The organism is Paenibacillus sp. FSL E2-0151, assembly GCF_037993015.1.
Lineage (GTDB): Bacteria > Bacillota > Bacilli > Paenibacillales > Paenibacillaceae > Paenibacillus > Paenibacillus amylolyticus.
Genome location: NZ_CP150308.1, coordinates 3,397,630 through 3,455,300 on the forward strand (window position 1 = coordinate 3,397,630; position 57,671 = coordinate 3,455,300).

At 44.8% G+C, this 57,671-nt stretch carries 47 protein-coding genes (2 of these 47 only partly in view); 40 read left to right on the forward strand and 7 right to left on the reverse strand.

Going from position 1 to position 57,671, the window contains the following annotated elements:
• From MHI55_RS15485 to MHI55_RS15495, 3 genes are all read right to left on the reverse strand, one after another.
• A protein-coding gene (locus tag MHI55_RS15485) for a glycoside hydrolase family 27 protein (RefSeq protein ID WP_101313751.1) crosses the window boundary here: on the reverse strand, positions 1–184 show its 5' portion. It extends 1,097 nt beyond the left edge of the window; 184 of the gene's 1,281 nt are visible here — the first part of the coding sequence; it begins with the start codon at positions 182–184; its stop codon lies off the left edge, out of view.
• Positions 185–292: 108 nt separating this feature from the next.
• A complete protein-coding gene (locus tag MHI55_RS15490; RefSeq protein WP_101313752.1) occupies positions 293–1,174 on the reverse strand; it encodes an AraC family transcriptional regulator in 882 nt (293 codons plus the stop codon).
• 27 nt (positions 1,175–1,201) lie between these two features.
• Positions 1,202–1,813, reverse strand: a complete 612-nt coding sequence (locus tag MHI55_RS15495) for a TetR/AcrR family transcriptional regulator (RefSeq protein WP_127548504.1) — start codon at positions 1,811–1,813, stop codon at positions 1,202–1,204.
• Positions 1,814–1,951: 138 nt separating this feature from the next.
• Here MHI55_RS15495 and MHI55_RS15500 point away from each other — a divergent pair, with 138 nt between their 5' ends.
• The 4 genes from MHI55_RS15500 to MHI55_RS15515 all read left to right on the forward strand — a co-directional run bounded on the left by MHI55_RS15500 (position 1,952) and on the right by MHI55_RS15515 (position 5,665).
• Complete coding sequence (locus MHI55_RS15500) at positions 1,952–2,713, forward strand: alpha/beta hydrolase (protein WP_127548506.1); 762 nt, start codon at positions 1,952–1,954, stop codon at positions 2,711–2,713.
• Positions 2,714–2,970: 257 nt separating this feature from the next.
• Positions 2,971–3,405 (forward strand): ribonuclease domain-containing protein, encoded by a 435-nt coding sequence (locus MHI55_RS15505; RefSeq protein WP_101313754.1) that lies wholly within the window; start codon positions 2,971–2,973, stop codon positions 3,403–3,405.
• Positions 3,406–3,419: 14 nt separating this feature from the next.
• Positions 3,420–3,695, forward strand: coding sequence for a barstar family protein (locus tag MHI55_RS15510; protein ID WP_076327603.1), 276 nt, complete (start codon positions 3,420–3,422; stop codon positions 3,693–3,695).
• A gap of 275 nt (positions 3,696–3,970) precedes the next feature.
• Positions 3,971–5,665 carry an ABC transporter substrate-binding protein gene (locus tag MHI55_RS15515; protein WP_127548508.1) on the forward strand — a complete coding sequence of 565 codons (1,695 nt, stop codon included), beginning with the start codon at positions 3,971–3,973 and terminating at the stop codon, positions 5,663–5,665.
• A 121-nt stretch (positions 5,666–5,786) separates the two neighbouring features.
• On the opposite strand, the gene MHI55_RS15520 is transcribed toward MHI55_RS15515, so the two are convergent.
• Entirely contained in the window at positions 5,787–6,656 is an 870-nt protein-coding gene (locus MHI55_RS15520; RefSeq protein WP_340390500.1) for an AraC family transcriptional regulator, read from the reverse strand.
• Positions 6,657–6,818: 162 nt separating this feature from the next.
• Here MHI55_RS15520 and MHI55_RS15525 point away from each other — a divergent pair, with 162 nt between their 5' ends.
• From MHI55_RS15525 to MHI55_RS15545, 5 genes are all read left to right on the forward strand, one after another.
• A complete protein-coding gene (locus MHI55_RS15525) occupies positions 6,819–8,336 on the forward strand; it encodes a glycoside hydrolase family 43 protein (protein ID WP_340390501.1) in 1,518 nt (505 codons plus the stop codon).
• Between the two features lie 7 nt (positions 8,337–8,343).
• Complete coding sequence (locus MHI55_RS15530; protein ID WP_340390502.1) at positions 8,344–9,894, forward strand: glycoside hydrolase 43 family protein; 1,551 nt, start codon at positions 8,344–8,346, stop codon at positions 9,892–9,894.
• Between the two features lie 124 nt (positions 9,895–10,018).
• On the forward strand, positions 10,019–11,704 hold the full coding sequence (locus tag MHI55_RS15535; RefSeq protein WP_282321440.1) for an extracellular solute-binding protein: 1,686 nt from the start codon (positions 10,019–10,021) through the stop codon (positions 11,702–11,704).
• Between the two features lie 57 nt (positions 11,705–11,761).
• A complete protein-coding gene (locus MHI55_RS15540; protein ID WP_340390503.1) occupies positions 11,762–13,519 on the forward strand; it encodes a histidine kinase in 1,758 nt (585 codons plus the stop codon).
• A complete protein-coding gene (locus MHI55_RS15545) occupies positions 13,504–15,129 on the forward strand; it encodes a response regulator (protein ID WP_253508416.1) in 1,626 nt (541 codons plus the stop codon). The genes MHI55_RS15540 and MHI55_RS15545 overlap by 16 nt, the downstream gene beginning before the upstream one ends.
• Before the next feature lie 123 nt (positions 15,130–15,252).
• On the opposite strand, the gene MHI55_RS15550 is transcribed toward MHI55_RS15545, so the two are convergent.
• Positions 15,253–16,020 (reverse strand): helix-turn-helix domain-containing protein, encoded by a 768-nt coding sequence (locus MHI55_RS15550; protein ID WP_047842955.1) that lies wholly within the window; start codon positions 16,018–16,020, stop codon positions 15,253–15,255.
• Positions 16,021–16,294: 274 nt separating this feature from the next.
• On the opposite strand from MHI55_RS15550, the gene MHI55_RS15555 reads away from it, so the two are divergent.
• From MHI55_RS15555 to MHI55_RS15620, 14 genes are all read left to right on the forward strand, one after another.
• Complete coding sequence (locus tag MHI55_RS15555; RefSeq protein WP_036615912.1) at positions 16,295–17,650, forward strand: extracellular solute-binding protein; 1,356 nt, start codon at positions 16,295–16,297, stop codon at positions 17,648–17,650.
• A 105-nt stretch (positions 17,651–17,755) separates the two neighbouring features.
• A complete protein-coding gene (locus MHI55_RS15560; RefSeq protein WP_340390504.1) occupies positions 17,756–20,653 on the forward strand; it encodes an extracellular solute-binding protein in 2,898 nt (965 codons plus the stop codon).
• Between the two features lie 19 nt (positions 20,654–20,672).
• Complete coding sequence (locus MHI55_RS15565) at positions 20,673–21,629, forward strand: sugar ABC transporter permease (protein WP_036615906.1); 957 nt, start codon at positions 20,673–20,675, stop codon at positions 21,627–21,629.
• 2 nt (positions 21,630–21,631) lie between these two features.
• Entirely contained in the window at positions 21,632–22,507 is an 876-nt protein-coding gene (locus tag MHI55_RS15570; protein ID WP_026081082.1) for a carbohydrate ABC transporter permease, read from the forward strand.
• A 15-nt stretch (positions 22,508–22,522) separates the two neighbouring features.
• The gene (locus tag MHI55_RS15575) at positions 22,523–23,986 is read left to right on the forward strand and encodes an NHL repeat-containing protein (protein ID WP_076317895.1); all 1,464 of its coding nucleotides are present in this window, start codon (positions 22,523–22,525) and stop codon (positions 23,984–23,986) included.
• On the forward strand, positions 23,970–24,605 hold the full coding sequence (locus MHI55_RS15580; RefSeq protein ID WP_101313763.1) for a YIP1 family protein: 636 nt from the start codon (positions 23,970–23,972) through the stop codon (positions 24,603–24,605). Before MHI55_RS15575 ends, MHI55_RS15580 begins: the two co-directional genes overlap by 17 nt.
• Positions 24,606–24,622: 17 nt before the next feature.
• Entirely contained in the window at positions 24,623–27,199 is a 2,577-nt protein-coding gene (locus MHI55_RS15585) for a DUF5696 domain-containing protein (protein ID WP_340390505.1), read from the forward strand.
• Between the two features lie 53 nt (positions 27,200–27,252).
• Complete coding sequence (locus MHI55_RS15590) at positions 27,253–28,098, forward strand: sugar ABC transporter permease (protein WP_082219083.1); 846 nt, start codon at positions 27,253–27,255, stop codon at positions 28,096–28,098.
• A 17-nt stretch (positions 28,099–28,115) separates the two neighbouring features.
• The gene (locus tag MHI55_RS15595; RefSeq protein ID WP_036615897.1) at positions 28,116–29,063 is read left to right on the forward strand and encodes a carbohydrate ABC transporter permease; all 948 of its coding nucleotides are present in this window, start codon (positions 28,116–28,118) and stop codon (positions 29,061–29,063) included.
• A gap of 274 nt (positions 29,064–29,337) precedes the next feature.
• Positions 29,338–31,044, forward strand: coding sequence for an RICIN domain-containing protein (locus MHI55_RS15600; RefSeq protein WP_340390506.1), 1,707 nt, complete (start codon positions 29,338–29,340; stop codon positions 31,042–31,044).
• Between the two features lie 294 nt (positions 31,045–31,338).
• Positions 31,339–33,690: a helix-turn-helix domain-containing protein gene (locus MHI55_RS15605; protein WP_340390507.1), complete on the forward strand. Its 2,352-nt coding sequence runs from the start codon at positions 31,339–31,341 to the stop codon at positions 33,688–33,690.
• Positions 33,691–33,965: 275 nt separating this feature from the next.
• Positions 33,966–34,820 carry an ABC transporter permease subunit gene (locus MHI55_RS15610; protein WP_036671100.1) on the forward strand — a complete coding sequence of 285 codons (855 nt, stop codon included), beginning with the start codon at positions 33,966–33,968 and terminating at the stop codon, positions 34,818–34,820.
• A gap of 27 nt (positions 34,821–34,847) precedes the next feature.
• A complete protein-coding gene (locus tag MHI55_RS15615) occupies positions 34,848–35,777 on the forward strand; it encodes a carbohydrate ABC transporter permease (protein WP_127548526.1) in 930 nt (309 codons plus the stop codon).
• Positions 35,778–35,815: 38 nt separating this feature from the next.
• The gene (locus tag MHI55_RS15620) at positions 35,816–37,456 is read left to right on the forward strand and encodes an ABC transporter substrate-binding protein (RefSeq protein WP_036615889.1); all 1,641 of its coding nucleotides are present in this window, start codon (positions 35,816–35,818) and stop codon (positions 37,454–37,456) included.
• 222 nt (positions 37,457–37,678) lie between these two features.
• On the opposite strand, the gene MHI55_RS15625 is transcribed toward MHI55_RS15620, so the two are convergent.
• Positions 37,679–38,821, reverse strand: coding sequence for a glycosyl hydrolase family 8 (locus MHI55_RS15625; protein WP_340390508.1), 1,143 nt, complete (start codon positions 38,819–38,821; stop codon positions 37,679–37,681).
• Between the two features lie 290 nt (positions 38,822–39,111).
• Here MHI55_RS15625 and MHI55_RS15630 point away from each other — a divergent pair, with 290 nt between their 5' ends.
• From MHI55_RS15630 to MHI55_RS15700, 15 genes are all read left to right on the forward strand, one after another.
• Complete coding sequence (locus MHI55_RS15630) at positions 39,112–40,395, forward strand: SGNH/GDSL hydrolase family protein (protein WP_253508433.1); 1,284 nt, start codon at positions 39,112–39,114, stop codon at positions 40,393–40,395.
• 41 nt (positions 40,396–40,436) lie between these two features.
• A complete protein-coding gene (locus MHI55_RS15635; protein ID WP_127548532.1) occupies positions 40,437–41,210 on the forward strand; it encodes an alpha/beta hydrolase-fold protein in 774 nt (257 codons plus the stop codon).
• A gap of 71 nt (positions 41,211–41,281) precedes the next feature.
• Positions 41,282–41,917: a glycoside hydrolase family 11 protein gene (locus MHI55_RS15640; protein ID WP_100526251.1), complete on the forward strand. Its 636-nt coding sequence runs from the start codon at positions 41,282–41,284 to the stop codon at positions 41,915–41,917.
• Positions 41,918–42,050: 133 nt separating this feature from the next.
• Positions 42,051–42,890, forward strand: a complete 840-nt coding sequence (locus tag MHI55_RS15645; protein ID WP_036671125.1) for an SUMF1/EgtB/PvdO family nonheme iron enzyme — start codon at positions 42,051–42,053, stop codon at positions 42,888–42,890.
• A gap of 195 nt (positions 42,891–43,085) precedes the next feature.
• Positions 43,086–43,241 carry a hypothetical protein gene (locus MHI55_RS15650; RefSeq protein WP_340390509.1) on the forward strand — a complete coding sequence of 52 codons (156 nt, stop codon included), beginning with the start codon at positions 43,086–43,088 and terminating at the stop codon, positions 43,239–43,241.
• Positions 43,241–44,356, forward strand: a complete 1,116-nt coding sequence (locus MHI55_RS15655; protein ID WP_047842968.1) for a helix-turn-helix domain-containing protein — start codon at positions 43,241–43,243, stop codon at positions 44,354–44,356. The genes MHI55_RS15650 and MHI55_RS15655 overlap by 1 nt, the downstream gene beginning before the upstream one ends.
• Positions 44,357–44,378: 22 nt before the next feature.
• On the forward strand, positions 44,379–46,142 hold the full coding sequence (locus MHI55_RS15660) for a sensor histidine kinase (RefSeq protein ID WP_340390510.1): 1,764 nt from the start codon (positions 44,379–44,381) through the stop codon (positions 46,140–46,142).
• Positions 46,143–46,155: 13 nt separating this feature from the next.
• The gene (locus tag MHI55_RS15665; RefSeq protein ID WP_340390511.1) at positions 46,156–47,697 is read left to right on the forward strand and encodes a response regulator; all 1,542 of its coding nucleotides are present in this window, start codon (positions 46,156–46,158) and stop codon (positions 47,695–47,697) included.
• Positions 47,698–47,836: 139 nt separating this feature from the next.
• Positions 47,837–49,492, forward strand: a complete 1,656-nt coding sequence (locus MHI55_RS15670; RefSeq protein WP_036671131.1) for an extracellular solute-binding protein — start codon at positions 47,837–47,839, stop codon at positions 49,490–49,492.
• A gap of 112 nt (positions 49,493–49,604) precedes the next feature.
• Complete coding sequence (locus MHI55_RS15675) at positions 49,605–50,570, forward strand: ABC transporter permease subunit (RefSeq protein WP_017688458.1); 966 nt, start codon at positions 49,605–49,607, stop codon at positions 50,568–50,570.
• 12 nt (positions 50,571–50,582) lie between these two features.
• A complete protein-coding gene (locus tag MHI55_RS15680) occupies positions 50,583–51,485 on the forward strand; it encodes a carbohydrate ABC transporter permease (RefSeq protein WP_017688457.1) in 903 nt (300 codons plus the stop codon).
• 283 nt (positions 51,486–51,768) lie between these two features.
• The gene (locus MHI55_RS15685) at positions 51,769–52,143 is read left to right on the forward strand and encodes a response regulator (protein WP_036615858.1); all 375 of its coding nucleotides are present in this window, start codon (positions 51,769–51,771) and stop codon (positions 52,141–52,143) included.
• Positions 52,133–52,768, forward strand: a complete 636-nt coding sequence (locus tag MHI55_RS15690) for a chemotaxis protein CheC (RefSeq protein ID WP_036615855.1) — start codon at positions 52,133–52,135, stop codon at positions 52,766–52,768. Before MHI55_RS15685 ends, MHI55_RS15690 begins: the two co-directional genes overlap by 11 nt.
• Positions 52,761–53,723, forward strand: a complete 963-nt coding sequence (locus MHI55_RS15695; RefSeq protein ID WP_036615852.1) for a sensor domain-containing diguanylate cyclase — start codon at positions 52,761–52,763, stop codon at positions 53,721–53,723. Before MHI55_RS15690 ends, MHI55_RS15695 begins: the two co-directional genes overlap by 8 nt.
• A gap of 1,233 nt (positions 53,724–54,956) precedes the next feature.
• Positions 54,957–55,754, forward strand: a complete 798-nt coding sequence (locus MHI55_RS15700; protein ID WP_036615847.1) for a hypothetical protein — start codon at positions 54,957–54,959, stop codon at positions 55,752–55,754.
• A 72-nt stretch (positions 55,755–55,826) separates the two neighbouring features.
• Here MHI55_RS15700 and MHI55_RS15705 read toward each other — a convergent pair whose 3' ends face one another.
• Positions 55,827–56,171, reverse strand: coding sequence for a helix-turn-helix domain-containing protein (locus MHI55_RS15705; protein ID WP_074095086.1), 345 nt, complete (start codon positions 56,169–56,171; stop codon positions 55,827–55,829).
• A gap of 266 nt (positions 56,172–56,437) precedes the next feature.
• On the opposite strand from MHI55_RS15705, the gene MHI55_RS15710 reads away from it, so the two are divergent.
• Positions 56,438–57,541, forward strand: a complete 1,104-nt coding sequence (locus MHI55_RS15710; RefSeq protein ID WP_340390512.1) for a Gfo/Idh/MocA family oxidoreductase — start codon at positions 56,438–56,440, stop codon at positions 57,539–57,541.
• Between the two features lie 116 nt (positions 57,542–57,657).
• On the forward strand, positions 57,658–57,671 hold the beginning of the coding sequence (locus MHI55_RS15715; protein WP_340390513.1) for an NtaA/DmoA family FMN-dependent monooxygenase. Its footprint extends 1,312 nt past the window's final position; 14 of the gene's 1,326 nt are visible here — the first part of the coding sequence; it begins with the start codon at positions 57,658–57,660; its stop codon lies beyond the right edge, outside the window.

Below are 57,671 nucleotides of genomic sequence, written 5' to 3' on the forward strand. Positions count from 1 at the left end.
AAGAATTGGCCAAAGGCTCGTACCATTGAATGTCGACCGTAATATAGCTCCAGCCGAAGTCTTTAAGATGTTCTGCCATGTACTCGGCGTTGCCACGAATTTCGTCTTCCGTAACGGCTGCGCCGTAACAATCCCAGCTGTTCCAGCCAAGCGGTGGAGTTGATGCTGCAAGTGTATGATTCATGGGAATGCTCCTTTATGGATTAATTATTGCTCTCGCTCAATTCATCATAATAAAGGATTTTATTAATATCTACAGTAATGTTGAGTGTCGAATAGCAAAATATTGCGGTTAGTCGAAGAACAATTTACGGTACACAAGGCTTTCTCCGCCACTACGAAATTCACCTGGCGTAACGCCTGTTATGCTGCGAAAGGCTTTGATAAAATAACTTCCGCTGGAATACCCGACTTGCTCGGCGATGACTTCAATGCTAAGAGAAGTTCCGCGTAGCAGTTCCATTGCTTTCTCGGTACGTACACGGGTTAGATAAGCACCAGGCGTCAAGCCCGTACTGGAGGAAAAGCGACGTATAAAGTGATATTTGGAAAGGGAAATATGCTCCGCTAGGTGATCGATACTGATCATCTTGGAGTAGTTGTTTTCTATGTATTCAACGGCTATTTGAATGTTTTCAGACCAATTCTCCCTGTTGCGCAATGTTGTTCTCTGTAATCGCGTTAATTCTGTCATGAACTGATATACGCTGGATGATGCGATCAGAGGATCAGTTATTCTGCCTGTTGCCGCATCAGTCACGATCATCCGCAACAGTCGGATGGGTGTACAATCAGCGGGAAGATAGGGAACTTCTCCCGCTTCACGAAGAAATTTTCTCCAATGGGGCAGAATAAGAGTGGGTCTGAACAGCAGGAACAGAAACTCCCAAGGCTCTTTTGATGCTGAATGGTAGTAATAGCGATGTAGCCCTGGAATTTCTGCCAAAAAAGCTTGTCCTGCGGTAACATGATGGATGCGATTATTCGACTCAAATACACCTTCACCCGAGATTGTATATTGGAATAACAGGAGAGGCCCGTCCGAACGTTCGAGTCCATCCCAATGATAAGAAGGATCGGTTATTGAATCACATCCAGCCGCATACAGTACACACAGTTGGAGCTCCTTGTCTTCCGCGAATCGAAACCCATAGGTTCCTCTAGGGATATTCATGTCAGCTCTCCTTGTTGCCCTGAATTTTTACTGCGCTCCGCGAATGAAAATATCTACTAGCTTCTGGCCTAGAGAAAAGTTGGAACCATATTTATGCAGGTTATCTTCCCGATTACCCATTAACATCAATGTCGAGAAGGTCTCTGCGAGGAAAAATGGATCGTCCGTTCGCAGTCTGTTTTCATCCATTGCCCGTTGGAAATGGGAGGCTAACACTTCGTGAATCTGATGCTCCGCGTTGCGTATATCCTGAATTTGAGCTGGTTCAAGAAAAGGCTCAGCTTCTCTGAGCATGGTTTCAATCTCCGCATGTGGATTTCCCAGTCTGGCCTCTGCCAGACGCACAAGCCCCGACTCCAGATTCTCGGCTTGATCAAGGATATGCGAGGTTAACCGGCTCACATTCTGTAACATCGTTGTAAAGGCAACCTTAAAAAGCTCGGGTTTGCTGGTGAAATGATAATAAATGGTTGGTTTTGACACGCTACATGTTTTGCCAATTTGCTGAAGCGTGACTGTTTCGTAGCCATACTCCATGAATAACTGTGAAGCGGTTTGAATAATGGTTTGCTGAATTGAGATATCGTCGTTGCGATGTTTGGGTCTTCCAGGCAATCGTTTAGGTGATTTTTCTGTCATTGGACTTCCCTCCATGAATATTTTATGACAAATAACAATAGTAAGCAAAATCATCTTGTAATTATACTTACCGGTAAGTATAATTATGAAGAGTTAAAAAAGACATATCATTATCCTCATGCTAAGGTGGTTTTAAGGTTGAAAACAGCACAACGTACTAACAATTGGAAAAAAATAATCATGTGGACAATCTTGTCCATCGTTATCCTCGTGGCCGGAGTATTCGTATATCTCAATTCGGTTACGTATAGTCCGACTGAGCGAGCTGAAACGGCGATGACAAGTGATGCTCAGGTTATTGTCGCCAAAATTAAGGACGGTTACCGATTTGAACCCGTGGGTACAGAGATAACCAAACCGAATATTATTTTTTATCCAGGTGGTCTGGTTGAACCTGAAAGTTATTCTCCACTTGCCAGAGAAATGGCAGAACAGGGTCACCGCGTATATATCGCGAACATGCCAATAAACTTGGCGATTTTCGGTCAGAACAAGGCTGATTCCTTTATCGAGGAACATCCTGACGAAGCGTTTGTTATTGGTGGCCATTCGTTGGGAGGGTCATTTGCATCACGGTATGCTACGGAGCACAATGAGAAGTTGGAAGGAGTCTTTTTCTTGGCTTCTTATGCAGATGAAGGAGGGAGCGTAAAGAATACGGACTTGTCTATCTTACAGATTACAGGCTCGGATGACGGAGTGCTTAACTGGGAAGACTGGGAGAACTCCAAAGCAAATCTTCCGGAAGACACGACATATGTGAGTATTGAGGGTGGAAATCACGGTCAATTTGGCTCATACGGCATGCAAAAAGGAGATAATCAGCCTGCCATTACGGAAGATAAGCAGTTGGAAGAGGTTGTTGTAGCCCTAGAGAACTGGATGGATACATTAAATTAAACTATTAAATGAATGTGTTGAATGATAATGATCGTGGTACGATTAAAGTCGCTATTTTAGCGGCTTTTTTTGTTGTAGAATAAAAATAATGCTTCAATGGAGCAAGGCAACAGCTTTAATTGATTGAATTTCAACTCCATAATAGGCTTACAGAATTGCTTTAATTACCACAAATCGTTAACATTAGAAGCATTGTCATCGAAATAGCACCAAAACGGAAGACAGCAAGAGCAAGAACATCAAAAGGAGAAAAGATTATGTTTTTCAGAAAATTTGCTTACACGTTAGTGATCATCCTCGCTGCATTATTGTTCTCAGGTTGTACGTCAGAGTCTTTGCGTGATCTCGGATCACCTCAAGTTTCGGAGGATATGGGATTTGATGAGGTTGCCAATTATATCTCGGAACACAATGAACTCCCACCAAACTACATTACCAAGAAAGAGGCCAGAGATCTGGGATGGGAACCAAGCGAAGGTAACCTGCGAGAAGTCGCTCCAGGCAAAAGCATCGGCGGCGACGTGTTCAGGAACCGGGAAGGATTACTCCCCAACAAAAAAGGCCGGATTTGGTACGAAGCCGATATAAATTACTCAGGAGGACGGCGCGGAAGCGACCGAATTCTATACTCGAATGACGGTCTAATCTACCAGACGACAGATCATTACAAGTCATTTGAACAGTTAAAATAAACGGAGGAAATGATATGAGCATCATTCAGATTAACGGAAACGACTTTCACAGCAAGGAAGAGCTTCATCAAATTTTGCAGAACCAGCTTGAGTTAGACGAAAGTTATGGAGGCAATTTGGACGCACTATGGGATGTCTTAACTGGGGCTGTAAGCATGCCGCTTACTTTTCAATGGATTGGCTTCGAGAAAAGTAAAGAAATTCTTGGAGAATACGCTGATCAAGTCATGGAATTGTTGCGGGAAGTTGAAGCAGAAATCCAAGGATTTACGTTAGAACTATATTATTGAAAAGTAGGTTTGGTTTTATGAGGCGATGGGCAACCATCGCTTTTTTGGTCTTCACATTTTTACTGAGACTCATGTCTAGATCATGCTATTTTCATGGCTTAATAATCAAGGTTGGGGTGATCAGACTTCCTTATACTTTAAACATGGAATAGGGTAGGCAGGATTGTAGTCGTTTACTAACGGTTGAATATGTAAGCGTATACTATCTCAAAGTGAACCATCGTAATGTCTGGATTGGTTATTACGACTAACATCATTTAGGGGGCAGAAAAATAATGAGAGCCGTATCAAAAGTGCTAGGAGCATGTCTCGTAACAAGTGTTGTGTTAGTTTCCGCCGGTTGCGGAAATGCTGGAGAGAATTCCGAATCAAATACGAGTGACCCCAACAGCCCGATCACATTTACCTTCTTCGGCGCAGATGCAAGTCCCAACTGGAACAAAATGCAGGATGCTGTAGGGAAAAAAATTACGGAAGAAACCGGTGTAAGTATTGATGCTGAATTCGATATTTCGAGCGGAGGCGGAAACGACCGTATTTCCTTGATGGCTGCCAGCGGCGATTATCCGGATTTGATATTCCCCAAAGGGAACTTGACCAGACTCGTTGATGCCGGGGCAATGATTGATTTGACAGATCTGATCGAAGAACATGCCCCCAACTTGAAAAAGATCTACGGTGAGCACTTCAATCGGTTGAAATACAGCAATGACGATCCTGCAATCTATTGGATTCCAACGAATGGTGCGATCGATCAGGTCAGCTTTGATGCCACGAATGGTACTGCCATTCAACATCGTGTAGTCAAGGAACTCGGGTATCCTGAGATCAAAACCTTAAACGATTTCGAAAAAGTGCTACGTGAATATTACGAGAAACATCCGACCACAGATGATGGCCAACCCACAATTCCGCTGACGCTTAGTGCAGATGGATGGCGGCGAATGATCACTGTTACTGATCCCGCTGTCATGTCTACTGGAGGACCTGGAGATGGTGAATATTTCATCAATCCGGACACCTACGAAGCCGTTCTGCATTACAAACGTCCCGAGGAGAAAGAATATTTCCGTTGGTTGAACAAGATGTACAATGAAGGCTTGCTGGACAAGGACAGTTTTGTTCAGAAGGATGACCAGTATAAGTCCAAAATCGCCAGTGGTCGCGTGTTATCCTTGCTTGATCCAAGCTGGGGATTCAGTGATGCGGAAAATGCTTTGAAAAGCGCAGGAAAAGATGATATGACCTACGGATTCTATCCGGTCACGCTAGATGACAGTTTTCAGCGGAAAGACTTCCAGAATATCGGCTTTGATGGTTATGGCATTGGCATAACAGTTGATTGTGAAGATCCTGTCCGTGCCATCAAATTTTTGGATTGGATGTCTTCTGAAGAAGGACAAGTATTGAGAAACTGGGGCGTTGAAGGCGAGCAATATAATGTGGAAGACGGTGTTCGCACCATCCCGGCCGATGTACAGGAACGTAAAAACAAAGACAATAACACATTCACCAAAGAAACCGGAGTAGGCTTGTATTACATTTTTGGTGCTCACTACGGGGATGGCGTTAAAGATTCAACGGATAACTACTATACAACGAATTATCCTGAACAGATTCAGCAAAGTTATTCTGATGAGGAAAAAGAAGCTTTGAAAGGCTATGGCATCACCACATGGAAGGACTTGTTCCCTTCCGAAAAGGAGTTTCCGGTGAAAGAGTGGGGCGCGGCTTACAATATGCCGATTCCTTCGGATAGCGGGGATTATAACGTTGTGTATCAGAAAACGCAGGATATTATTCAGAAACGGATCGCCGAAGCGATTACATCCTCTCCGAGTGCCTTTGAAGACATATACGACAATATGATTACCGAACTTGATAATGCAGGTGCAGTAGCCATGGAACAGCAGTATACGGAGTGGATTAAAGATCGCGTTCGATTGTGGACGGGTAAAGAGATCAATTAACTTGCGGATATAATCAAAGTAATGCACTGTTTGCAGATCCGAAGTATATCAAGAACTTAAAAAACATCGAGCCATGCAGGATGGCTTGATGTTTTTTAGTTTACATTGAATGAGCTTGTCATTATTTTGGCAAAGCTTCCATTGCATCACGTCTTTGTTTGATATATCTACCAGGGGAGATGCCAACCATTTTGGTAAAACTGCGAATAAAATTGGCATAGTCACTAAAGCCCGATTGAAAGCATGCATCCGTAATACTCATTCCTTCTGACAGGTGGAATTTGGCCCGTTCAATACGACGACCCAAAATGTAGGAACGGATGGTCAATCCAGTATGCTTTTTGAACTGGCGGCTGATATAAGTACTGTTCATGTAGAACACTTCGGCAAGTTTGCGAAGTGTAATGTCTTGATTTAGATGTGTTTCAATATAATCCATGGTTTCACGAACTAGTTCAGGCATAATGTCATTGGGAACAAAGGAATTGTTATGAAACCAGACGTTAATCATGACCAACAATTGGGCTACGGCTGCATTTATTTTGATATCGGTGCCATACGCATCGGAAGCAAGCAATCCTTCCAGTTCGTTTGTACATTGCAGCATCCGCTTCAAGTTATCGTCGTCTAAATGTACGATGTTGCCTGTTCCTTTGGGGCGATGGTCAAAACATGACGATAGATTGGTTGATGGTGTGGAAAGCTGAAATAGATATGTTTTTTTGAGATTGATTGTAATTCGTTCATACTCAGATTCATCCAGAATAAAGGCTCGGTGCATCTCCTCGGGTGACATCACAAGTAGATCACCAGGCTGTACATGGTAACATCGATTATCTACATAAAAGTGAACGTTTCCACGAAGAAACAGGTAGATCTCGTATGCATTATGGCGATGATAGATCGTTTCCAGCTTATACGTCGTTACGCTGTGTAGATATAAGAGCTCAGGCTGGATGGGATCATAAAAACACTCAGAGGATCCACTCATGAAGTACCTCCCGTCATTTCACGCAATAAATAGAGCGGTTAACGCAATGAAATTGTACTCAGCTTACCTTAAAATGTAATCATCCTATCATGATACCTTTTGTATTGCAAACGCTTTCTTGTAAAAAGAACAACTAAAAACGATTATAGGGGGATTCTTTTGATGAATCATCATTCTACACCACATGCTGGTGAGCAAAAGCAAGACCAAGCTGCCAATCTGGAGAGTATTCCAGGGGAGATTGGAAAGCTTCGTCCCAATGGTAACCCTTTGGTGGCCCACAAATTTGGAGCCGATCCCTATGCTTTAGTATTTAACAATCGAGTTTACTTATATATGACTAGTGATAAGCTGGAATATGATAAGGACGGTCTTCCTCAGAAAAACAGCTACAGTTCAATCAACCGGATTACGGTCATTTCTTCGGATGACTTAATCAACTGGACCGATCACGGGGAGATCAGAGTTGCTGGACCGCAAGGCGCAGCAACATGGGCTTCGCAATCCTGGGCCCCGGCAGCTGCTCATCGAAACTTGGATGGCAAGGACTGTTTCTTTCTTTATTTCGCCAACAATGCCAGTGGAATAGGTGTACTGTCTGCACCAACACCTGTAGGTCCATGGATAGATCCTATAGGACAGGCACTTATTACAAGAGAGACTCCGGGAGTGGAGGAAGTAACCTGGCTATTTGATCCGGCTGTCATTGTAGATGATGATCAGCAGGCCTACATCTATTTCGGTGGTGGTATTCCACAGGGGAAAGCAGAAAGACCGGATACGGCAAGAGTTATGCGATTGGGAGACGATATGATCAGCGTTGTTGGCAAAGCGAAGGTTATTCAGGCGCCTTATATGTTTGAAGATTCAGGGATACATAAATATAATAATAGTTACTACTTTACGTATTGTTCCAATTTTATTGAGGGTGATCGGCCAGATGGCAGCCCACCACCTGGTGAGATTGCATATATGACCAGTGTTCAGCCAATGGGGCCATGGACATATCAGGGTACGTTACTCCAGAATCCTGGACACTTTTTTAATATTGGCGGCAACAATCACCATGCTATATTTCAACTATCGGATCAGTGGTACATTGCCTATCATGCCCAGACATTATGCCAAGCCATGAATATCCCAGAAGGTTACCGGTCAACACATCTTAATCGAGTCGAACATGATGAGGCCACGGGTAAGATCAAGAAGGTACATGCCGATTATCAGGGCGTAGATCAAATCAAGTGCTTCGATCCCTATGGGCGGGTAAGCGGTTCGACGATTGGATGGAGTAGCGGAGTATCAACAGAGCAATATTTTGACTCTGGTGAGATGTCTGCATCAGATTCGAATATGATCTCCGCTAAGTTGCATAATGACAGCTGGATAGCTATATCCAAGGTCGACTTTGAAAGTGAAGGACCTACAAGCTTCACAGCCACGATTGCGAATCAAGGAACCGAAGGTACGTTAGAACTTCGACTTGATCGTACAGACGGACTGTTAATTGGAGAAATCATTGTTCCACCTGCAACCGAATCTCTTCAATGGATGGAACTAACAACGAATGTTACGGGTGCGAAAGGTGTGCAAGACTTGTATATTAAGCTTAAAAGTTCAACAGACAGCCCAACCATCCTTTTAAGAGAATGGAAGTTTAATAGACAAAATGAGGTGTAATTAAAGCATGTATCCGAATCCGATTATTTGGGCCGATTACCCGGATCTTGATGTTATTCGTGTAGATGACACATATTATATGGTCAGTACAACCATGCATATGATGCCGGGATGTGTCATCCTGCGTTCATATGATCTGATCCATTGGGAAGTAGCCACATATGTATACGACACATTGGACGATACACCTGCACAACGGCTGGTGGATGGTCATCACGTTTATAGTAAAGGCATGTGGGCTGCATCACTCCGCTATCATCAAGGAATGTTCTATGTGATCTTTGTTGCGAATGATACCCGTAAGACATACTTGTATACGTCGACCTCCATCTCGGGAGTATGGAAGAAACAGATCGTGGAAGGGTTTTACCATGATTGCTCCTTATTTTTTGACGATGATGAACGAGCATATCTCGTGTACGGTAATACCGAGATCTATCTGACCGAATTAAGCTCTGATCTGTCCGGGCCCAAACCTGGTGGAGTGCATCGCTTGATTGTAAAAGACGAGCAGCCTCATCACCTTGGTTATGAAGGAGCACATTTTTACAAGATCAATGGTAAATATATTGTGTTCCTGATTCATATCACGAAAGCTTCCGGACGTAGAACACAGGCGTTTTATATGGCAGACTCTCTGGAAGATGTCTTCACTGGTGGAGAAGTATTTAATGACGATATGGATTATTTCAATTCAGGTGTTGCTCAGGGCGGTATCGTGGATACGCCGGATGGAGACTGGTATGCAATGCTGTTTCAGGATCATGGGGCTGTTGGCCGGGTTCCTGTTTTGGTTCCGCTACACTTTGATCAAGGTATACCGGTCTTTGCAAGCAAAGCGCCGAAGCAGATTGATATCCCGAGCACGAGACCAGAGCACCGTTATAACCCGTTAGTGGGTAGCGACAGTTTCAATTATGAACCCGAGGAAGATGGAAGCATCCGCCTCCGTGATTTTTGGCAATGGAATCATACACCTAATCATGAACTTTGGTCCGTTACAGAGAAATCGGGGGTGTATCGTGTTCGAACGGGACAGATCAGCCCAAATCTGACGTTTGCGCTCAACACACTAACCCAGCGTTCAATGGGGCCCGCTTGCGAAGCAATAGTTACGCTTGACGGCAGTCGGCTGAATGATGGGGATTATGCCGGGTTGTGCTTTCTGATCGGTTCGTACGGTATGATCGCTCTTACGAAGCAGGATAGCAAGTTTTACTTGGTCATGCATGCCAGAGATAGTGAGGATTCCACCATATTTGGCAATCTGATCGACCAGAAGCCAGCCACTGAACATGAACGTATCCCGGTATCAGATCCAGTAGTTAAACTAAAAGCATTCGGAAATTTTGAGAACAATCTGGATGAGTGCTCTTTTGCCTATTTCGATGGAACTGAATGGAGAGATATAGGGATTGTACACAAAATGATATATAAACTGGATCATTTTATGGGTTGTCGAACGGGGTTGTTTGTATATTCAACTGAAATAGCTGGAGGAACAGCTGACTTTTCGAATTTTGAATATCGTATGATTAATCCTGATGAGAAACAATAAAGATACGAAAAGCCGCCCAATGGCGGCTTTTCGTATTCAATGAGTACAAGTTGTTGTACAATGATATGGATTAAAGTTGACAGAGAGAAGAGAGTTGTTCAAACCGAACTGGGGGCATGTCGTCATGTATAAGAGATGTCTGGACATAACAAGATGGACCTTCATTCTGTTCCTTGCTGTATCCATACCAGCAGGTCATACCGAAGGTAATACCAAACAACATCATCCGCAGCAAGATGGGCAGCAGATTCAACTTCCCGCTACGTTTGAGAGGTATTCTCCTCCCATCGTGGTCTCTTTTGTCAGGGAAACGGGAGATGACCTTGAGCGCATGATTAGTCAGTTACCTGGTGAGACGATACTGGATAATCGCTGGACTCGTTTGTACGAGAAAGAGCTAGGTATTCAAATTCACTATGACTGGACTGCTAAGGGAGATGTATACAATCAGAAGTTGGGTGTATCCCTTGCTGCAGGACGTTTTCCAGACGTGGTGAAAGTTAATCCATATCAACTTAGACAACTGAGCAACGCTGGAATGATCGAAGATTTAACGCATGTGTACCAAGAGTATGCTTCCCCACTTACAAAGAGTATATTGGAGGCGGAGGGAAGAGGCGCATTTGATGCGGCAACCATTGATGGCAAACTCATGGCTATTCCCGAATCATCTTCCTCCATTGAGACAGCGCAGTACCTGTGGATTAGAACCGATTGGTTGGAGCAACTGGGGCTACGGCCGCCTGAAACGATAGAAGAGCTTCTCCAGGTTTCGAAAGCGTTTACAGAGGAGGACCCCGACGGGAACGGAGAGCATGATACGTACGGACTTGCGCTAACGAACCATCTATGGGATCCAGTTATGGGAGCTGCAGGGTTCATGTCCGGCTACGGTGCCTACCCTAATATATGGGTTAAAGATGCAGAAGGAAACCTCACTTATGGAGGTATACAGCCTGAAGTTCGGGAGGCTCTGAAAGTACTGCAAACGTTGTATCGTGAAGGCCAACTTGATCCGGATTTTGGTTATAAAAGTGGAAACAAGGCGTTTCGTCTAGTTCAAGATGGAAAAATAGGGATGCTTTACGGTGAACAGTGGACATCCTTTATGCTTCAGAGCACCCGTGATAAAGATACAGGTATAGATGTAGAATGGCAGGCATATCCCATTGTTGCCAAGTCGTACCGGAGCCTGTTCGTACCGCTACGTTCCAACACTGGGCAATACTTTGCTGTAAAAAAGGGATTCTCTAATCCGGAAGTTGTTGTAAAGCTCATGAATCTGCATCTGGACATCAACTGGGGGGATCAGGCACAGTATGAAACATACTACAATGACGACTCCCGAGCTGTGTGGATGCTTTCACCGGTAACTCCTTTTCCCGGTAATAAAAATATAGATGCATACAAACAAATTCGTGATGCCAGAAGTACAGGAGACTTCTCGGCTCTGCAGAATGAAGCTCTCGCCATTCACAAACGCATTGTGGCCTATGAATTGGAAGATGTAGAGAGCGGCTGGGGTTGGAAACAAACCTATGGGCCTTCGGGTGCTTTTAGCATTGCAGATTCTTACGAGAAGAACGGCCAACTTCTCTATGATCAATTCACGGGCGGAATTACGGATACAATGGTTGATCGACAAATTATTCTTCGGGATCTTCAGCTTGAAGCCTATATGAACATTATTCTAGGCAGGTCGATAGATGAGTTTGATCAATTCGTTGAGAACTGGCGCAAGCTGGGGGGAGATCAGATCACATCGGAGGTTAACGCGTGGTTTCGCGCCAGCAAGCCAAAGGAGCGCTAATGTTCACTTTATTCTTACAAGGAACCCACTCAGCCTTTGGCATTGGAGGTGAATGTATTGATCAAGATCCCTGCTAAATCATGGTTTAACAGTATATTTGCGCGATTAATAATCACCTATCTGGTATTTATACTCCCCCTTATTCTTCTTGGCGTGTATCTGTATCATTGGAGTTATGACAATGCAAGTCAGGAAATATCGTTGTCAACGGAAAGACGGTTGAACCAATATGTGGTGGAATTGAACAGAGAGATAGAATGGATGGAATTACAGCAGTTTGATATCGTTGAGGATCGAAAACTCAATCGTCTGGCCATTCTCTGGGACATGATGGATCAGGTTGAGCGGCGTGATACATTAAATTACCTGACTGAACGACTCGCTTCATTCAAGAACAGCACTGCTTATATCAAAAACGTTCATGTACATATCCCTTCTGTTGGCAAGAGTATATCCGCGATCCAAGGCATCGATGATTTCGATAAAAGTTCTTACCTATATTTCAGTTCAGGCATGCAAGGAAAAGGTACACGTTTCACGGTGAAAGAGGACGCCTTGAACTTAAGTGCTGTCAGATTGACAGGCACGAGAGGAGAACCCCCGCTTTTTGTCATTCAGGTGGAGCTGGATACATACCATTTTCAGAATGAACTCACACGGCTTAATTTGTACCCTGAGAGTTCAACGTTTCTGATTGAGGACAAAACGGGGTATGCCATCACAGATAAACATCAAGCTAGTGTTATTCTCGCGAATTACCGTGAGCACAGTGTAAAGGGTACACTTGATGGCTTTCGGATGAAGGTGGGTGACACCATGTACCATGTTAGTCAGTTGCATATGGACTCCCTGGGCTTATCCGTAGCTACATATCTACCCGAGGCAATTGTTACGAAGCCACTTAGCAAGTTCTATCATTGGGCTTGGCTGTTTGCAATTACATCATTTGTTGCCATCACGGCGTATCTCTATTCAAGTTACAAGTTGATTCATATCCCGTTGCTGTTGTTGGTGAAAAGATTCAAAAAAATGGAGGGAGGCATGCTTGATGTCCCCATTGCGCATAACCGAAAGGATGAATTCGGCTTCCTCTACACCCGTTTCAATCTAATGATTGAAAATCTTCAATCCCTTATCGATCGAGATTTTAAGAAAACATTGATGATGCAGCGGGCCGAGTTGAAACAGCTTCAATCGCAGATTAATCCTCATTTTCTGTACAATAGCTTCTTTATTCTGAATTCACTGGCAAGGACAGGAGAAACCGAACGTATTGAGCAATTCACCAACATGCTCGGAGAGTATTTCAGGTTCATTACGAGGAATGAAACAGATCATGTGAAGTTGAAAGTGGAAGTTGAGCATTCACGAATCTATACAGAGATTCAACAATTACGATTCTCCAGACGAATCAAAGTTGATTTTGGGTCACTACCTACTGAGATGGAACATATTAAAGTTCCCAGACTCATTATTCAACCTATTATTGAGAATGCCTACGAACACAGCCTTGAAAAGAATACGGACTCCGGTCTTCTAATTATTGGGTTTAATATGGAAGGTTCATATGCCGAGATCACCGTAGAGGATAATGGAAATGAGCTGGAAGAGCAACACATTCAAACTCTTCAACAACGCTTGCATAAGGACGGAGGTACAGACGAAATGACTGCGTTAATAAATATTCATCGACGTCTGGTCCTGACGTATGGAGAAGGAAGTGGGCTTTTTCTATCCAGAAGTGAACTGCAAGGGTTAAAAGTCACAATTCGAATCCAGTGGAAAGAGGGGGAAAACGAATGTATCGACTTTTGATTGTAGATGACGAGGAGATTATTACGGATAGTCTCTATGAAACGTTCGCCAGACATATACCCGAACAGCTCGATGTATGTAAGGCCTACTCTGCAACAGAAGCATTGTCCTGGATGCAACGTTCGAGAATTGACATTGTTCTAACGGACATCCGTATGCCGGGTATGAGTGGGTTGGAACTGACAGAGCGGATTCAAGCCAGTTGGCCGAATTGTCGTGTCATTTTTCTGACAGGACATAGCGATTTTGATTATGCATATCAAGCTTTTCAGATGGCTAATGTGCGTTATTTGCTCAAAACGGAAGGTTATGACAAGGTGATGTCTGTTGTAGAAGATGTGATGGAAGAGATCCGGCAAAGTCACAGCATGGTTGAGTTGTTGGAACATTCTCATAAAGTTAATTCGCAGCTTGCACTGATACAGCAAAAAGAGTATTTACGGAAGTTACTTCAAGACTGTACAGCGGTTATAGATTCTACTATGCATATGCAGGACGAATTATCCAAACGAGATATAAGATTACAGATCAACTCGCCTGTTTATCTCATACTGGGTCGGTTCAATAATCTGCCAGAAAAAGGTTCGGACCTCACACAAATTCAAGAATCTGTGCGCATTATCGGCTCTTCTCTGATGAATGAACGTACAGTGTGCGCAAGTGTAACGGACCATTATGGGGATACGATCTGGCTGCTTCAGCCGAAGCAGGAGGAAGAGATGACAAATGATAAACTTGTGCGATTTCTAGAAGGTACACTGGAACTGGTACAGGAAGCATGCATGGTCTCACTCGGCGTATCCATTGCTTTTTCATTAAGTAGTCGCAGTTGCAATTGGTCCGAGTTAACCAAACAATATGAACGTCTGAGATTACTCCAGTGGATGAAAATTGGGGATGGTGTATCCATGGTACTCACGGACCATCGTAATGATCTCTCATCTGATGTACCCAAAGAATCCATGCGGATCTCAAACCGGATCGAGATTATGTCAGGATATTTGGAAACGGGACGAATTCAGCCATTTTACGATATATTTGAGGAGCTTGCAGGAGAACTGATGCAACAGGATATTACGATGGAACGTGCCATGGAGACATACTACAATCTGGCCTTATTATTGCATTCAACGATCAATCGTTGGGGCCTTCAACAGAAAATCCCGGATCAACGAAGCTTGCTGCACTTAGGGGAGTATACCTGCATGAAGGATGCAGTACAATTTCTATATCGTGCTGCCGATGAATTAGTACGCTACAAAAGATCAAATGAACAGGAACGCGCTAACGTTGTCATTCATTCCTTATGCAGTTACGTCAAGGAGAACCTGGAGAAAGATCTCTCTCTGGTGAGACTGGCAGAACTTCATCATTTTAATCCATCCTATCTGTCGCGATTCTTTAAGCAGGAAATGGGAATAAACGTGTCAGAGTTCATTGACGACTGCCGAATACGGAAAGCCAAAGAATTGCTTCAGAACACAAATCTTATGGTGCGTGAGGTCGCACTTCAAGTGGGGTACGAGGCTGCCCATTCATTTACCCGACTTTTTAAGAAAATAACGGGAATGACTCCCCAAGAATACCGGGAATCCCTTTTGGTACGTTAACGGTGAATACTCTGGAATTGACCAAACCCAAACAACCACAAAAAAACGCAGGAAGTAGAATACATCCTGCGTTTTTTTGTGGTTATTATCTAATTGATAAACAGTCCGATTCGGCGATCCACCTTAGGCCGTGTGGATTTTTTGTCTTCTATAAGCATTGGGACTCGATCCGGCATACGCTTTGAACTTTTTATAGAACCAATCAATATCCTTATAACCTACCTCAATAGCAATCTCATATATTCGCAGATTCGTGGAAGACAACAACTGCTGTGCCTTTTCCATACGTTGCTGGAGCATATAATCATTGAAAGACATCTTCTCTTCCAGCTTAAACTTCTGTCCAAGGTACGCACAGTTAAAATGAAGCATGTCAGAGATCTTCTTCAGCGTGATTTCATCACTCAGATGATCCCGTACATAGGCCTTAACGATACGAATAACATGACTGGAGTGCATGGGTTTACCGTTCATTTGAACGGGTGTTTTGAAGAACGACGACGTTTTGTGTGCCGGGTCGGTTTCAAGGTGGGATCTAAGTCCATGCAGACTGTTAAGTAAAGAAGAAGGACTAACAGGATACGGGAGATAATCATTTACCTGATACGTCAGGGCTTTGCGTACAAACCTGAAGTGATCTCTTCCACCCATCAGGAGGATAGGTATCTGACTTTTTTTTCGGATGTCATTGCATAACCAGAGCCCCGCGGTATCAAACCTCTCTGTATGTACCATAACAAGGGAAAAGTCTCGTTCTGACAATGCGGTCAAAGCCTCGGCCGATGAGAACACACAATTTGCGATAGTATATTGAGCTTTGCTCCGTAGCAACATCTGTTGCAACTCTCCGCACAAACGACGGCTGAAATCCACAAGTAAAATATCATACATGAAGCAATACCTCACCTTCTGCTGAATTGTAATGCGCTAGATTAACTGAAATTTGACTTAATTTCATTATGGTAATAAAAGAAAGCGCATACAATGTGCATATTTTTGTAGACAGTGCATTTCTTTACCAATTAAAACCTATAATGCACTTTGCTCGTGCAAAATTACGCAAATCTATATTCAGCCCGGGTAAACATCTGTATTTCGGCAGGTTGTTTGCGCTTTCATTTGAACGATACACTGTGATAGCAAACGACAATCAGGGGGGAAGACGATGAGAAAACACAAGTTCATGCTACTGAGCCTGGTATTTGCGGTCTTGTTGGTGATTGCTGCATGCAGTTCTGCACCTACCGCTCAACCCGAGCCGGAAAAGACAACACCACAGGAGGAACAAAAACCCGCGGAAACCGAGCCAAAGAATGAAAACTCCACGCCAGAAATGGACTTTGACATGGGTGGCAGAACGATCAAGGTTGTTGCTTGGTGGGACATGGAAATACAGGGGAACAACCCGGACAACATTCAACGTCTTGAGAATCTCGAAGCGCTGAAGAAAAAACACAACTTTAATATTGAATATGTTTCCATCGATTTTGGTGAATATCAGGAAAAAGTAGTTGCTTCCCTGATGGCCGGTGAACCGCTTGGCGATCTGGTGAGACTGGGCAAAAACTATGCCATTCCGGCATTGACCAAACAGGATCTGTTATGGCCGGTGGATGATTATATTAAAAACGACAAGGTATTCAACCAGAAAACAACCAAGGAATACATGCAGTATGAAGGCAAAGGTTACGGCTTTACCGAGGACCAGTCCTCGTTTATCAACGGAATTTTCTATAATCGCACACTCATGCAAGAGCTCGGCTTGAAGCCACTTCAGGAGTATGTGGATGCCGATGAATGGAACTGGGATACGTTCATCAGTGTTGCCAAGCAAGCGAACAAGGATCGAAACAATGATGGCAAGCTAGACACTTGGGGACTCGCTCAAACGGGCTTGCTGGAACCGATTCTGTATTCCAACGAGGCTTCTCTGACCAAAGAGGATAAGCAGAACCTGGAAGATCCAAAAACAAAAGAAGCGTTGAACTTCCTGTCCAAACTGGCTACCGAGAAGGTCGGTAGAGCTTCTGAGGGCGGCGATTGGACAGAGCCATCCACGTTCTTCCGTCAAGGCAACACCTTGATGTATTCAGGTGCCATGTACGAAGTTGAAGGTATTATGACGGATATGAAGGACTACGATATTGGTTTTGTACCGTTTCCAAAAGGTCCAAGTGCAACAGCGTATCACTCCGGTGAGTCACGTTACCAAGCTATAACGATTCCAAAAGCAGTAGAGAATCCGGAACAACTGATGTACATCTGGGAGAAAATTAATGAGATCGAATCGATCTATGAGTATCCGGGACAATCCACACTGGAGACACATCTGACCGATGAAGCAGATATCAACAACGCCAGAGAGGTTGCGGAAGGTATGTTGGTTCTCGACCATAACACATTCCCGTCCTTGCCGTTCTGGGATTTTGATGGGGAACTCAAAGAAGGGGTATCCGTATCTACGCTGATCGAGAAATACAAGGCTCCTTTCCAGGCTGCGATTGATGAGGTTTACAAATAAGTATCACGTTACACGGGCAGAACGCACCAGTGAAGGTGCGGTCTGTCCGGGTTAGTCAATCGTTCAGTTCTCTCAACGCTTACAGGAAAGGGGATACATTCAAACATGCGGTCACGTAAGAAAAAGGGACTAATCCTGGTGCTTGTCCTGGCCTTGGTGCTCTCCATATGGACACTATATCCATCGCGGGATCGTAATCCGGGAACGGTACATGCGCTTGAGGACTTTGAGGCGGTATCGGGAACCGAGGATTCATTCAGTTATGAGCATTATCTGACTGCTCATGACAATACGGCCAAACCGGATGAAATTGTACGCATCGAAGGCGAATCTTATGTTCAGGCAGAGGATGGAGAATTTGAGGTTGTGCAAGGGTACGCCGGATTAGACGGAAATGCCGTAATTACGCCGGAAACTGGAACCATTCGCTGGGATGTTCCCGTTCAAGTGAGCGGTTTGTACAACATTCGCATTCACTATTATCCCGTAGAAGGCAAAAGCTCCGGGATCGAACGCAGGCTTGAGCTTAATGGTAAGGTCCCGTTCAGAGGGGCCGATATTCTTCTGTTTGACAGGGTATGGGGGAATCGCGAGGACAACGTCCGGCAGGACGATCGTGGCAACGAGCTTAGACCAAGACAAGTGGAACAGCCTGAATGGCAGCTGACTTCCTTCAAGGACAGCGCAGGGTACTTCGAGGAACCGTTTCAGTTTTATTTTGAAAAAGGCAGTCAGAAGTTATCGCTCACTTCATTAAGAGAAAGCATGGCGATCGATTATATTGAGCTATATCAAGAAAGCGAAGTTCCTTCCTATGCAGAGCTGGAGCAAACCTATGCCTCACTCGGCTTGAAACAATCGGCTCCTGTCATGCTGAAAGTTCAGGGGGAGGAAGCTGTTAGCAAATCATCTCCTACACTGGCACCAATCTCGGACCGATCAAGTCCTTCACTCGAGCCTTATAATGTATCGAAAATTCGGATGAACGCCATCGGGGGCATTAACTGGAAACTGCCGGGCGAATGGATTGAATGGGAAATTGACGTGCCTGAAGACGGACTGTATCAACTGGCGCTTAAGGTGAAACAGGATCAATTGCGTGGCATCTATGCCACCCGCAGTCTGACGATTAACGGCGAAGTTCCGTTTAAGGAATTGAAACGCATTCGATTTAACTACAGCCCGGCCTGGCAAACTCAGGTCTTGGGTTCGGGAGAGGATAAGCCATATCAGTTTCATCTTGAAAAAGGGAAACACCGAATCCGAATGACAGTTACACTTGGCGACATCGCTCCGCTGCTTCGGACCGTGGAATCCAGCGTGCTGGAACTGAATGAGATGTATCGCAAAATATTAATGATCACCTCCAACAGTCCGGATCCACTACGGGATTACCAGCTGGAACGGCGTATTCCAGAGATGACGGAGGTGTTTGAACGACAAGCTGACACCTTGCGTTCCGTTGCAGATTACCTGGAAAAGGCCACAGGTGAGCAAAGTGACAAAGTGGCCGTACTTCACGCTATGGTGTTGCAGCTTGAAGATATGGCGGCCAGACCAGAGACGGTTCCCAAACGGCTGGATACGTTCAAAATTAACGTAGGCGGTCTCGGCACATGGATTCTATCGGTACGTGAACAGCCGATTACGTTGGATTACCTTGTCGTATCTCCGCCGGGTGAATCACTGCCAAAAGCGGAAGCGAGCACCGTCCAGCAGGTGAAGCACGAACTGGGTGCATATGTTGCCTCGTATACCGAAGATTACGACAGTATTGGTAACGTGGAACAAAAGAAAGATGCCATCACCGTATGGATCACAACCGGACGAGATCAGGCCCAAGTACTGAAAGGTATGATCGACGATTCATTTACCCCGGATACGGATGTGTCCGTGCAGTTACGTCTCGTTCCGCCTAATATTTTGCTGCCCGCAACACTCTCGGGGGAAGGACCGGATGTTGCCATGCAGATGGGCGAAGACATTCCGGTTAACTATGCGATGAGGAATGCTACAGCGGATCTGAGCCAGTTCCCCGATTTCGAGGAAATTTCGGGCAGGTTCCGTGAAAGCGGATTGACGCCTTACCGCTACAACGACGGGGTATATGCCCTTCCGGAGCAGCAACATTTTCCAATGCTCTTTTACCGCAAAGATATTCTGAATGAACTGGGCCTCGAACCGCCGAAAACGTGGCAAGACGTATATAACGCCATCGCCGTGCTGCAGAAGCATAACATGGAGTTTTATCTGCCTATAGAGGATACGCTGAACAATGCCAACCTGGTTCCGAATTCAACCTTTGCGATGTTGTTATATCAGAATGACGGAACGTTCTACACCGAAGACCAGAAGAAAAGTGCACTGGATTCGGAGATTTCAATGGACGCGTTCAAACGTTGGACGCAATTTTATACCAATTACAAGTTTCCGCTCAAAGCCGATTTTCCGAACCGGTTCCGTACAGGGGAAATGCCGATCGGGATTGCTGATTACACCACGTATAACATGCTGACGGTTATGGCTCCGGAAATCCGCAATCTCTGGGACTTTACGATTGTTCCGGGTACACAGCTTCCGGATGGGTCCATACGGCATGAAGTGGCCAGCGCTACGAGCGCGGTGATGATGCTCGAAAATGCCGACAACAAGGAAGCGGCGTGGAAGTTCATGAAGTGGTGGACTGATGAGCAGACCCAGATTGAATACGGGAGAGAAATGGAAGGTCTTATGGGAGCGGCTGCCCGTTACCCAACGGCCAATATCGAAGCCTTGAAGCAATTGCCTTGGCCTGTGAAGGATTATCAAAATCTCGAGAAACAATGGGAATGGGTACAGGGAATCCCGCAGCTTCCTGGAGGTTATTTCACGGGACGACATCTGGACAACGCCTTCCGTAAGGTGGTCAATGCAAATGAAAATCCGCGTGAAGCCTTATCAGACTATGTATTGTACATTGATGATGAAATTGAGTTGAAACGCAAGGAATTTAATCTGAAATAGAGGAAAGGGAGGGTAACGGTTGCAAGCTAAAACTACCAAGACAGCCGCCGCTCCTGCCGTCCATACCCGCCAGGTCGGCTGGTGGTCCCTATTGAAGCGGGATCTGTATCTCAGCAGGCATTATTACGTATTGATGGCACCGTTTATGCTGATTTTTTTCATGTTTACTGTCATTCCGGTCGGCATTTCACTTGGGCTCAGCTTTTTTCACTTCAATATGCTGGAGCTGCCGCGATTTGTCGGCTGGCAGAACTATTCCCGGCTTTTCCTGAACGATGACGTATTTCTGATCGCGCTCAAAAACACGCTGCTTTTTGCCGTAATTACAGGCCCTCTCAGTTATATAGCCTGCTTTTTGTTTGCGTGGATCATCAATGAGCTGTCTCCTAAAATTCGGGCGGTCATGACGCTGGTTTTCTATGCCCCATCCATATCGGGCAACGTCTTTTTCATCTGGCTGATCATCTTCTCGGGTGACAGCTACGGGTATATGAACGGCTTCCTGATGCGCCTTGGCGTCGTACTGGAACCGATCCAATGGCTCGCAGACGAGAAGTATGTACTGGCAATCGTCATTATTGTACAGCTGTGGCTGAGCCTGGGAACCAGCTTCCTGGCCTTTATTGCAGGACTGCAAACCATTGATCGTTCTCTGGTTGAAGCAGGAACCGTAGACGGGATCAAAAACCGCTGGCAGGAGCTCTGGTACATCACCTTGCCTTCGATGAGACCGCAGCTGATGTTTGGTGCGGTAATGCAGATTACCGCTTCCTTCGCCGTAGCTGAGATCTCCATCGCACTGGCAGGTTTCCCGAGCGTAAACTATGCGGCACACACAGTTGTCACACATCTGATGGACTTCGGAACCATTCGTTTCGAGATGGGCTATGCCTCGGCCATCGCAACGGTTCTGTTTGCCCTGATGCTGGGTACAAACGTTTTCACGCAAAAAATGCTTAGAAAGATAGGTGAATGACGATGACCAGCAAAGTACGTGCCGTGTTTGGCATGCCAAAAAGGCTTAATCGGTCATTTACCGTCAGCCTGATGTTATTTGCATTGCTGGGCGTGTTCGGCTCCTTTATGGTGCTTCCGCTCATCTATGCTGTCAACAATGCATTCAAGCCGCTGGATGAGCTGTTTATTTTCCCGCCGCGCTTCTGGGTGAACAATCCGACAACGGAGAATTTTGCCGATCTGATCAATCTCATGGGTAATTCGTGGGTGCCGTTATCCCGCTATATTGCCAACACATTGCTCATTACGATACTTGGCACAGCGGGGCATATCCTGCTTGCATCTGCAGCAGCTTATCCGCTGGCGAAGTATCGTTTTCCGGGTTCCAAAGTGTTGTTCACCATTGTCATTCTGTCCCTGATGTTCTCGCCGCATGTTACGGCGATTCCGAACTACATGGTCATGTCCTGGCTTGGCTGGATTAACACTCATGCCTCCATAATTGTGCCATCACTTGCGTTCTCGTTGGGACTTTTCCTGATGAAACAGTTCATGGAGCAGATTCCCGATGCTTTGCTGGAGGCAGCCAAAATCGATGGAGCCAATGAATACCGGATATTCTGGAGCATCGTGATGCCCAATGTGAAGCCGGCATGGCTCACGCTCATGATCCTGCAGTTTCCAGCGTTATGGGGAACGGATGGCGGGAGTTTCATCTACAGTGAAAATCTCAAAACGCTGCATTATGCGCTCAGTCAGATTGTGCAGGGAGGGATTGCAAGGGCCGGTGTAGGTGCGGCTGTTGCCTTGCTGCTGATGATCGTACCGATCACTCTGTTTATCATCTCTCAGAGCAGTGTTATGCAGACGATGGCCACTTCGGGCATGAAAGAATAGAAAGGAGGCAGCGAGGTGCGGAGAAGCACATGGAAAAAACGTAAATCGATCATCATGGGCATGATCTGCCTCCTGTTGTTCGTTCAAGAGGCGCCCTATGTGAGTGCAGACGGTAAAACGGATGCGTATCATTATTCCTTCTGGGGTGACGCAGTTCCTTCACCCGCGGCATATGAGGCAACAACCATTATCACCGGCAAGAAGTTGAACACAACTCCTATGAAAGAGCCAAGCGACATGCATGTTACCGCCAATCAGCACGTCTTTGTGCTCGATTCGGGCAATGGCCGCATCATTGAGATGGATCGCAACTTCAAGCTGGTACGGACGATTGATTCATTTGAGCAGGAAGGCAAGGAAGATCATTTTAAAAATCCACAGGGATTGTACGTCACGGAAAAAGGCCATCTGCTGGTCGCTGATTCGGATAATCACCGGGTGGTGCATCTGGATGAACAGGGGAAGCTGGTCAAGATCGTGTCTGAACCAAAATCGGATCTGTTAAAAGCAGACTTCCAGTTTAAACCGATGCGGATTGTTATGGACAAGGGGGAGCGTATCTACGTCATGGCCGAAGGCGTATTTGATGGATTCATGGAGTTCAGCGCCGATGGTACGTTCTCTTCCTTCATTGGAGCGAACAGAGTTCAGGTGGACCCGGTGGAGTATCTGTGGAAACGGTTTGCAACACGGGAGCAGCGGAGCCAGATGGTGATGTTCACTCCAACGGAATTTACCAATCTGGATATGGATGAAGAGGGCTTCATCTACGCCACTAGCGGGGATCGCGGCAAAGATCCGGTCAAGAAGCTGAATGCCCAGGGTACAGACATTTTGCGCAGAGAAGGCTATCAGACTCCGCAGGGTGATTTGCTGTATACCCAGGAAGCAGGGCCATCCCGCCTGATTGATGTGGATGTGGGTGACAGTGACATGTATTCCGTACTGGATTCCAGCAAGGGCCGAATCTTTACCTACAATGGAGACGGATATCTGCTCCATATTTATGGGGGCATCGGGAACCGGCTGGGCCAATTTAATACACCTGTTGCCCTGGAACGTGCGGGAGACCGGATGTTAGTTCTGGATAAAGCGCTGGGTGAAATCACCGTCTTTCAAACAACTGAATACGGACGTACGCTCCACGAAGCGGTGCGCAGCTACTATAACGGTGATGAAGATCAATCTTCGGTGCTGTTTGCCCAAGCTGCCGAGATGAACGCTAACTTGGAATATGCGTATGCGGGAATTGGCAAAGCATTGCTTCGTCAGAAGGAATACGCCGAGTCTGCGAAATATTTCAAGCGCAGCATGGAGCCCAAAGGGTATTCCAAAGCTTTTCTTTTGTACCGCAAAGAGCTGATGCGTGAGCATTTTTCATGGATGATGTCCGGTATATTCCTGGCTGTCGCTGCGATTGTCACCGTCATCATCGTTCGCAGGCAGAAAAGGAGGACTACGAATGCAGGCATCAAGTAAGCAACTATACCAGTACCCGCTGCATCTGATTTTTCATCCGTTTGACGGATACTGGGAATTGAAGTATGAACGGAACCAGAGAAACTCACTGCTGATTGCTTTCATGATCCTGGTGCTTCTGGTCATCACCAAAATTTTGCATGCCCAGTACAGCGGTTTTCTCATTAATCTCAGTAATCCAAAGTACCTGAACAGTCTGCTCGAAATGTTATATGTCATTGTACCGGTACTGTTTTGGTGTGTGGCGAACTGGTCGTTAACCACATTGATGGACGGGGAAGGCAAGTTCTCCGAGATTTTCATGTCAACGTGCTTTGCACTGGTACCGTTGTTACTCATTCATTTTCCATGGATCTGGCTGAGTCTTGTGATCTCTGCGCAGGAAACTGCCTTTTATTATTTCTCCAATGCACTCGCCGTTGCGTGGACGGTATATCTGTTATTTGTGGGGAATATGACGGTTCATCAGTACACACCAGCCAAAACGGTGCTCACGATGCTGCTGACACTTGTAGCGATGGCGTTTATGGCATTTCTATGCCTGTTATTCTTCAGTCTTGTACAGCAGATTGTATCGTTTGTTGTAACCATCTATCAGGAATTAGTGCTTCGGGGCTAAGGGAGGAGGAAATTGTTATGAATTATACCGTAGCCAAAAAAATAACAGGAATGCTGCTCGCGGGCAGTCTGCTTCTGGGCGGTTGTCAATTCTCGCCAACACCGCTCGCTCACGAGACAGTGACTGCCGCAGATTCGACGGACTTTCCCTCCCTGCCTCCCGGAGAGAAACTGAAATCATCGTTCAGCGATGTCCGCCTTCCCGGCATGGTAGGCATTGCGCAGAATGCTGCGCTGCAATTGTTCATTAACGAAGAGACTGCCGAGATTGCAGTGATTCACACGCAGAGCGGCCAGATCTGGCGCAGCAATCCTGCAGATCGTGAGCAGGATGGGGTTGCAGCCGGGATAAACAAAGACCTTTTGTCATCACAGACGAAGCTCAGCTTCTTCAACAGCCTCGGACAGAGCAGCACCGTGAATTCCTTCACGGATAGTGTTGCACACAAGCAGATAAGCTACGAGGTGCTGCCGAGCGGCGTGCGGGTCCACTACCAGTTTGGAAGCACTGAGCGATCCATAGAAGACTTGCCGATGAAGATCAGCAAGGAGCGATTCGAACAAAGGCTGCTTGCACAGCTAGACAAGGCCGGGCAACGGGCCTTGAAGGTCGGCTATGCGGAAGACAAGGATGAAGGCGCTTACGTCCGGATTGATAAGGCGATGCAAGGATTGCAATTGTCCCGGGCCTTGAAGGCTTTTGACACAGCCGGTTACACATCGGAGGATTTGGCTCAGGATCATGCCGAGTTTGGCATTGAAGAGGAACGAAGTGGACCACGGCTGTTTATGCTTACGATGGAATATGAGCTGGATGGAGAGGATCTGCTTGTACGTGTTCCGTCCTCAGGCATTCATTTTCCGGAGGAATATCCGATCAACAGCATATCTGTAATGGATTACTTCGGGGCGGGGGGTTCAGAAGAAGAGGGCTCCATACTGGTGCCGGACGGTTCGGGAGCGCTGATCCATTTTAACAATGGCAAGCTGCAATATCCTGCCTATCAACAAGATATATACGGACCGGATATGACCATGAAACTGCGGGAAGCAAGTTCGAATGAAGCCAGAGCCAGGTTGCCGGTATTTGGACTGATTCGGAAAGAGGGAGCTTTCCTGGGAATTATTGAACAAGGGGATGCCGTTGCAGTTGTGAATGCCGATATCAGCGGCAAACTGAACAGTTACAACAACGTATATCCAAGCTTCTATGTAGTGAACAAGAGCGATGTGACGCTTCAGGCAAGTGATATGGTTCGTACACTTCCGAAATTCCAGAAGAAACCGACCGCGTCCGACTTCGTCGTTCGATATGCTTTTGTCGGGGCGGATAAGGCCTCGTACTCAGGGCTTGCATCTCTCTATCGGGATTATCTGGTGCAAAACGGCGGACTTCCCGAGCTGAATGCCAGCAAGGAGCAGAGTAACGTTCCCTTTTATCTGCAACTGTTCGGCGGCATGACAACAAGGCAGCATATGCTGGGCATACCGTATGATTCAACGGAGGCTTTGACCACGTTTGATGAAGCCAAAAACATTCTCTCCGCCTTGACGGAGAAGAAGGTATCCAATATTCAGTTGCGCTATGCGGGATGGCTTAACGGCGGACTTCATCATCGATTGCCGGATTCCATCCAAGTAGATGGCGCGGTAGGCGGGAAAAAGGGATTGCGGGATTTCAGCGCATACACACAAGAAGCGGGCATCGGTTTCTATCCCGATATCGCTCTGCTGAATGTGCAATCCAAAAAAGGGTTTAAACCGTCCAAAGAAGCTTCACGCACATTAACTCAGGAACCGGCGGTCTTATATCCGATGAACCAGGCCATCCAGCGGCGGGACCGGGATCGTTCACCATCCTATGTGCTTTCGCCCAACATGCTGGAGGACGTGACGGCAGACATGTTAGATGAGCTGAGGTCCCTTCAAAAGGATGGACTGTCACTAAGTCTGAATGATCTGGCAGCTCAGTTAAACAGCGATATGAATCCGAAAAAGCTAGTGGACCGAACACAAGCGCTTGGCTCCGTGAAGAAGGTACTTGAACAGATCGGGCAGCAGGCTGGCTCGCTTGTTGCTGAAGGCGGGAACGCTTATGCCCTGCCGTATGTAACTGGTCTGACAGATGCGCCGATGACCAGCAGTCGTTTCAAGCTGGAGGATGAAGAGATTCCGTTCTATCAGCTCGTTGTACACGGCAGCATCGGTTATACGGGGACGCCATACAATCTCTCCACATATACCAATGCAAGGCAATATGTGCTGAAGCTGATTGAATATGGAGCCAGCCCTTACTTTGCATGGTTCAATGCGCCAAACCATGTTGTGAAAGAAACGGATTATGATGATCTCTACGCGGCGAATTATGAACAATGGATCGATCTGGCTGCCGAGATCTACAACGAGGTGAACCAGGTGAACCAGCCGTTTGCCGGACGTTCCATGATATCTCATGAATCCCTGGAGGAGGGTGTCTTCCGGACAACATATGAAGGTGGCGGGTTCGTAATCGTCAATTATAACGACTTCCCTGTAGAAGTTGACAACGATACAGTGGAAGCTCAAAGCTATGTGACTGGTGGTGAGCAGCTCTGAAGACGCTCCTGAAATGGAAATGGGGAAGTCGTACGTATGCTCAGCAGAAAGCCATGTGGGGCGTAATCTACGTGCTTCCCTGGCTCATTGGTTTTGTGTTGTTTTTCTTCATTCCGCTGTTAGCCTCTCTGCGATACAGCATGAGTACAATTCAGGCTAACGCGGAAGGCATAGCAATTCAGTTCAACGGTGTTGCCAATTACATTCAGGCGCTGACCGTCAATACAAGCTTTAACCGTGCGTTAATTGAGGCGATCACAGACGTGCTCATCAACGTACCGCTTATCGTTATATTCAGTCTGTTCCTTGCCGTCATCCTGAATCAGAAGTTCAGGGGCCGGGCTGTAGCGCGGTCGATCTTTTTCCTGCCCGTTATTCTGGCATCGGGAGTGATTATGACACTGGAGAGCACCAGCCTGATTGAAGCGGTTAATCAGAGCAGCACAGGTGGAAGCTCACTCGGGACATTTGAACTCGAAAATCTGATGGTTAACGCCGGAGTGAGCGATTGGATCGTTACGTATCTGAGCAGCGCCGTAGATCGGATCTATCAGATCGTCAGTCAATCCGGTGTACAGATTTTGATCTTTTTGGCAGGGATCCAGACGATTTCCCCTCAACTGTATGAGGCTTCGAAGATGGAAGGGGCAACGGGTTATGAAGCCTTTTGGAAAATTACGTTCCCAATGGTCAGCCCGCTTATTTTTGTCAATGCGATCTATACAATCATTGATTCGTTTGCCAATAACGCCATGACGGAACTGATCCGGGATACCGGCTTCGTCAAATTTGACTTTGGATTAAGTTCTGCCATGGCATGGGTTTACTTTCTGGCCATTGCCATCATTCTGGTTATCGTAAACATCATTTTCTCGAAGCGAGTCTTCTATCAAGATTAGAAAGGAGGGTGTCCCACGTGACAACATCACGATTATTATCGCTGGAGCATTGGAAAGGCTGGCTGTGGGCCATGATCCGATTCGTTCTGATTACCGGGCTTTCCTTCGTTATCCTGTTTCCCATATTTCAGAAGGTTTCCACATCCATCAAAGCTAAAGGTGATCTGTATTCGGCAGTGGTGGTGTGGATTCCACAGAACTTCTCCATCGACAATTTCAAAGAGGCGATACGCGTAATGGATTACTGGGCAACGCTGTTTAATACGTTTGCCCTGTCTGCAACGACTACACTGCTGACTACAGCATCCTGTGCACTTGCAGGATACGGATTCGCCAGACTGAAATTCAGGGGAAGCAACTGGCTGTTTGCTGGTGTAATTCTAACGATTCTTGTACCGCCAACGACCATTCTCATTCCGGTATACCTGAATCTGAAAAGCTTTGACCTGATGGGGCTTATGACGCTTATAGCCGGCAAACCTGTTAATTTGCTTAATACCTATTGGCCGTTTATTCTGACGGCAATTACGGCCAATTCACTTAAAGCCGGTTTGTACATCTTTATCTTCCGGCAATTCTTCAGAGGTATTCCGAAGGAAGTGGAGGAGGCGGCCTATGTGGACGGCGCGGGCATCGGACGAACATTTTCAAGAATCATGCTGCCCAATGCCATTCCGTCCATGGTAACAGTCATGCTGTTTTCCTTCGTATGGCAGTGGAACGACAGCTTTTATACGACGACTTATCTGACTTCAAGTAAAGTCATGTCGACTCAGTTATCGTCCCTTCCGTATAATCTGGCCCAGCAGGTTACTGACGGTGCAGCTTCCCAAGCCGATCCGTTCTATCTGAGTATGATCCAGGATACAGGAATTCTTCTTGCCATTCTGCCTTTGATCATCATCTATTTGTTTGTGCAACGATATTTCGTAGAGAGTGTAGAGCGTACGGGAATCGTCGGTTAAGTTAAGTTCTTCTGTACATTTGGAGTGGGATCAGACTGGAAGAGGGAGGAGGAACTTCATGCAACATTCCATCTGTGAAAAGGGGGCATGTAACGATCTCATGAACGTCTGCTTACAGCAGAACCGCGATCCTTCCCTGCGCAGGATCCCCCTGATGGTGTGGAACGGGCTGCGGGAGCGGGCGCCGACCTGAGCGATCTGTTTGATGAGAGATACTCTGACGGAGCATACTCGCGTTATTGCAAGGCAATATATCAGATCAGGAGGAATTAAAGTGAAGAAGTTCATGACATCTTGTAAACTTGTACTCATTCTGGCTTTATTGATCACAATTGCTCCATGGGGAGGCAGCCGTGCCGAAGCATGGGTGGGCATGCCGATGGGCAAGCTGCACGTAAACGGCAAAAACCTGGTGAATAGCAACAACCAGCCTGTGCTACTGAACGGTTGGCATCAACCCTCAGGTGCCTACTGGACATATCAGGACAGCAATTATTATCTCAATCTGCACGGCAATAACCGTCATGCAGCTACACTGGCATATCTGAAAGACATTACCGATACTTTTGCTGACACCAGCGCGAAGTACGGAAGCAATCATGGCTGGAATATGAATCAGGTACGTCTGTTCATCGATCGTCAGGACATGGGAGATGTGGCTGCTGGTACATATAACTTTGCCGGTGTGCAGACCGTTACGCAAAATGTAATTATTCCGTATATTCAATATGCCAAAACAAAAGGTGTCTATGTTGTCCTGGGACTGGACTTCACATTGAAGGATGATCAGGCAACAACACCTGCCAACCTGCAAAAATTCAACGAAATCTGGGGTTATCTCGCTTCACGCCCGGAGATCAAAAGTGCAGACAACGTTCACTTCGAACTGATCAACGAACCGGTGAAATCCTATGCCAATGGACATTGGGGTGGATACAACGGGGAAAATGACTTTGTGGATCACTGGAATGACTTGCGTAATTTCCAAAATTCCATGATTTCAACAATTCGCAGCAAAGGTGCGGACAACGTCATCTGGGCGGCAGGTCTGGGATACAACCAATTTTACAGCTTGACGGCAAGCCATCCATTGACTGATCCGCTCAATAACTATGGATATGCGGTTCACTGGTACCCTGGTTATGGCGCATATGACAACTTCTCTATCCTGCAAGACCAGTGGAATACCAACGTGAAGGCAGCTGCTGACAAATATCCGATTAATATTACCGAGGTAACCTGGTTCAAAAACAAACCTGGCGATTCGGCCTATTGGAACTTGTTTAATGGTAGCAATGAAGGTTTTGGCACCAATACCAAAACGATTTTCAACGCATCAGGCAATGTCAGCATTGCAGCTCATATGAACGGATTCATTCTAAGTGAAGGACCACGAAGCTCCTTTGCGGACCCAACGGCTGGACTGAAATGGGATGGAGATGCTTCACGGAGTGCCATGGGACGATTCCTGTTCAACTGGTACCATGAACGTGCCCAGACTTATCCGGGCAGTGGACAAGGTGGCGGACCGACAACGGGTCTTGTATCCGGTGCAACTTATAAAATCGTAGCCCGGCATTCCAACAAAGTTGTTGATGTTCCTGGTGGTCAAAATGAAAATAATCTTCAGCTCCAGCAGTGGAGCGATCTGGGCGGTAACCCTCAGAAGTGGGTTCTGACTTCGATCGCTAACGGCAACTATACACTGACAAGTGTGAACTCGCCGGACAAAGTCATCGACATTCGCAACGGTACCCTCACCAATGGGGAAGCGGTTCAACTCATGAGCAATCTGAACACAACCGCTCAGCATTTTAAGGTCAATGATCTTGGTAACGGGTACTGGAGTATCATTAACGTGAACAGCAATAAAGCGATTGAAGTGGCAAACGCTTCCACTTCGGATGGAGCCAAACTGCAGCAGAACACCTACACAGGTGCTACAAACCAACAATGGAAATTTGTTGCCGTTAGCAATTAATAAGCACAACGTTAAACAAAAGCCTTCCCAAGTCATTCCATGTCTTGGGGAGGTTTTTTTGCGTTTATTTTTGATATTTTGTGATGGATGTCATGCGAAGGTAAAATACAACTATATTTGTGCGCTAACCCGCAGACCAACAATTATTTTCATGCAAGCATTGTACGCTACAGTATGTAAATGTACCATAAGGAAGAAGTTGTACCTTCACCAGGAAGAAATGCCCGGTGTATCATTGAACAGCTACCTTATCACAGAGAAATGTAAGCGCTTGATAAAAAAGGGAGGGTACATATGCAGCTCCTATGGTCCAAATTTTCACCCGTGTTCCGCCGATTCCTCATTTCGTATCTTGTCATTCTGATGATTCCTCAAATTGCGGGATATGCCTCTTACCGAGCTTCCATTGAAGCGGCCCGTTCCAGCTCCATTGAGAACAGTTTGAAGTCGCTGAGTCTTGGCAAAGAGATCATTGAGCGAAATCTTCTTCAAGTCGAAGCTTTTACCAGACAGCTTGCCGTCAATCCCGATTTGCAAAATTTAATTGCTGGGCCAAAGCCGCATGATCTCTACAATGTCTACGGTATGAACCGTATGCAGCGGAGCCTCTCCATGTACAGCAGTACCAATGATTACTTGTCCCATTTCTTCATTCACATACCAAACTACAATGCCATCATCACACCAAGAACTGTGTATTATCGTCCAGAGCATTATTATGCTGCCAATCAGCTGGACGGTATGTCGTTTGAACAATGGCATGACCAAATTCTCAAACAACCACACTTTAATGAAATCATACCGCTTCGAAACTATAAACGTGAAATACTCGGCACTGTGCTTGCAGACGTTCCCGCCATTACGTTTCTGCAATCTCTGCCTTTGAACAGCTTCAACAAACCGCAAGCGACGATTGGTGTCATGATTGATCAGGATCAGATGGCCAGCCTTACTCAACATATTGTGGATCAATATGGCGGCTGGACTCTCGTCACTGATGCGGAAGGGCAGATCATTTTCTCCCATGGCATTGAACAAGCCGAAGCCGAGCAAATGGCACAGAGTCGCCAGAGAGAAGGTAACGCTGCGGAAACGGAGCTGAACGTGCAGGATGTACAGCCTGGAAGTGATGGTCGGCTGCTGATATCGATGCAGTCCAGTCAAAATGGATGGAATTACATGGCAGGGATTCCGGAGAAAGCACTCATGACAAAAGCGGACCAAATCAAACAAGTCACGCTGGTCTTTACTTTGGCAACCATTGCCTTGGGACTGTTATTCGGGCTGGTTCTGGCCTATCGGAATAGTGCACCCGTATACAGATTGTTGGCCTCTTTTCGGGAACAAATCACCGATTCCCCAGGCAGACGGGGCAATGAATATGATTTTTTGGCAAGCCATATTAACAATCTCATTGCTAATAATGACTCACTTAAAAACGCCATGAATGAGCAGATTCCGTTATTGAGAGACGGTTTTATCAAACGTTTGTTAACGGGAGAAGTCTATACCTCACTTGAGTTGGAGGTTATCTCATCCCAGGCGCACATTTCTCTTCATAGCAGCAAGGGCTTGGCAGGCTTAGTGAAGGTAAACGGATATGCCAATCCGGACAGTGAAGAAACTATCCATGAACTGGGTGTCGCAAGGCTGCTCATCAAACAGGTACTTACAGAGTGGAATGCGCAGCTGCTGATCACGGATTGGGGAACAGACCAGATCGCTTTTGCCTGTCCATTGGATGAGAACTCACTGAATGAAGCTATAGGGAGATGTGAAAAAGAGCTGAACACCTTGATGGAAGTGATCTACCGGGAGCATCGGATATCCACAACAATTGGCACAGGTGCAGCTTACGAGGTCTGGAATGATGCAGGGCGTTCCTTTGACGAAGCCAAACAAGCTCTGGATTATGCCATTCATATGGGAACAGATCATCTGGTGAGATTTGAAGATACGATGAAGGAAAATGAAATGTTCTATTATCCGATTGAGTCTGAACAGCGCCTGCTGAACACAATCAAAGTCGGGGAGCCTGAAGAGGCGGTACGTATTCTGGAGCAATTGTTTTTTCGTAATTTAGAGGAGCGGGAACTGTCCTACGAGATGACACAGCAGTTCATCATGGAGCTGAAGGGGACTTTTCTGAAGCTGGACGAACCCAAATTCAAGTTGGATGCCTCCCTGCTGGAGGAATATAAAACCCGGGTGACATCCATTCAGATGACAGAAACGATTACTTCGCTGCGTGCAAAGTTCAAACGGTTAACAGAAGACATCTGCGGTGATTTCCAGAGAAGAAGAGCAGGAGCACATGCGGATACTGTAAGCGAAATGATTTGTTTTATCCAACAACATTATGGGGATGCAAACTTGACGATCTATCGGATTGCCGAGCACATGAGCAAGTCCGAGAAGTTTATATCCCAACTATTCAAAGAACATACGGGAGAGAATCTTTCCGATTATGTAGAACGGGTACGCATCGATGCTGCCTCGAACTTGTTGCACTCCACCGGTCAGACCATTGACGAGATAGCGGAGGCCACCGGGTATAATAGTGCACATTCATTCCGCCGAGCTTTCAAGCGGGTACGCGGCATTTCTCCGAGTGTGTTTCGGAAAATGGACGTTCATAGCGGTTAATGTAGGCTGTTTCTCGGGAACTATATTCGCTATTTGTACTTTCTCAGCGTAACTGTACCTTTACGCATCCCCAGCGCAATCTTATGATTACTCAAAAAGTAAGCGCTACCAAGTTGAGCTGAAGTTCAGCACGATTTGGAGCCAAGAATGGGGGGATGATTCTGAGAACCACAATGACCAGTGAATCAAAGTCCGTGGAGAAACCAAGTAAACCGTTTGCCTTGAAGCAAGCATTATCCAGAAGCTGGAGGCGACATTGGCAGCTATATCTGCTGATCCTGCCACCGATTGCTTACTTTATTATTTTCAAGTATGTACCTATGGTGAATGCGGTCCTGGCATTTAAAGATTACAACGTCATCAAGGGGATCTGGGGCAGTCCGTGGGCCGGAACCAAGTATTTCGAATTACTTTTTAAAAATCCAGCGTTTGTCATGCTGATCAAGAACACACTCTACATTTCGTTTTACAGCCTGATCGTTGGTTTCCCGATTCCTATATTACTGGCGCTCGCGCTGAACGAAATCAAAAACATACGATTCAAAAAAACAGTACAAATGGTGACGTATGCTCCATATTTCATCTCTACCGTTGTTATGGTCTCCATCATTATGCTCTTTCTGTCTCCTAGGCTGGGTATTGTCAACACGATTGCAGGCGCCCTTGGTTTCGAAGCAGTGAATTTTCTCGGTGAGCCTGGACTGTTTCGATCCATCTACGTATTCTCCGATGTGTGGCAGGGAATGGGGTACTCCGCTGTGATATATCTGGCTGCTCTGGCAGGTGTTGATCCATCCCTGTATGAAGCCGCCAAAGTGGATGGAGCCAACCGAATACAGAAAATCATCAATGTTGATCTGCCTGGACTACTTCCGGCAGCCGTCATCATTCTGATCCTGAGTGTAGGGAATATCATGGCTGTTGGGTTCGAAAAAATATATTTGCTGCAAAATCCGCTCAACCTGTCTGCTTCGGAGATCATCTCCACGTATGTCTATAAAATAGGATTGCTGAATGCCAATTACAGCTTCGCTACTGCGGTTGGCCTGTTCAACTCGGTGATTAACCTGATTCTGTTATTAATCGTAAACGCGGTTGCCAAGCGACTGTCCAATACAAGCTTATGGTAACGGGAGCGAAAGGAGGAGAATCAACCCATGCCTAACACACAGACAAATGCAGGTCGTTCGCGGATCAAGAGCACCAGTACGATTCGTGAATCCTGGGGAGACCGCGTATTTATAACGGTTGTGTACTTCATGTTGACAGTGGTGCTGATTGCCGTGCTGTATCCCTTGATATATATTGTGAGTTCTTCGCTCAGCAGCCCTGCTGCCGTCTCCTCGGGAAAAGTCTGGTTGTGGCCCATTGACCTGACGTTTGACGGTTACAAGTCTGTATTGCGGAATGATCAAGTCCTTACCGGTTATGCCAATTCCCTTTTCTATACAGCCTGCGGCACCTTCATCAGCGTGGCACTGACCATTATGATTGCTTATCCATTATCCAAAAAAACGTTTGTTGGTCGCAGCTCGTTAATGATGTTTATTACCTTCACCATGTTGTTCTCAGGCGGTTTGATCCCTACCTATCTGGTGGTCAAAACCATGGGACTGATTGATACCCGCTGGGCGTTGCTGATTCCCAATGCCGTCTGGGTATGGCAAGTCATCATTGCCCGTACCTTTTTTCAGAATTCGATACCGGAAGAATTGTCCGAAGCAGCAGACATCGATGGCTGCAGTGACATCCGGTTTATCTTCAGTATTATCCTGCCACTCGCCAAACCGATTATCGCCGTGTTGTCACTTATGTACGCTGTCGGTCAGTGGAATGCATACTTTGATGCCCTCATCTATCTGAAATCACAGTCGCTCTATCCGCTACAGCTGATATTACGCAGCATTCTTATTCTGAACAGCAGTACAGGGAGCATGGATGCATCGGAAATGATCAAACAGCAGCAGATGGCTGAACTCATGAAGTACTCGTTAATTGTGATGGCCAGCTTGCCGGTGCTAATCATCTATCCTTTTGTTCAACGGTATTTCGTGCAAGGTATGCTGATTGGCTCAGTTAAAGGATAAGTTCATTTTTTCTATTATTCATGAAGGAGAGGATTATATTGAAAAAAGCGGGATTCATCATTCTTGCCTGTATGCTGTTTACCTCGTTGGTACTTGCCGGATGTTCAAGCTCTGATAAGGGGAACGGGGAAGGCAGCGATCCGTCAGGCAAGACGGCCATTAATGTGTTTGCTCACCAGGGTTCGGATACCAACCTGTCCACTAACAAATTCACGAAGAAAATGGAAGAGAAGTTTGATATTCAGTTCAACTGGACTACGGTTCCATTCGACGGTGCAGCGGAGAAAAGACAGATTTCACTGGCTTCCGGTGATTATCCGGACTTGTATCTGCTCATCCCTTGGGTAGATCGTTTCTCCCAGACAGACTTGTTGAAGTTTGGTCAGCAGGGGGTTATTTTGCCGCTGAATGATCTGATTGAGGAGCATGCTCCCAATATTAAAAAAGTACTTGAGAGCAATGACTATTATCGGGCCATGAACACTGCTCCTGACGGAAATATCTATGGTCTGACGGGTCTGAATGAATGTTTTCACTGTTCATACCCAAACAAGATGTGGGTCAACACCAAATGGATGGAACAACTGGGCCTGACCGAACCAACGACGACAGAAGAATTTAAGGAAATGCTTCGGGCATTTAAAACGAAAGACCCGAACGGGAACGGCAAAGCCGACGAAGTACCGCTAAGCGGTTCGACTGAAAATTTCGGTGTGCACATTATTCCGTACTTGATGAACGGTTTTATCTATGACGACGATCGGAATTATCTCATTGTCAATCAGGGGAAAGTGGAGACCGTAGTGAACAAACCGGAGTGGAAAGAAGGGCTTGCCTATATTAAATCCCTGTACGATGAAGGGTTGATTGATCCAGGGGCATTTACCCAAAACGTCGGGGCCTTCAAAAAAATTGGAGATAACGCTGATGCACAGCTTCTCGGTGCGGGAGCAGCGATGCATCCATCATTATTCGTAACCACTGCCGAAGGTTCTCCTTACGGGAATGATTACAATCCCATCCCTCCATTGAAGGGACCCCATGCTGCTTATGCTACGTACAACTATCCGATTGATCCCGGAGCGTCTTTTGTACTGACAAACAAAGCCAGTGAGGAAACGCAGATCGCGGCCATAAAGCTGCTGGATTATCTCTATACCCAGGAAGGAACCATGGCATCATATCTGGGAGAAGAGGGCGTAAGCTGGCGCAAACCTCAAGAAGGAGAAGTGGCGCTCAATGATCAGATTGAGCCGTTATATAAAGCCATTCCGCTTCCTTCTGGAGAAGAACCTCGTAATGACAGTTGGGCTGCATTGAGTCAGTACAATCATTATCAGGCATATCGGGACTCCGAAGTACAGGGGACAGACATCTATGCCAATGATGGTGGTGAGCGACGTCTCTATGAGGCGACATTGTTAATGGAGGGCAAGGAACCAAAAGAGATTTTCCCTCATTGGGCATTGTGGGTAGATCCGTCCCAAGCTGATGAAGCCAGCATGATGCAGACCAATCTCAAGGATTACATCGATCAGAACGCCCTGCAATTTATTACTGGCGCCAAAAGTCTGGATAAGGATTGGGATGAATATGTGAAAGGCCTGGAGGGATTGAACATTAATCGATATCTGGAGATTATGCAGTCTTCCTATGATACTTCTTCTGTTTCCAAATAATTAAAGTATCTGAATCATACAGAGCGGGAAAAGTTACTGCCTGTATTTGTACAACCAAACGTTCCCGGTTCGCAGTAAACATATGCGAGCCGGGAACGTTTTTTATTGATATAGATTAAATCGTAATATCGTTGCATTTTTCTTAAAATTCAGTGATTGAACCTGTCCTGCAAGCCAAATGTTCACAGGACAGGTTCAACGGCTCATGCACATTCCCTTAGTTTAGTACATGCGATATCTTCCGCTTAGAGCGAGCATGCTGAAAAAATACAGGCAATTGTCGTAATAACGTCGCTCTCCTTGACGCAGAGGTGTGTTCCAGAACTTGTGAACGAATGTGTCAGCATGTGGACCGTCCGCAGCCAGTGAAGCCATGGCATTGGTAGCCAGCAAACCTACAGGATGCAGTGAAGGTTCGTCGAAAGGTTCACCTTCTATTGTATAGCGACGATAATCGGACATTTCAATATCACTGAAGAAGGATTGAATCCGATTGGATTGTTCGATCTGCCAGTGATCCTTGCGGAACCATTCCCAGTCCAGCGCTATATTCGCAGCAACACGGTAGGCATCACTGTAAAAATGTCTGAAATCACCATGCGGCTGTATTGGAGCCGGAGAGCCGTCATAGTTCGCATATTCAGGTGATAGTCCGGTTACGGGATGGCAGGCTGTATGAAGGTAAGCTCTACTAGCGGCCGCCGCTTCTTTCCAGAAGCGCTGATCTTCTTCATCCGCATATTTCGCGAATAGTTCATAAAAATGAGGCAGATGGTAGGATGGGTCGCTAAACGGTGTTTCTGGTATGAATTTGATCAGTTTTGTTTCCGGGTCCCACATGGGATGGCCTTCGCCGTCTTCGCCCTGATGTATACATGCACGAAGGATCTTGCGGGCTTGTGCCTTGTAATCATAAGGTTCAGCGCCATCGCCCCAGCGGTTGGAGGCAAAAAAAAGCGCCATGGCAAAAAACTCCTCACCATCAGGAGCAGGACCTTGCGAGAGTTGGGTTCCGTCAGGCTTGCAATGCCAGGCAAAATAATCTTTATAACGACCCGCTTTATGTTGCATAAACGAGTGTGAGAAATTCCAGAGTCGATCAAATTCCTCCTTTTTGTCCATCTGAACAGCCATCATCATGCCATAGGACATGCCCTCGGATCGAACATCGAGATTACCAGTGTCCAGCAAATAACCCTTGTCCTCACCCATGGAGTAATATATTCGAGTATTGTCATCGCCATAAAACAGCTCGTTCCATGTTTCTTCCAATCTGTTCGTGATCTCATTCTCATCGTAGCCTAGCTTCAAAAACAGATTTGTATATGTACCCGTATCCCACGCGCCTTGACCCGTGATATTCATGAGTATCCTCCTTCATCAATGCGGTTTTTCAAAATTATATCATGGAAATAGTATACAAATTAAAGCGTTTACATGAAAAATTATAGGTGTTCTGATCTGCATGTCATTGTACTCAAATTAAAATGATATATTGGTTAAAATCCTATACTTTGTCAGGTTGTTGTAAAATTATGTAAGGGATACACTTTGGGAGAAGGATCACATCTGATCTAATAATAATAAAAGCTGTGATCCTTTAAATGTTGTTTGAGGATGGTCAGAATCTAACCGGAAGGATGTGATGATGATTTATGCTCCAGGATTCAGGAGATGCAGGTGAAAACACGGAATTCACTGCACCGCGCGATCCAGTTGGAGTGACAGCGTCGGCAGTCAAGCCCGCAATTGATTTTGAGTCACCTAGATATCGCGACATGATTGGCCGATCTCTTCTGAACAAAGGAAATAATGTCAGATTAAAACGAGCCATTGAGAAGGCAAAAAACGGCGAACCTGTCGTTATCGCTTATATTGGAGGCTCCATTACCCATGGTGCTGGTGCAGTACCTATTCATCTCCAAAGTTACGCTTATCGGTCTTATGAGTCGTTCAAGTTTATGTTTGCGCTTTCAAAAGATAGTCCGATTCATCTGATTAAAGCAGGTGTGGGTGGAACTCCTTCAGAACTGGGGATTGTACGTTATGATCGTGATGTGCTGAGGGGAGGTGCCGTTCAGCCGGATATTGTCATAATCGAATTCGCAGTCAATGACGCAGATGATGAAACCCAAGGTAAATGTTACGAGAGTCTGGTACTCAAAGCACTTACTGCCGATAACAAGCCAGCGGTCATCTTGTTATTCAGTGTATTCGAAAATGACTGGAATCTACAGGATCGTCTCGCTCCAGTAGGCTGGCATTACGATCTGCCAATGGTAAGTGTGAAAGATGCTGTCGTAGATCAGTTCAACAAGACAAAAGGTGAAGGCAACGTTATTTCCAAAAAGCAATTTTTCCATGATATATATCATCCAACTAACATAGGGCATCGAATTATGGCCGATTGTTTGGAATATTTGTTCGACGTGACGAATCGTTCTGAGTGGGATGAGGAAGATCATGATATTGAAAAAGCTCCGCTAATTGGGAATGAATTTGTTAATGTGAAGCTGTTGGATCGGAAAAACGGCAATCACATTGCCCGTATCGATGCAGGCTCTTTTTGTAAAACGGACACGGATCTGCAGATGGCTGAGATGGATGCTCATGACTATGGCACACCTCAGTTCCCCAACAACTGGATGCGTACAGGAGAGGGGAAAGAGGATCAGAGTAGCTTTCGGATAAGTTTGCAGTGCAAACGCCTCATTCTAATCTTCAAGGATTCTGGTAACGATGAATTCGGAACTGCACATATCAAGGTAGATGGGGTATTCGTCCAAAAAGTCGATCCGCGTCAAGTGAACTGGACCCATTGCCATGCCACACTTCTGCTTAACGAAGAGCATGTGGGGGAGCACTCCATCGAGATCGAAATGGCGGAAGGCCATGAACATAAATGCTTCACTATTCTGGGTTTTGGCTATGTGGATTAACTGAAGACTGATAGTCACTCATATGTTCGGAGGAAAAGAGAATGGAATTGATCTCACCAGCAGTAACGGGATATGACCAGTATCGAGAGAATATACCACGTGGAGTCATGGAGACGGTAGAGTATCCTTCCACCACGGTTGGCAATTCCCGTAAAGCGATGGTGTACACCCCACCAGAATTTTCTTCGACAACGATGTATCCTGTACTTTTTCTTTTGCATGGTATTGGCGGAGACGAAACCGAATGGCATACTCATGGTTCTCCGCAAATTATTCTCGATAATCTGTACAACGATAATATGCTTGAACCGATGGTTATTGTTTTCCCCAACGGTCGCGCAATGTCGAATGATCGAGCCGTAGGAGACCTGTTTGAACCTGAGAAAATCAAAGCATTTAAACGGTTCGAATCCGATCTGCTCAACGATTTGATACCTTACATGGAGTCGAACTACCCTTTGCATAAAAGCCGGGATAAAAGGGCGATTGCTGGTTTATCCATGGGTGGAGGTCAATCCTTAAATATCGGATTAAGTAATCTAGACCATTTTGCATGGATCGGTGCTTTCTCCGCAGCCCCAAACACCAGAAGTCCGGAGCTACTTGTCCCTGATCTTTCGAAAGCGCCTTCATTGCTCTCGCTGTTATGGATCTCTTGCGGTGAACAGGACAATCTTATAGAGATTAGTCTTGGGGTTCACCAATATTTGGCGCAACACGGAGTACCTCACATTTGGCATGAGGAAAGTGGAGGACATGATTGGCCCGTGTGGAAGAACGATCTGTATCTGTTTTCGCAACGTCTTTTCAAGTGAATTTGCTGAAGAACATTCATATCGGATTGTAGCATCAACCAAATCTATTAAAATATCAGGAGGTATCATCCATGTTCAAATTCGGAAAAAAATTAATGACCGTTGTTCTCGCAGCTTCCATGAGTTTTGGTGTCTTCGCAGCAACATCAAGCGCAGCAACAGATTATTGGCAAAATTGGACAGATGGCGGAGGAACGGTCAACGCCGTGAATGGATCGGGCGGGAATTACAGTGTGAATTGGCAAAATACTGGGAACTTTGTTGTCGGGAAAGGGTGGACATACGGTACGCCTAATCGAGTGGTCAATTATAATGCCGGCGTATTCTCTCCTTCAGGTAACGGCTATCTCACCTTCTATGGTTGGACTAGAAACGCTCTAATTGAATATTACGTGGTGGATAGCTGGGGAACGTATCGTCCTACCGGAACGTATAAGGGCTCGATGACTAGTGATGGCGGCACATATGACATCTATACAACGATGAGATACAATGCACCTTCCATTGATGGTACTCAGACTTTCCCTCAGTATTGGAGTGTTAGACAGACCAAGAAACCAATCGGAGTCAATTCTACCATCACGTTCAGTAATCATGTGAATGCATGGGCGAGCAAAGGGATGTACTTAGGCAACAGCTGGTCCTATCAGGTGATGGCAACGGAAGGTTATCAAAGTAGCGGAAGCGCAAACGTGACGGTTTGGTAAAAATGATGTGATGCAGTTCAACTTCTGCACCTGCATTTGAAATTCAATTTTCCGGTAGCGTTGAGTAACGTTATTCTCCAGACTAACGGACCTCGACGTTGCCGGATTTAAGCTAGTAAAGGAGAATAATTGAATGAAGAAGCTGGTATGGTTAACTTTAATCGCTATAGTTGTTAGTCTAAGTGCTTGTTCAGCAAGTAATACGAAATTAAGCGATGACTTGGTATTCGTCGAAGGAGGAGCCTTCAAGAGCAGTAAGCCAAGTCAGATCGATAGGAATGAAACGCTGGATTCCTTCTATATTGGCAAATACGAAGTAACTCAAAAAGAATGGATGGAGGTTATGGGGGAAAATCCTTCTGGCTTCAAGGGAGATGACCTGCCTGTTGAAATGGTCAGCTGGTATGACGCAGTGGAATACTGTAATCAAAAAAGTATAAAAGAAAACCTGAAACCTTATTACAATATAGATAAAGACAACCAGGACACGAATAATCACAATGAAAATGACACTATAAAATGGAATGTAACGATCAACGAGGACGCCAACGGTTACCGTTTACCCACAGAGGCAGAATGGGAATACGCTGCAAGCGGAGGTCAAAAGAGCTTAAATTACACATACAGCGGAAGTAACAATCCTGATGAAGTTGCTTGGTACTGGGTAAATGCCGGCGAGAACATTCTGACGGGTGACTGGAGCTGGCCCGCTATTGAGAGCAATCGTAATCAAACCAAAAAAGTCGGAACTCAGAAGGCGAATGAGTTAGGAATCTATGATATGTCTGGGAATGTGAGAGAATGGTGCTGGGACTGGTACAGCGATTCGGAGAGTCCAAATCAAACTTGGCGAGTTGTGAAAGGCGGAGGCTGGATCGGCGGTGTCAATAACAATGAAATATCATTTCGAGGCAAATTTGATGCAAATGGTTTTGGTCCCGATCAAGGATTCCGTATTGTGCGTGGAGAATGAAAACTCTTTTTCCTGGCAATAGATTACTTCTGAGCTAAACCTATACTTTGTCGGGTGAAAACCTATAGTTTAACAGGTTGTTGTACCAAAATGTAAGCGTTACACTTGAATTGTTAACCCGGCGCTTCGCTACAATCGGAGCGTTCTTATAGTACGGTCCGATGGAACCGTTTTCTATGTTATTGATTAATGACGATGAGACTGGTAGAAATTTTGTTCTCCAAAGTTGTGCGAGCAGACAACAATCCTGCTGTTGTTCTGCTGTTTAGCGTTTTCAGAACAACTGGAATCTACCTATTGATATTGATAAATTACATGCAGCTGATCAAGGATAAAAGTGAGGTGAGCTAATGTACAAGGTCATTGTCGCGGACGATGAGCCGTTTATGCTAGAAGGATGGAGAACGATGATTGACTGGCGAGCTTGTGGATATGAACTCTGCGGAACGGCAACGGATGGGGAGGAAGCACTTGCTCTATTCAACTCGGTTGAACCGGATCTTGTCGTCACTGATATTCAAATGCCTGTTATGGATGGTCTTGGTTTGATTCACACCTTGCGAGAAGATCTCGCCTATACCTCTAAAATTGTTATCGTTACAGGATACTCCGATTTTAATTACGCGAAGCAAGCCATACGGTATCAGGTCGATCAGTACGTGCTTAAACCTCTTGTTCCCGAGGAGATTCATCAAATCCTTATGGAAATGATTGAACCTCTGGACAAACGCAGAAATGAGCAAAAACAGCAAAATGGAGTCACGGTTACAGATGAAACCTATGAAGATCATTTTAATGAATATCGAATAAACGAAGAATATGATTTAGAGCAAATGATGAATATCTCCAAAGAGATCTTGGCGTTGATTGAAGCAGAAAACACGTATTCCATCGATATTGCAGTGAGTGCACTGTTAGAGAAAAGTGAGAAAGCAGAGGTTTCATTGGAATGGATACATCATGTCATTCGATATATCCACGGGGAGCTGCTACGAAAATATGGAAAAAGAGAGGGTTGCAGAGAAATACTATGTGAAAAAGAATGGCATGAGGCTGCGAGTTGGTCTTCCGGCACATTGCAAGACCTGTGTGTTCGACTGTCCAAGCAACTTTCCCAGTCTGAATTGAACCAAAAGACGGGTACGGGAGGGCTGGTTGCAGAAGCAGTGAATGAATTGAAGCAGCACTATCGAAGTAAAATTAAATTACAAGATGTAGCTAATCGTATTCACGTGAATTCTGCCTACCTGGGTCAACAGTTCAAGCGGGAGATGGGGGTCAGTTTCAGTGACTATGTGCACCAGCTTCGTGTTGAGGAGGCCCGTAAACTCCTGCGACGCACCAATATGAAGATCACTGACATTGCATTCAGGCTAGGATATCATGATGCTGAATATTTCACCCAAAAGTTCAGAGCGCATACTGGGGAGCTTCCGTCAGTCTATAAAAACAAAAACCAAGGGTGATTATATGCGTCATAAATTCTGGATGTTCAGTAAAGTTAATGATATTCCTCTCCGATCCAAATTTCTGCTTATTTATGTACTTAGTATTCTCCTTCCTGTAATAACGATTAATATCTTCTTTTATGAACGAACCTCTGCGGATATCAAGATTAGAGAACAGGAAAATCTGCGTAAATCCATCGACAGGGCTGCGGGAGAACTGCTAGGCATGATTGATGAGAGCGTTGCCCTGAGCCGAATTATTGCAGCAGACGATTCGCTCTATGAGGCACTGGATCGGACCTATCACTCCCCCGTGGATTATTACAACGTCTACCATGCATTCCTGCGAGATAAATTAACACGGTACATGTCAGCGAATATTCTGGAGGTGCGCATCTATACGGATAACGATACCATTCAGACGGGCAGTCATTATATCGTGATGAAAGACAAGAATCTACTCCCTGGATTGAAACAGCTGAAATCCACCAGTGGAGGCATTCTTGTCGTTGATTATATTGAGCCATCCGGATTCAACGCGGGAAGAAGAATCAGTGTGATTGGCAAAATGGATACCTATACTTCCTATGCCAATTACAACAAGTATTCCAAGATTGATCTGGAACTTAGCCGGGTGTATAGCATTTTAAATCGTGAATCAGACAGTCTTCAGCTGCGTCTGGTGGACAGCAACAATCGAACTGTCGTTTCAAGTGGGGAATTCAGCGAAACCGACTTATCCCCCCTTGATAATGAATCAATGCTCGAGGAATCTGGAGATTCTGCTTACACGCTTGAAAAATCGTTGGGGAATCTAGCCTACCTAAAGGGTTGGAAATTGATTGGAGTTGCCGATACGCGTCACCTTGACCACCTGCTGCAAGAAGCCTTTAAATCAATTCTGGGGTTGCTCGCATTAAGTATCGTGGTCCCCTCTGTATTGATCTACATTATTTTGCGTTCCTACCACTATCGGATTCGCAAGTTATCCAGACATATGGAGAAGGTTCGTAACGAACGATTCGATCTGATTGAAATTCACGAAGGCCGCGACGAAATTGGCGGGCTTATTCGTACATTTAACATCATGATTGGTAAAATTCATACGCTGATTAATGACGTATATAAACTGGAAATCCGTCAAAAAGATCTGGAGCTGGATCAAGTGAGGACTGAATTGTCCATGCTCCAGAGTCAGATGAATCCCCATTTTTTATTTAACACATTGAATGCCTTGCTGGTCGTTAGTACGAAGAATGGATATACGGAAGTAATTGAGATTATTAAAAGTCTGTCCAAACTGATGCGACAGTTGCTCAGTCATTCTGACAATCTGATTCCTTTGCAAGAAGAGCTGCAATTTACGAATCTTTATCTCCAGATTGAGAAGTTTCGCTTTGGAGAGCTGTTTGATTACACCTTCGAGGTTGATCCTGATGCAGCTTCGTTGCTCATTCCCCGCATGAGTATTCAACCGCTCGTCGAAAATGCATGCAAACACGGCTTGCAGGCGCGAAAAAATGGAAGAGAGATCAAGATAACGGCGAGACGAAACGCTTCTGAACTGGTTATTCAGGTGATCGATAATGGAATCGGTATGGATGCAGGGAGACTAACCGAGCTCCTGCGAGATATTCGTTCTGAAAGACCTAGGAACGGCGAGCATGTAGGACTCCGCAATGTCTACCGCAGGCTGGAACTCTTTTATGAAGGAAATGCGATATTTGATCTAAGCAGTGTACCTGGAAAGGAAACCATTGCAGGGTACCGTATACCGATCTCCAAGCTGGAACAGAGGAAATAGGAGGTAAACTCTCATGTATAAAGTATTGTTAGTCGATGATGAACCTTATGCCATTGAAGGGTTGCAGCTTCTGATCAATTGGGAAAAGTATGGTTTTGAAATTAGAGGCGTGTGCGCCAACGGTGAGGAAGCCATTCGGATGATGGAACAAGATCGACCTGATCTCGTGGTGACAGATATTCGTATGCCTGTGATGAATGGGCTGGAACTTGTAGAAGAAGCACGACGATTGGAACATGAGTCTGTGCTGTTTGTCATCACGAGTGGATACAGTGATTTTAATTATGCCAGACAAGCTATTCGATTAGGTGTCTCCAACTATCTAACCAAACCGGTTGACAGTACAGAAGCAGAGGATATGTTGGTCCGTCTCCGTATGCAATTGCAGGAGCGTGAAAACCAGGAGCGTATAAGGGAACATGCAAATGAGCAAAGGATCAAAGCGTTTTTGTCCGCACTGATTAAGGATAAGCAAAATATATCGGAGGAGGAGATGTCAGAGATACTTCCTCGTTTAAACAAGTCCCATTGGGCATACCTGCGGATAGCCTTTCAGGGAGATATTCAGGAAGTCTGTTCAGTAGTCGAACAAACGGCTGAAGAAACAACTTGCTGTTATGTGATAGACAGAACAAGAGACTCATTGGGACTTGTATGGGGGGAGGAAACGAATGATAGAAATGAGACATTTGAAGCAATTAAAGCTTTTACCCAGCGTTTGATGAATAATATGCAACATAACGGCTGCGAAGAAATTCATATCGCGGTTGGATTAACGGTCAACAAACTGGAGCATTTATCTGAATCCTTCCGCTCCGCTCAGGAAGTTGGGCGTTATTTGTTTTTTAATCAAGAGCGTCTTTTGTTTGCCGAAGATATTCAGCTGGAGAATTGGCAGTTTGATCCGGAAACGCTGTCAGAGGTGGACCATATTTGCGATTTGCTTGAAAACGGTTCTGTGGAGGAACTCTCGTCTGCGATTCGGAGTGCTTTTGAACTGTTTGTACAGATGAAGGCTGCGCCAGAGATTGTACATATTTTCTCTACCCATATTATATTCCGCGGATTGTCCCTGTGTAGAGAATTAGGAGGAGAACCTAATGCTCTAATGAACGAATTGGCGAGCGGAATTCTAGAGAAGGGCCATCGAAATATAGAAGAGGTTGCTAACAATCTGGAACATTTCTGTTTGCAATGCAAGTCAGCACTGGCGATTTTCCGGGAGAGGCAAATGGGTGGCATCCAGGCGACGGTTGCTGAATATGTGCAGATGCATTACAGGGAGACATTTACGATCCAGGAGCTCGCAGAACAATTCTACGTGAATCCTGTCCATTTAGGGCAATCCTTTTTGCGAAAGTATGGTAAGGGTGTAATCGAGGTAGTACATGATTTAAGAATGGAAGAAGCGAAGCGTCTGCTCCAGCAGACGAATCAAACATCCAGTGCGATTGCGGAGCAAGTAGGGTACCGCAGTTACCAGCATTTTCTCAGACACTTCGAAAAACGAACAGCCATGAAACCAGTAGAATACAGGCAAAAGTATGCGAATTGATCCATGAAAAAGAAGAACCCCTCCTGAATAAGACCTACAATTACAGGGGGGTAGACCTTAAATGTATATATTTTGTAACCGCATACATTTCTTCATACTAAAAACAGTAAGACATACCACTTCCAAGGAGGGCAAGTACATGGGGGGACTTAAGAAAAAGAAGCTTTGGGGTTCCGTATCACTCGTTCTGGCTTTGAGTTTGGCACTGGCAGGATGCAGCGGTGACAATGAGAAAGCGACTACAAAGGATGGGAAAGAGGTACTGAACATTTCGGCCTTTATCGGAACGCCAAATCAGGCGCCAGCTAAAGATAACCGAATCTACAAGAAGATTCAGGATGAACTCGGCGTTAATCTTGAGATGGAGTTTCTAGTAGGTGATCTTCAACAGAAGTTGGGCGTTATGATTGCCGGGGGCGATTTCCCGGATCTGATCACAGCAGACACCAAGTTGGTCTCAGCGGGTGCGGTTATTCCGCTTGAAGATCTCATTGAAGAGCATGCACCTAATCTGAAGAAACATTTCGGTAAAGACTGGAACCGGATGAAAGATTCCAGTGACGGACATATTTACTGGTTGCCTAACTATGGAGTGTATACAGGAGAGTTCATTAGTAACTATTATTCTGGTCCTGCATTCTGGATCCAAAAGTCCATACTGAAGGATGCCGGGTACCCAACTCCAAAAACGTTGGATGATTTCACAAAGTTGGTCCGTGATTATGCAGCCAAGAATCCAACTATTGATGGTCAACCAACGATTGGTTTCACTACATTGGCTTCAGACTGGCGGACGTTCCCTTTGCTTAACCCACCTGAACATCTTACGGGTCACCCCAACGACGGGGGCGTAGTCGTAGATGATAGTGGAGTCGCAACCGTGTTTGCCGACAAAGATATCTCCAAACGGTATTATAAGGAACTAAACAATCTGTACAACGAGGGATTGCTGGATAAAGAAGCCTTCGTTCAGAACTACGATCAATATCTGGCCAAAATTTCTTCGGGACGTGTGCTTAGTATGTTCGATCAGCACTGGAATTTCCAAGCCGGCGAAGACCCACTCGTAGCACAGGGGAAAATTGGCCAGACATACGTAGGCTTCCCGCTTGTCTATGATACAAGTATCACAGATCATTATCTGGATCGTCCAGTCATTAACTTGAACAATGGTTTTGGTATCAGTAAAGATGCCGAAGACCCTGTCGCACTCATCAAATTCCTCGATAAGCTTATGGACGAGAAGTACCAGAAGCTCTTGTCATGGGGTGAAGAGGGTGTAGACTATCAAGTGAATGAAGAGGGAAGATTCTATCGTACACCAGAGCAACGGACAGAGCAGGATGATCCAGCATGGAGATTGGTTAACAAAGCTGAAGGTTTCTACGCTGCTGCACCGAAGCTCGAAGGAACATTTGAAGATGGCAATGCAATTGGAGCGATCAACCAACCTGAGGAATTCTATGACAACCTCAAACCGGAAGATAAAGAACTTCTGGATGCATACGGCTTCAAAACGTGGAGTGACTTCTTCTCTCCTGCACCAGAAAATCCAGTGTACTATCCAGCATGGCAGGTCGATCTGAAAGAAGGCTCTGATGCTGCGGTAGCGAACAAACAAATGACAGACACTTCATTGAAATTCTTGCCTAAAGCAATCATGTCAAAACCGAATGAGTTCGATAACATTTGGACTGAATATGTAGACGCTTACAAGAAGATCGATGTTAAATCCTATGAAGATCGAATTAATGATCAACTGAAATGGAGAATCGAGAACTGGTCTGTTAAATAAAAAAATGCGGCAATGATTCTCTCGGAAGGTATCAACCAAAGGATTACTCAGGCGAGTGCCTTCCGGGGACATCATGCTTAAAGTCGCTGCAAGCCAATAGGAGGAGTGAAAGATGGCGAACACGCCTGGAGCCATACCAGAGCAAACCACCCGTACAGTCGTTCCCAAGGCACCACTGTTAAAACGATTGCGCGGACAAAGACAACTCATGTTCATGTCATTGCCCATCGTTGCGTACATTCTCGTATTCTCGTATTATCCCATTTGGGGCTGGGTTATGGCCTTTCAGAATTACAGTCCTGCGAAGAGTTTCACCCAGCAGGAATGGGTCGGGCTCAAACACTTTAAGTTTTTGTTAACAGACGATGCATTTCTTAACGTGCTTCGTAATACCATTGCGATGAGCGTCATCAATATGGTGCTCGGATTTGCGACAGCAATTATATTTGCCATTTTACTTAATGAGATCAAACATAAGTTATACAAACGAACCATTCAAACAATATCGTATTTACCTCACTTTCTCTCATGGATTATTGTGACAGGTATCGTAGCAAGTTCACTATCTGTAGATGGTGGTATTGTGAATGTGGTACTCATGAAGCTGCATATCATTCAAGAACCTATCATGTGGCTTAGCGTTCCGGAATACTTCTGGGGCATTGTAGGCGCATCCCATGTATGGAAAGAAGTTGGCTGGAATGCCATTATTTATTTGGCAGCCATCACGTCTATCGATCCTTCCCTCTATGAAGCGGCAGAGATTGATGGTGCGAACCGATATAAGAAAATGCTGTATGTGACCTTACCCGGAATCAAATCCATTGTTATCATTTTGCTGATTATGAATATGGGCTGGATTTTGGAAGCTGGATTCGAGGTTCAGTATCTGTTAGGTAATGGTGTGGTTGTCGACTGGTCACAGACGATAGATATATTTGTCCTGAAGTACGGACTACAGATCGGGAATTATTCTTTGGCTACTGCGGCAGGTATCTTCAAAACAGTAGTTAGTATCACGCTGATCTTTGCGGCGAATTCAATTTCCAAACGGCTCGGGGAAGACCGATTAATATAAGGGGGACTAGAGATGGGAATCAATAAATCTCGGCTTGAACCGATTGTCTTCCATACGTTAAATGGTATACTGATGATCGCAATCGCGATTGTTACCCTGTATCCGTTTGTGAATACACTCGCCGTATCATTCAATGCCGGTAATGACACCATCCGGGGTGGGATTTATCTGTGGCCTCGGGTATGGACAGATCAAAACTACAGAGCAGTATTTGCAGGAGGGACCATCTTCAGCGCCTTTGGTATATCTGTGGCGAGAACGGTTTTGGGGACAGTTTTAAGTCTATTCTTAACCTCCATGCTGGCTTACACACTAAGCCGAAAAGATTATATATTACGAAAGCCCATTACCATTACAGTTGTTCTTACGATGTATTTTAGTGCAGGTCTTATTCCAACTTACTTCCTAATGAAAGATTTGCATTTGTTAAACAACTTCCTGGTGTACATTATTCCTGGGCTGATCAGTGCCTTTAATATGATTGTTATTCGAACCTATATCCAGACACTACCGGAAGGATTAATCGAATCCGCCAAAATCGATGGTGCTGGAGATTTCAGAACATTCATTTCCATTATTCTACCGCTGTGCCAACCGGTTCTTGCTACTGTTGCACTGTTCATTGCAGTCGGTCAATGGAATTCTTGGTTTGATACGTTTCTGTATGCATCTTCCAAACAAAACCTGAGCACGCTGCAATATGAGTTGATGAAACTATTATCATCTTCTATGAATTCCAACAGTAGTGCAGCCGTTGCCAATGGTGCAGATCTTGGTGCTGCGCGTAACATGGTCACACCTGTATCTATTCGGGCAGCGATTACGATTGTTGCGGCATTACCCATCTTAGTCGTATATCCATTTTTGCAGAAGTATTTCGTTCATGGCTTGCAGCTTGGAGGGGTAAAAGAGTAAACTTAATGCAGTTCCAGATAACCGATCAAAAACGGTCACTAGGTGACCGTTTTTTTATGTTTTTTAAAACGTCAGACCTTAGTATGTCAATTGCACACGAATCGAACTTATTCAATAATGTTGTTGACAATTAAATTAAAGTTACTATAATTTATATTTACTTGATTCACCAGTCAGTCTCTTTTCAGGGTGCCACTGCGCGCGAAAGCCCTATATCAAGAACTGTCCACAGCGCCTGACTATCCCGAGCTCTTACCATTTTATCAAGGAGACTGAAGAGAAAATGAAAGTATTAATCGTGGAAGACTCCATTTTCGTACAGAAATTGCTTACAAAGCTGATTGTTGATCATATTCCAGAATGCGAGATTCAGATTGCTAACAATGGAGAGCAAGGATACAACCTATTCAAGGAATTTCAACCTGATTTTATAACCACCGACCTGCTGATGCCTGGTTTGAACGGACAAGAAATGCTTCGTATGATTCGAGAAACGGATAGCAATGTCAAAATTATTATCTTATCTGCAGATATTCAGAAGACAACTAGGGATGAAGTTGAAATGTTAGGCATTTCTGGTTTTTTGAATAAACCGTTAACCGCAGAGAAGGCAACTACCATGATTCAACTGATTCAGGCGGCCTATCATGCTGAATGATTTACAGAAGGATTTGCTTACTGAACTAGTGAACGTTTACGTGGGACAAGCGGCTAACATGTTGTCAGAGATTGTAGACAAGCGTATCGTTTTGAATATTCCGGAAGTGGAACTAATCTCCATATCCGATGTTGATCCTGGAGATCGAAGATACAACATTTTTTTTAGTGAAGGTCACCTGTTTAGGTCATCCTTACAGTTTGGATACGAATTTCAGGGAAAAGCATTTCTGATGTTTCCTGTTGAGCAGGCTAAAGTATTGGCAAACATCTGTCTTGGAGAACTGGGTGAGAGCGTTATATCGAACGATCCGAACCTGATGGACACGGATTTGGACGTTTTGAAGGAAGTTAGCAATGTCCTGCTTAACGCCATTATTGGAGAATTCGGTAACTTCCTGGAGATCAAACTGGAATACGTCCTGCCTGATATTGAACTGATCTATGTCACCAATTCCGATCAACAAATATTGCTTCAGAATGAAGTTTATGTCCTGGTTTTACATACCTCGTTTTTACTTGCCGATACGGATGTGACAGGTATCATTGTCATAGCACTGAGTATGAACTCCATATCGAGCCTGCTGGCCAAAATGGACGCTTTGTTGGAGGCGGGCAATGGATAATCTTATTTCACAAGCTTTGAACAAAGCCCATATGGGAATAATGATCGTGGACAGGCATTTAAAAATTGTTGTGTGGAATGCCTGGTTGGAGCGCTTTACTGGCAAGAATGTAGAAGAGGTAGTAGGCTTGAATCTGCTTGAGATCTGCCCACGGTTTAAGTCGAACATGTATTTAAATATTTTGCAAAATGCGCTGTATCATGGACAGAGCAGATTTTGCTCAAGCGCTTTACATAAGGCGTTCATTCTTCCTAATGAAGGAGAGGATGAACAATTATTCAGACAAAATATGCATGTTGAACCGCTCTATCATGAAGATCGGAGTTACGCCCTTATTCAGATTACTGACATGACTAACACCAATACCAGGGTATATAAACTTAAAAATCTGATCAAAGAACTGGAGACGGAGTACGCCAAAATCAAAATCTCCGAGAAAATCAGCAAGCATTTGTCTTTGCATGATCCACTTACCGGTCTGCCTAATCGTCTTGCTTATAATGACCGTCTTGCCTGGGCCATCAGTAATGCCAAAAGAAACCATAACAAACTAGCCGTCATGTTTGTGGATGCTGATGGGTTTAAACAAGTGAATGATACATATGGACACCATGTTGGCGATCAAGTGTTGCTGGAAATGGCAAAGCGATTAAGTGAAACAATTCCAAGTGCGGACACTGTAGCTCGGCTTGGCGGGGACGAATTCATCATTTTAAGCCATCTGAAAGATGATCACGATGCTGAAGTCATCGCCAAAAGATTGGAAGCTGCATTCAGTACCCATTTCAAAATTGCCGGAAACTATATCAACCTTTCGATGAGTATTGGTATCAGCCTATTTCCCAAGCATGGACAGGAGCCTTCCGAACTTCTGAGACATGCGGATGGAGCTATGTACAAGATTAAAAAGAATGGCAAGAATGGTTACGGAATTTATGAACCTGAAAATGCTTAAGAAATCTAAAAATGTCTTTTAATAAAGTTGCTATAATAGCAACTTTATTTGTCTATACAATTAACATAAGAAAAAATACATTTTTTCTATGAATAATATTTTTTTACATATGAAGATGAGAGAGTAGTTATTGAGTAATGTAGTAATCATTCAGCCAGTAATACTTATAAAGGAGTGTGCATATTGAATGTAATAGATGGGTCGATAATCGTACTTTTGCTGTTCAGTTTCTATATTCTATTACTGTACGGAATGCCGATTATCTTAATCATAGTGGGGTATTTCATATTTAAAGGGTACAAGAAGCGCAGGGGTGTGAAGACGAACGATAAGTCGGTGGCTCCTGATGGTCAGCAAGCTACTATTAAACCATAGATTAATGTTGATACCACGATATTGAGCGGGACCAGAGTAAGGCCCGATTGAGAGCCGCTATATTAGCGGCTTTTTTGGATTTTAAATAAGAAGAAGTCTGAAAGAGGCGATAGTCAGAACAGTACCAAAAGCAAGGAGAAAAACGCCTCTAAACTTGATGCCCATCATATCGTATTCATGAAGTTCATCCTTCGTACGATTAAAAGGCCATGAATTAGGTCGTCTCAGTGCTCTAACCCCAAAGAATAAACCAATCATTCCAAGCAACAGAAAGAAAAAGAAGAAAAACATATCATCCCCCCTTTAACAAAGATAAGTAATATGGAAACCTATTGATTTGCCTATGCTGGCTGAGAATACATACTTTATGAAGGGTTACGTGGTTTGAACATTTTGTAGAAGATCAAACTGTATACATACGCCATAACCATAGGTTTAAAATACGAAGCGTAAGACCAGATGATGTACCATCTATTAAAATACCACACTTTTCCGTAATCTTTGGCGATCCACTCTACAATAGTCAATATGAGAGCTGATACAACTGCTACTAACCATGGATGTGCTCGATGCCTGTTAATATAATATATCATAAGACATCCAGCCATAAGGAAGAGACCCACATCGAATGGCAGAGCTGAAAAGGAGCGATTCGTGAATTACGGAGCAAGGTGTCAAAAATATGTCTTTGATGTTAAGGCAAGAAAACTAGCGAATCTATTTCAAAAAAACTGGAACAGTGCTATGATATAAAAGGAAAATAAATCTAATTATTACAATAAATTTAATATATTTACAGAGAGGGATTAAAGATTGAAACTATAATCCAAATATTTTTTATTATGAGGAGGAGAAACTATGAATAAGAGAAAAACGAAGAAAGTTAGTACGGTAATGATTTGTATTCTATCGTTATTTTTGGCATCTTCAACAGTCCTGGCTAATACTGCATCTTCACCGTATAGTACACCCAAAATTAAGGGACACACGTACACTTTCACATCTGAAGTATGGACTCGAAATTTCACTACAGGTACGACTGCTGAAGCCGTTGCATCAGTGAAGGCTTCAGCAAGTGTTCCAAATGGATATATGGGAGCTATGGCTAGATTGTACACATCTGGCGGAAGCTTAACAGCTTCAAGTTCCATGACATATAATACGTCGAAAACCTCTAGTTTTTTTGTCTACTCTCCAAGAATAACGACTAAAACGACGTATTATGCTCAGAACGTTGGTGAATTCTATAATGGGAATGGATACACTCGTTATACTGGATACAAATCGCCAAACTTAAAGTTATCGAACGTAAATTCATCAAATGTTTTATTTGAAAACAACACTGAAACATCGGAAACGATTCACGAATTATTGCTTCAAACTAAATATGATGTCAATTCACAGGGCGATACCTATGGCTCAGCATTATCTGAACCAATCATTGGGGTTGAACCCGATTTGATTGCTGCAATTGGCACCAATGGAATCGAGGGTTATCTAAAAGCTGAAGATCTTACACCTAAAATCACTACCATCGAAGAAGCCTTGGCACAAACACAAGTGAATGGTACTGTTCGAACGATTCATTTGTATGATGTAGAAGGAGACAATATTATTGGAGAATTTGATGTAGTTACTGATTATAAAGTAGAATAGAAATTTTTCAGAGTAAAAGAGCCGCTAAATTGCGGCTTTTTTGGGTTAAGCTATCCATTTCAATTAAGTTGCTTAGCCGTATTCTTTTCCAAAGTCCTCCATCTTTTCAAGGATCGGTAGTAACTTCATTCCCTTGTCTGTTAACGAATACTCAACTCGTGGAGGAACTTCCGGATATACATCGCGTTGAATAACACCATCATTCTCTAACTCTTTAAGCTGCTTTGTAAGGGAGCCTTGAGACAGATCTCCAAGGAATTTTTTGATATCCGTATATCTCCGTGTTTCGTCTTTTAGGTACCATAAGATAAAATATTTCCAACGCCCAGAAAGGACATTCTGAGTAAAAGCTATGGCGTACATGTCACTTTTTCCATCTATAAACTCTTGTTCAAATCCTTCATTGCAAACTCTCATTCATATCACTCCTGATCCAAAGGTACAAAAAGATGTACTATGTTCATTTAAATTGCCCTCTTTGCTAATAAAACAAATACACCTATGATGGTGTCAACACCAAAACAATTTTAGTTTACCTAAAGTATGAAAGAATAATTAATGTTATCTCGATTGAATAGTTAGCAAGCTAAATAAATATATCATAGAAATGAGTGACTGATAAGAGCTGGAGACAAACCGATATTCGATCATACTGTAAATTTTAACAAGGGAGATGTTTAACAATGAGTAAAAAAATTCGTACAGGTATCATAGGGGCATCCATTAATAACGGGTGGGCGAGTGGAACACATATTCCAGCTATTCAGCATTTGGATGAGTTCGAGCTTACAGCGGTTGGGACAAGTAATATGGTGAGTGCAAAGGCAAGCGCAGAAGCTTTCAATGCAGATCACGGCTTTGATAATATGGAGGAGTTGGCTCAGCATCCTGATGTGGATATGGTCGTTGTCAGTATTAATGTCAAGGAACATTATAACGCCGTTAAAGCCGTCGTGCCTGCTGGCAAACCAATCTATTGTGAATGGCCACTGGGGTCGAATACAGAGGAAGCCTTGGAAATGCAGGAATGGATAGCGTCCGCACAACTGCCAAATGCGATTGGATTACAGGCTAGACAAGCCCCGGCCATTCAATATGTAAAAGATTTATTGGCAGAAGGTTATGTGGGTAAAGTATTATCTGCTAATTTGAAGATATCCATTGATGGCATGGGTGGCGTTGGTGACAAGTCGAGTGCGTACTTGTATGACCGGAAAGTTGGAGGGAACTTGCTGACCATTGTAGGGGGCCATAATCTGGATGCCTTCACTTACATGCTTGGGGACTTTACAGAATTGTCTGCCACCACAGCTCAACAGTTTTCAGAAGTTGAATTGGTAGATATTCAGAAAGTCATCAAGAAAACAACGGATGATCAGATCATGATTACAGGGAAATTGACTAATGGGGCAGCAGCCAGCGTTCATATTCAAGGTGGAGTCAAACATCAGACAGGACTCACACTTGAAATTTTCGGAGACAATGGCACGATTGTTCTGAGCGCTCCTGCATCCATTCAATTCGGATCACACCATTTACGCGGTGCAGGATCTACGGACAACGAGCTTTGTGAACTACCCATTCCCGATGCCTATTACTCGGCTCCACATTCTCTATATAACGACTCCGGAATTGTTCTGAACATGGCTCAGGCTTATCGTAAGTTTGCCAAAGATATTCAAGAAGGTACTACCTTAGCACCTAATTTCGCGGATGCGGTGAAACTTCATCAGTTACTGGATGCCGTCGAGAAATCAGCCCAGACCGGTGAACGTCAATATCTATAACCCTCACTAAACGGAACAAAATCTGATCCATCCATATACTTAGCATGCTAAATATATTCACGCTATAGTAAGGGCACAAATATCTGTGCCTGTCCAGAACGAAGGAGAAAATCGTTATGAAAAAAAGAAG

What these genes read in the sequence shown, in the direction of transcription:
- MHI55_RS15515 (WP_127548508.1), top strand. Translation starts at nt 3,971, where the DNA reads ATGAGAGCCGTATCAAAAGTGCTAGGAGCATGTCTCGTAACAAGTGTT.
- MHI55_RS15690 (WP_036615855.1), top strand. Translation starts at nt 52,133, where the DNA reads ATGCTGAATGATTTACAGAAGGATTTGCTTACTGAACTAGTGAACGTT.
- MHI55_RS15530 (WP_340390502.1), top strand. Translation starts at nt 8,344, where the DNA reads ATGTATCCGAATCCGATTATTTGGGCCGATTACCCGGATCTTGATGTT.
- MHI55_RS15560 (WP_340390504.1), top strand. Translation starts at nt 17,756, where the DNA reads ATGCGGTCACGTAAGAAAAAGGGACTAATCCTGGTGCTTGTCCTGGCC.
- MHI55_RS15550 (WP_047842955.1), bottom strand. Translation starts at nt 16,020, where the DNA reads ATGTATGATATTTTACTTGTGGATTTCAGCCGTCGTTTGTGCGGAGAG.
- MHI55_RS15535 (WP_282321440.1), top strand. Translation starts at nt 10,019, where the DNA reads ATGTATAAGAGATGTCTGGACATAACAAGATGGACCTTCATTCTGTTC.
- MHI55_RS15695 (WP_036615852.1), top strand. Translation starts at nt 52,761, where the DNA reads ATGGATAATCTTATTTCACAAGCTTTGAACAAAGCCCATATGGGAATA.
- MHI55_RS15640 (WP_100526251.1), top strand. Translation starts at nt 41,282, where the DNA reads ATGTTCAAATTCGGAAAAAAATTAATGACCGTTGTTCTCGCAGCTTCC.
- MHI55_RS15495 (WP_127548504.1), bottom strand. Translation starts at nt 1,813, where the DNA reads ATGACAGAAAAATCACCTAAACGATTGCCTGGAAGACCCAAACATCGC.
- MHI55_RS15490 (WP_101313752.1), bottom strand. Translation starts at nt 1,174, where the DNA reads ATGAATATCCCTAGAGGAACCTATGGGTTTCGATTCGCGGAAGACAAG.
- MHI55_RS15505 (WP_101313754.1), top strand. Translation starts at nt 2,971, where the DNA reads ATGTTTTTCAGAAAATTTGCTTACACGTTAGTGATCATCCTCGCTGCA.
- MHI55_RS15650 (WP_340390509.1), top strand. Translation starts at nt 43,086, where the DNA reads ATGAGACTGGTAGAAATTTTGTTCTCCAAAGTTGTGCGAGCAGACAAC.
- MHI55_RS15700 (WP_036615847.1), top strand. Translation starts at nt 54,957, where the DNA reads ATGAATAAGAGAAAAACGAAGAAAGTTAGTACGGTAATGATTTGTATT.
- MHI55_RS15655 (WP_047842968.1), top strand. Translation starts at nt 43,241, where the DNA reads ATGTACAAGGTCATTGTCGCGGACGATGAGCCGTTTATGCTAGAAGGA.
- MHI55_RS15630 (WP_253508433.1), top strand. Translation starts at nt 39,112, where the DNA reads ATGCTCCAGGATTCAGGAGATGCAGGTGAAAACACGGAATTCACTGCA.
- MHI55_RS15510 (WP_076327603.1), top strand. Translation starts at nt 3,420, where the DNA reads ATGAGCATCATTCAGATTAACGGAAACGACTTTCACAGCAAGGAAGAG.
- MHI55_RS15670 (WP_036671131.1), top strand. Translation starts at nt 47,837, where the DNA reads ATGGGGGGACTTAAGAAAAAGAAGCTTTGGGGTTCCGTATCACTCGTT.
- MHI55_RS15570 (WP_026081082.1), top strand. Translation starts at nt 21,632, where the DNA reads ATGACCAGCAAAGTACGTGCCGTGTTTGGCATGCCAAAAAGGCTTAAT.
- MHI55_RS15605 (WP_340390507.1), top strand. Translation starts at nt 31,339, where the DNA reads ATGCAGCTCCTATGGTCCAAATTTTCACCCGTGTTCCGCCGATTCCTC.
- MHI55_RS15660 (WP_340390510.1), top strand. Translation starts at nt 44,379, where the DNA reads ATGTTCAGTAAAGTTAATGATATTCCTCTCCGATCCAAATTTCTGCTT.
- MHI55_RS15625 (WP_340390508.1), bottom strand. Translation starts at nt 38,821, where the DNA reads ATGAATATCACGGGTCAAGGCGCGTGGGATACGGGTACATATACAAAT.
- MHI55_RS15635 (WP_127548532.1), top strand. Translation starts at nt 40,437, where the DNA reads ATGGAATTGATCTCACCAGCAGTAACGGGATATGACCAGTATCGAGAG.
- MHI55_RS15520 (WP_340390500.1), bottom strand. Translation starts at nt 6,656, where the DNA reads ATGAGTGGATCCTCTGAGTGTTTTTATGATCCCATCCAGCCTGAGCTC.
- MHI55_RS15585 (WP_340390505.1), top strand. Translation starts at nt 24,623, where the DNA reads ATGAATTATACCGTAGCCAAAAAAATAACAGGAATGCTGCTCGCGGGC.
- MHI55_RS15710 (WP_340390512.1), top strand. Translation starts at nt 56,438, where the DNA reads ATGAGTAAAAAAATTCGTACAGGTATCATAGGGGCATCCATTAATAAC.
- MHI55_RS15665 (WP_340390511.1), top strand. Translation starts at nt 46,156, where the DNA reads ATGTATAAAGTATTGTTAGTCGATGATGAACCTTATGCCATTGAAGGG.
- MHI55_RS15705 (WP_074095086.1), bottom strand. Translation starts at nt 56,171, where the DNA reads ATGAGAGTTTGCAATGAAGGATTTGAACAAGAGTTTATAGATGGAAAA.
- MHI55_RS15685 (WP_036615858.1), top strand. Translation starts at nt 51,769, where the DNA reads ATGAAAGTATTAATCGTGGAAGACTCCATTTTCGTACAGAAATTGCTT.
- MHI55_RS15590 (WP_082219083.1), top strand. Translation starts at nt 27,253, where the DNA reads ATGTGGGGCGTAATCTACGTGCTTCCCTGGCTCATTGGTTTTGTGTTG.
- MHI55_RS15675 (WP_017688458.1), top strand. Translation starts at nt 49,605, where the DNA reads ATGGCGAACACGCCTGGAGCCATACCAGAGCAAACCACCCGTACAGTC.
- MHI55_RS15525 (WP_340390501.1), top strand. Translation starts at nt 6,819, where the DNA reads ATGAATCATCATTCTACACCACATGCTGGTGAGCAAAAGCAAGACCAA.
- MHI55_RS15545 (WP_253508416.1), top strand. Translation starts at nt 13,504, where the DNA reads ATGTATCGACTTTTGATTGTAGATGACGAGGAGATTATTACGGATAGT.
- MHI55_RS15645 (WP_036671125.1), top strand. Translation starts at nt 42,051, where the DNA reads ATGAAGAAGCTGGTATGGTTAACTTTAATCGCTATAGTTGTTAGTCTA.
- MHI55_RS15680 (WP_017688457.1), top strand. Translation starts at nt 50,583, where the DNA reads ATGGGAATCAATAAATCTCGGCTTGAACCGATTGTCTTCCATACGTTA.
- MHI55_RS15580 (WP_101313763.1), top strand. Translation starts at nt 23,970, where the DNA reads ATGCAGGCATCAAGTAAGCAACTATACCAGTACCCGCTGCATCTGATT.
- MHI55_RS15555 (WP_036615912.1), top strand. Translation starts at nt 16,295, where the DNA reads ATGAGAAAACACAAGTTCATGCTACTGAGCCTGGTATTTGCGGTCTTG.
- MHI55_RS15615 (WP_127548526.1), top strand. Translation starts at nt 34,848, where the DNA reads ATGCCTAACACACAGACAAATGCAGGTCGTTCGCGGATCAAGAGCACC.